The sequence below is a fragment of the Fulvivirga sp. AWR4_260 genome (assembly GCF_056158185.1).
Window position 1 is genome coordinate 865073 of the sequence record NZ_JBSWSU010000015.1, and the last position, 57671, is coordinate 922743.

General features: G+C 36.5%; 41 protein-coding genes and 1 tRNA gene (1 of these 42 cut by a window edge). 19 read left to right on the forward strand and 23 right to left on the reverse strand.

From position 1 onward, the window contains the following. Positions 1 to 1050, forward strand: the end of a protein-coding gene (locus ACXACQ_RS10185) for an alpha-2-macroglobulin family protein (RefSeq protein ID WP_474975837.1). It extends 4515 nt beyond the left edge of the window; the window shows 1050 of its 5565 coding nt (coding positions 4516-5565); the start codon falls outside the window, past its left edge; it ends in the stop codon at positions 1048 to 1050. Between the two features lie 39 nt (positions 1051 to 1089). Here ACXACQ_RS10185 and ACXACQ_RS10190 read toward each other — a convergent pair whose 3' ends face one another. Then, positions 1090 to 2679 (reverse strand): hypothetical protein, encoded by a 1590-nt coding sequence (locus ACXACQ_RS10190; RefSeq protein WP_474975838.1) that lies wholly within the window; start codon positions 2677 to 2679, stop codon positions 1090 to 1092. Between the two features lie 168 nt (positions 2680 to 2847). Between ACXACQ_RS10190 and ACXACQ_RS10195 the strand changes: the two genes are divergently transcribed. The 13 genes from ACXACQ_RS10195 to ACXACQ_RS10255 all read left to right on the forward strand — a co-directional run bounded on the left by ACXACQ_RS10195 (position 2848) and on the right by ACXACQ_RS10255 (position 19845). Next, the gene (locus tag ACXACQ_RS10195) at positions 2848 to 4014 is read left to right on the forward strand and encodes a 2-isopropylmalate synthase (RefSeq protein ID WP_474975839.1); all 1167 of its coding nucleotides are present in this window, start codon (positions 2848 to 2850) and stop codon (positions 4012 to 4014) included. 15 nt (positions 4015 to 4029) lie between these two features. Next, positions 4030 to 5421 carry a 3-isopropylmalate dehydratase large subunit gene (leuC, locus tag ACXACQ_RS10200; protein ID WP_474975840.1) on the forward strand — a complete coding sequence of 464 codons (1392 nt, stop codon included), beginning with the start codon at positions 4030 to 4032 and terminating at the stop codon, positions 5419 to 5421. A gap of 9 nt (positions 5422 to 5430) precedes the next feature. Further along, positions 5431 to 6021: a 3-isopropylmalate dehydratase small subunit gene (leuD, locus tag ACXACQ_RS10205; protein WP_474975841.1), complete on the forward strand. Its 591-nt coding sequence runs from the start codon at positions 5431 to 5433 to the stop codon at positions 6019 to 6021. Positions 6022 to 6104: 83 nt separating this feature from the next. Next, positions 6105 to 7181, forward strand: a complete 1077-nt coding sequence (gene leuB / locus ACXACQ_RS10210; protein WP_474975842.1) for a 3-isopropylmalate dehydrogenase — start codon at positions 6105 to 6107, stop codon at positions 7179 to 7181. Positions 7182 to 7429: 248 nt separating this feature from the next. Beyond that, complete coding sequence (locus tag ACXACQ_RS10215; protein ID WP_474975843.1) at positions 7430 to 8320, forward strand: branched-chain amino acid transaminase; 891 nt, start codon at positions 7430 to 7432, stop codon at positions 8318 to 8320. 8 nt (positions 8321 to 8328) lie between these two features. Next, positions 8329 to 10008, forward strand: a complete 1680-nt coding sequence (gene ilvD, locus ACXACQ_RS10220) for a dihydroxy-acid dehydratase (protein WP_474975844.1) — start codon at positions 8329 to 8331, stop codon at positions 10006 to 10008. A gap of 2 nt (positions 10009 to 10010) precedes the next feature. Then, on the forward strand, positions 10011 to 11741 hold the full coding sequence (gene ilvB / locus ACXACQ_RS10225) for a biosynthetic-type acetolactate synthase large subunit (RefSeq protein WP_474975845.1): 1731 nt from the start codon (positions 10011 to 10013) through the stop codon (positions 11739 to 11741). A 17-nt stretch (positions 11742 to 11758) separates the two neighbouring features. Continuing rightward, the gene (gene ilvN / locus ACXACQ_RS10230) at positions 11759 to 12310 is read left to right on the forward strand and encodes an acetolactate synthase small subunit (RefSeq protein WP_474975846.1); all 552 of its coding nucleotides are present in this window, start codon (positions 11759 to 11761) and stop codon (positions 12308 to 12310) included. Positions 12311 to 12333: 23 nt separating this feature from the next. Continuing rightward, positions 12334 to 13380: a ketol-acid reductoisomerase gene (ilvC, locus tag ACXACQ_RS10235; RefSeq protein ID WP_474975847.1), complete on the forward strand. Its 1047-nt coding sequence runs from the start codon at positions 12334 to 12336 to the stop codon at positions 13378 to 13380. Positions 13381 to 13505: 125 nt separating this feature from the next. Beyond that, the gene (gene ilvA / locus ACXACQ_RS10240; RefSeq protein WP_474975848.1) at positions 13506 to 14771 is read left to right on the forward strand and encodes a threonine ammonia-lyase IlvA; all 1266 of its coding nucleotides are present in this window, start codon (positions 13506 to 13508) and stop codon (positions 14769 to 14771) included. Positions 14772 to 14846: 75 nt separating this feature from the next. Further along, positions 14847 to 17225 carry a penicillin-binding protein 1C gene (pbpC, locus tag ACXACQ_RS10245; RefSeq protein WP_474975849.1) on the forward strand — a complete coding sequence of 793 codons (2379 nt, stop codon included), beginning with the start codon at positions 14847 to 14849 and terminating at the stop codon, positions 17223 to 17225. 118 nt (positions 17226 to 17343) lie between these two features. After that, positions 17344 to 18570, forward strand: a complete 1227-nt coding sequence (locus ACXACQ_RS10250; protein ID WP_474975850.1) for an OmpA family protein — start codon at positions 17344 to 17346, stop codon at positions 18568 to 18570. Positions 18571 to 18612: 42 nt separating this feature from the next. Then, a complete protein-coding gene (locus ACXACQ_RS10255) occupies positions 18613 to 19845 on the forward strand; it encodes an OmpA family protein (RefSeq protein WP_474975851.1) in 1233 nt (410 codons plus the stop codon). On the opposite strand, the gene asnB is transcribed toward ACXACQ_RS10255, so the two are convergent. Genes asnB through ACXACQ_RS10270 form a run of 3 tightly spaced genes read right to left on the reverse strand, consistent with a single transcriptional unit; the run spans position 19842 to position 26842 of the window. Continuing rightward, positions 19842 to 21746 carry an asparagine synthase (glutamine-hydrolyzing) gene (gene asnB / locus ACXACQ_RS10260; RefSeq protein WP_474975852.1) on the reverse strand — a complete coding sequence of 635 codons (1905 nt, stop codon included), beginning with the start codon at positions 21744 to 21746 and terminating at the stop codon, positions 19842 to 19844. The two genes, ACXACQ_RS10255 and asnB, sit on opposite strands and share 4 nt — an antisense overlap. A gap of 7 nt (positions 21747 to 21753) precedes the next feature. Further along, positions 21754 to 23871: a tetratricopeptide repeat-containing sensor histidine kinase gene (locus tag ACXACQ_RS10265; protein WP_474975853.1), complete on the reverse strand. Its 2118-nt coding sequence runs from the start codon at positions 23869 to 23871 to the stop codon at positions 21754 to 21756. 43 nt (positions 23872 to 23914) lie between these two features. Then, positions 23915 to 26842, reverse strand: a complete 2928-nt coding sequence (locus tag ACXACQ_RS10270) for an FAD-binding and (Fe-S)-binding domain-containing protein (protein ID WP_474978470.1) — start codon at positions 26840 to 26842, stop codon at positions 23915 to 23917. A gap of 107 nt (positions 26843 to 26949) precedes the next feature. Here ACXACQ_RS10270 and ACXACQ_RS10275 point away from each other — a divergent pair, with 107 nt between their 5' ends. The 4 genes from ACXACQ_RS10275 to ACXACQ_RS10290 all read left to right on the forward strand — a co-directional run bounded on the left by ACXACQ_RS10275 (position 26950) and on the right by ACXACQ_RS10290 (position 30297). After that, a complete protein-coding gene (locus ACXACQ_RS10275; RefSeq protein ID WP_474975854.1) occupies positions 26950 to 27423 on the forward strand; it encodes a C40 family peptidase in 474 nt (157 codons plus the stop codon). 40 nt (positions 27424 to 27463) lie between these two features. Next, positions 27464 to 27537 (forward strand) — tRNA-Ala (locus ACXACQ_RS10280). A 253-nt stretch (positions 27538 to 27790) separates the two neighbouring features. Beyond that, complete coding sequence (locus tag ACXACQ_RS10285; protein ID WP_474975855.1) at positions 27791 to 28135, forward strand: helix-turn-helix domain-containing protein; 345 nt, start codon at positions 27791 to 27793, stop codon at positions 28133 to 28135. 713 nt (positions 28136 to 28848) lie between these two features. Continuing rightward, entirely contained in the window at positions 28849 to 30297 is a 1449-nt protein-coding gene (locus ACXACQ_RS10290; RefSeq protein ID WP_474975856.1) for a hypothetical protein, read from the forward strand. 96 nt (positions 30298 to 30393) lie between these two features. Here ACXACQ_RS10290 and ACXACQ_RS10295 read toward each other — a convergent pair whose 3' ends face one another. From ACXACQ_RS10295 to ACXACQ_RS10380, 18 genes are all read right to left on the reverse strand, one after another. Further along, a complete protein-coding gene (locus tag ACXACQ_RS10295; protein WP_474975857.1) occupies positions 30394 to 30810 on the reverse strand; it encodes a response regulator in 417 nt (138 codons plus the stop codon). 137 nt (positions 30811 to 30947) lie between these two features. Next, on the reverse strand, positions 30948 to 32495 hold the full coding sequence (amaB, locus tag ACXACQ_RS10300) for an L-piperidine-6-carboxylate dehydrogenase (RefSeq protein ID WP_474975858.1): 1548 nt from the start codon (positions 32493 to 32495) through the stop codon (positions 30948 to 30950). Between the two features lie 72 nt (positions 32496 to 32567). Beyond that, a complete protein-coding gene (locus tag ACXACQ_RS10305) occupies positions 32568 to 34007 on the reverse strand; it encodes a trypsin-like peptidase domain-containing protein (RefSeq protein WP_474975859.1) in 1440 nt (479 codons plus the stop codon). Positions 34008 to 34028: 21 nt separating this feature from the next. Beyond that, complete coding sequence (gene uvrB, locus ACXACQ_RS10310) at positions 34029 to 36056, reverse strand: excinuclease ABC subunit UvrB (RefSeq protein ID WP_474975860.1); 2028 nt, start codon at positions 36054 to 36056, stop codon at positions 34029 to 34031. A 151-nt stretch (positions 36057 to 36207) separates the two neighbouring features. After that, a complete protein-coding gene (locus tag ACXACQ_RS10315; protein ID WP_474975861.1) occupies positions 36208 to 36597 on the reverse strand; it encodes a hypothetical protein in 390 nt (129 codons plus the stop codon). A gap of 143 nt (positions 36598 to 36740) precedes the next feature. Beyond that, a complete protein-coding gene (locus tag ACXACQ_RS10320) occupies positions 36741 to 37187 on the reverse strand; it encodes a lipocalin-like domain-containing protein (RefSeq protein ID WP_474975862.1) in 447 nt (148 codons plus the stop codon). Between the two features lie 96 nt (positions 37188 to 37283). Beyond that, positions 37284 to 37688 carry a hypothetical protein gene (locus ACXACQ_RS10325; RefSeq protein WP_474975863.1) on the reverse strand — a complete coding sequence of 135 codons (405 nt, stop codon included), beginning with the start codon at positions 37686 to 37688 and terminating at the stop codon, positions 37284 to 37286. 305 nt (positions 37689 to 37993) lie between these two features. Beyond that, positions 37994 to 44107: an SDR family NAD(P)-dependent oxidoreductase gene (locus ACXACQ_RS10330; RefSeq protein WP_474975864.1), complete on the reverse strand. Its 6114-nt coding sequence runs from the start codon at positions 44105 to 44107 to the stop codon at positions 37994 to 37996. A 613-nt stretch (positions 44108 to 44720) separates the two neighbouring features. Next, a complete protein-coding gene (locus ACXACQ_RS10335; protein WP_474975865.1) occupies positions 44721 to 45467 on the reverse strand; it encodes a shikimate dehydrogenase family protein in 747 nt (248 codons plus the stop codon). Then, on the reverse strand, positions 45467 to 46408 hold the full coding sequence (locus ACXACQ_RS10340; protein ID WP_474975866.1) for a DUF368 domain-containing protein: 942 nt from the start codon (positions 46406 to 46408) through the stop codon (positions 45467 to 45469). Before ACXACQ_RS10340 ends, ACXACQ_RS10335 begins: the two co-directional genes overlap by 1 nt. A gap of 15 nt (positions 46409 to 46423) precedes the next feature. Next, positions 46424 to 47197: a phosphosulfolactate synthase gene (locus ACXACQ_RS10345; protein WP_474975867.1), complete on the reverse strand. Its 774-nt coding sequence runs from the start codon at positions 47195 to 47197 to the stop codon at positions 46424 to 46426. Continuing rightward, positions 47197 to 48600, reverse strand: coding sequence for a tetratricopeptide repeat protein (locus ACXACQ_RS10350; protein ID WP_474975868.1), 1404 nt, complete (start codon positions 48598 to 48600; stop codon positions 47197 to 47199). Before ACXACQ_RS10350 ends, ACXACQ_RS10345 begins: the two co-directional genes overlap by 1 nt. Positions 48601 to 48655: 55 nt before the next feature. Continuing rightward, positions 48656 to 49636 (reverse strand): NAD-dependent epimerase/dehydratase family protein, encoded by a 981-nt coding sequence (locus tag ACXACQ_RS10355; protein ID WP_474975869.1) that lies wholly within the window; start codon positions 49634 to 49636, stop codon positions 48656 to 48658. Then, on the reverse strand, positions 49633 to 50364 hold the full coding sequence (locus ACXACQ_RS10360; RefSeq protein ID WP_474975870.1) for a tyrosine-protein phosphatase: 732 nt from the start codon (positions 50362 to 50364) through the stop codon (positions 49633 to 49635). Before ACXACQ_RS10360 ends, ACXACQ_RS10355 begins: the two co-directional genes overlap by 4 nt. A gap of 2 nt (positions 50365 to 50366) precedes the next feature. After that, positions 50367 to 52697, reverse strand: coding sequence for a GumC family protein (locus ACXACQ_RS10365; protein WP_474975871.1), 2331 nt, complete (start codon positions 52695 to 52697; stop codon positions 50367 to 50369). After that, the gene (locus tag ACXACQ_RS10370) at positions 52698 to 53384 is read right to left on the reverse strand and encodes a polysaccharide biosynthesis/export family protein (RefSeq protein WP_474975872.1); all 687 of its coding nucleotides are present in this window, start codon (positions 53382 to 53384) and stop codon (positions 52698 to 52700) included. Between the two features lie 85 nt (positions 53385 to 53469). Continuing rightward, entirely contained in the window at positions 53470 to 54018 is a 549-nt protein-coding gene (rfbC, locus tag ACXACQ_RS10375) for a dTDP-4-dehydrorhamnose 3,5-epimerase (protein ID WP_474975873.1), read from the reverse strand. Between the two features lie 59 nt (positions 54019 to 54077). Further along, entirely contained in the window at positions 54078 to 55178 is a 1101-nt protein-coding gene (locus ACXACQ_RS10380; protein WP_474975874.1) for a glycosyltransferase family 4 protein, read from the reverse strand. A 223-nt stretch (positions 55179 to 55401) separates the two neighbouring features. On the opposite strand from ACXACQ_RS10380, the gene hflX reads away from it, so the two are divergent. Next, positions 55402 to 56565 (forward strand): GTPase HflX, encoded by a 1164-nt coding sequence (hflX, locus tag ACXACQ_RS10385; RefSeq protein ID WP_474975875.1) that lies wholly within the window; start codon positions 55402 to 55404, stop codon positions 56563 to 56565. Between the two features lie 41 nt (positions 56566 to 56606). On the opposite strand, the gene ACXACQ_RS10390 is transcribed toward hflX, so the two are convergent. Beyond that, complete coding sequence (locus ACXACQ_RS10390; RefSeq protein WP_474975876.1) at positions 56607 to 57050, reverse strand: helix-turn-helix transcriptional regulator; 444 nt, start codon at positions 57048 to 57050, stop codon at positions 56607 to 56609. Positions 57051 to 57671 lie beyond the last annotated feature (621 nt).

A 57671-nucleotide genomic window follows, 5' to 3' on the forward strand; every position in this document is an offset into this window, starting at 1 on the left:
TCTTATTACCGATCAGATTTTATTCAGGCATATAGGCTTTATTCATTGGCTTTGGCAGGCGCAGCTGAGAAGGGTGCTATGAACAGGCTGAGAGAGCAAGGTGGGTTAACATCCGCTGCTGCGTGGAGGTTGGCAGGCGCATATGCTTTGGCAGGGCAAAAGGAAGCTGCTAATGAATTGATCGCATCATTACCTGTAGTGGTGGATAATTATAGGGAATTGAGCTATACCTATGGTTCGTCATTAAGGGATGAGGCTATGATTTTAGAGACATTATCTCTATTGGGAGATAGAAAGAAGGCTGTGCCAGTTTTGCAGGCCATTTCCAAAGAAATGAGTTCAAATAGTTGGTTGAGTACTCAAACAACTGCTTATTGTTTAATTGCTGCTGGCCAGTTCTCTGGTGTGTCGAGTGGTAAATCTATAGATTTCACCTATTCCTTAAATGGGAAAGAGATTAGGGTTACTACGGGCATGTCAATGGCTCAAAGTGAACTAGCTGTGAAAGAAGGAGGCTTGAATAAGTTTAGTCTGAAAAATAATAACGATACGTTCTTATATGTGACATTGGTAGTTGCAGGTACGCCAATGAGAGGTGTTGAAGAGTCTTCTCAGCACGATTTAAGAATGGAAATGGTGTATAAAGATACTGATGGGAAATATATAGATCCTGCTACCATTGAGCAAGGGATGGATTTTGAGGTTGCAGTTACTATTACCAACCCAGGACTAAGAGGTGATTATGAAAATATGGCATTAACGCAGATTTTCCCTTCCGGATGGGAAATTCATAATGCTCGATTAAACGATATGGAGGATTTTAGTGGGCAGTCTGTACCAGATTATCAGGATATTCGTGATGATAGAGTTTATACCTATTTTGATATTAAGGCTAATGAGAAAAAGGTTTTTAAATTCTTGTTGAATGCTAGTTATCAAGGGGAGTTTTACATGCCTGCGGTAAAGTGTGAAGCTATGTATGATAATACTATTAATGCCAGTTTTGCAGGAAAAGAGGTGCGCGTAGTGAAGCCGGATAGAATTCAGTAGTTACTTAAGTTGAATATATGATAAAGGGGTAGCCATTGGCTATCCCTTTATTGTTTGTTTTTCTCTTTCTTTTAACTCTTTGTTTATTATTAGTTCCCACTTTTCTCTAATAACTATTCCTACGGGCTTCTTGTATATCTTGCTTTCTAGCCACTCTATAATGTCAAAGTAAATAAAGGCTCGCTTTTCGTAAGTGCTGCTTTTTAGTGGGAGCAGTTGAGCGCGTAGTTTTACAAATTCTGGTATTAACTGATCTTCCGTAAATTGGTAGCTCAGTTTTTTCAGGAAATTGAGAATGTACTTTTGGTAATTGTGAAGGTCATCCTTTTTTAGTAAGAATCGGTACGTAGATCTTATGTAGTAATCAATAACATCAAGGTTGCCCAACTCATAATGGCTGACTAAGTTGAGGATTCGGGCAAATGAATGTATGTCTTCTCTAATATCTACATTTTCGGAGTTAAGAATGCGGTTGAGCCAAAAAATGGTTTCATTGTATTTTTCGTTGCCAAAATATAAGCACGACATCTTGTAGTACATAATCAATTTAGAGTGGTTGTCTAGTTGACTGATGAATTGCTCCAAACCCGGCTTGATTTTATTCATTAACGATACGCCAATGTCAAAATCTCCGCGCATAAAAAATCGGTTAAACTCATGTACGTAAGTGTATTTCTGTAGTTTAAGTTGAATGTTTTCGTTCATTACAATTTTAGGTAACGAGCGTATTTCTCTAAGCCTTCTACTTGTTTGCGTAAATTCATAATATTTAAACAATTTGTACTGAGCTATCATTAAATTATTGATGGCTCTTATGTACATCTCTACCCGCGATACCTTCAGTTGCTTTTGTTGGGTAAAAAGATCTACCCATTTTTTTGCATATAAATACCCTTGCTTAAAATCTTGTATAAAGAAATAGTAGCTTACATAAAGGCTGTATAAATTCAGCTTCTCATTTAAGGAGAGTCTGTCTTCTTCGTAAGAAGGAAGGCTGGCGTTAAAAAGGTTTTCAACCTTATCTAGGTCCATTTGGTTGCGAATGAAACCAATTTTTAAATAAATAGAATTAAGCTTAGCCGATAGGTTGGTGAAAATGTTAATGTTATTGATCCTGTTGTTGGTGTCTTGGGCTTCTTCTATAATTCTGTTTACCCTATTTTGATTTCCCGGTCCAACGGTTTGTGTAAGTACATTCTTTTCCCATTTTAAGATTTCAAGTTGAAGTTCTAAGTTGTCTACTTTTTGAGCTTGCTTTTTGGCCTTTTTGAGTATACTAACGCACTGTTCGTACAGGCTTCTGTTAAATAGAATCTGAGCATAATCAACCATTTCCCGAATTTGTATGTCGAGCACAGAGTTTTGATGGTACTGCCGTAGGCTTTGTAGTATCTTCTTGTATAGATGAGCTTTTAAGTTAGAGATCTGAGAAGGTCGAATATCCGGAGATGACTCTATAAGCTCCTCATCGTTAAATTGATTTTGACTATCAATCAGGTCGAATAGTAGAATATATTTAGGCATTTCATTACCTTCTTCTTCAGCAAATACCAACTTAAAATACCTCTTTTCACTTTTTTTTAATGACTTTATTAAGGTGAATAGGGCGTCTGATTTCTCCTTGGGCATCGTATTTATTATTAGCTATTGTCTCTTCTAAATTAGCTTAAAGTCATAATTTTTCAAAATTCAATAAGTTAGGGATTGTAATTACCCTTGATTTAGGTATTTCTCACCTCTTTATTACACCATAGATTTGAACCATTGATATTTAATACAAGGAAACCTTATATCATTATGATTAATAGAATTCAGATTTTTGATACCACATTGAGAGATGGAGAGCAGGTACCAGGCTGTGGGTTAAGTAAGAACGAAAAAATTACTATAGCTAAAGCACTGGAAGAACTGGGGGTAGATGTGATAGAGGCTGGTTTTCCAATCTCAAGTCCGGGGGATTTTAAATCTGTGGAGGCTATATGTAAAGAAGTGAAGACCTCTACTATTTGTGCGCTTTCCAGAGCCGTAGAAAAAGATATTGATGCAGCGGCAGAAGCATTAAAATATGCCAAATTACCAAGAATACATACAGGTATTGGTACTTCTGATCAGCATGTGTTTACTAAAATAAAAACTACCAGAGAGGATATTTTAGAGCGTGCTGCACGTTGTGTGAAGTATGCTAAGAAATATGTAGAAGATGTAGAGTTTTATGCTGAAGATGCAGGACGTACCGATAATGAGTTTTTAGCCAAAGTGATACAAGTGGTGGTAGATGCAGGTGCTACCGTAGTTAATATACCAGATACTACAGGGTTTTGCTTGCCAGAGCAGTACGGCCAGAAGATCAAATACCTTAAAGAAAATGTAAAAGGCATTGATAATGTAATTATCTCAACGCATTGTCATAATGACCTAGGCTTAAGTACTGCCAACAGCATAGAAGCTATAAAAAATGGTGCAGGACAGATTGAATGTACTATTAATGGTATAGGAGAGAGAGCAGGTAATACATCACTTGAAGAAGTAGTGATGATCATGAAAAAGCATAGCTGGTTAAATTTTGAGACAGGTATAGATACTACAAAACTTTTCCCTATCAGTCAGTTAGTGTCTAAAACAATGAATATGCCTGTACAGGCTAATAAAGCTATTGTAGGAGCTAATGCATTTTCTCACTCGTCTGGTATTCACCAAGATGGAGTAATCAAGAATAGAGACAATTACGAAATTATAGCTCCTGAAGAAGTAGGAGTAACAGAGTCTTCTATCATATTAACAGCGCGTAGTGGTAGAGCTGCTTTAAATTTTAGAGTAGGAAAACTAGGAGTGCAGTTAAATAAAGAAGAATTAGAAACTGTTTACCAAAGATTTTTAAAAATAGCTGATGAAGTGAGTGTCGTCAACGACAATGAATTGAAAAAGCTTGTCAGTGAATATCTTATCACTAATACTAACTTTTAATTTTTTATTTGAGCAATGAGCAAAACACTTTTTGATAAGATATGGGATAGCCATGTGGTTCAAGAAATAGAAAATGGACCTCAGGTTTTATACATAGACCGCCATTTTATTCATGAAGTAACAAGTCCACAAGCTTTTGCTGGGCTTAAAAAAAGAGGTATTGGTTTGTTTAGAGCTGAGCAAACTATTGCCACTGCAGATCATAATGTGCCCACCCAAGATCAACACTTACCAATAAAAGACCAGCTAAGTAGGCACCAAGTGCAGACTTTGGTAGAAAACTGTAAGGAGTTTGGGGTAGAGTTATATGGTTTAGGGCATCCTTACCAAGGCATAGTGCACGTGATAGGACCTGAGCTAGGTATTACACAGCCAGGTATGACTATAGTTTGTGGTGATAGCCATACGTCTACTCATGGAGCTTTCGGCAATATCGCTTTTGGAATTGGTACCAGTGAAGTAGAGCAAGTAATGGCTACTCAGTGTATTCTTCAAAAGAAACCAAAAACCATGAAGATTCAGGTTGATGGAACTTTAAAGCCGGGAGTACTATCAAAAGATATTATCCTTTATATCATTTCGCAAATTACTACAAGTGGTGGAACGGGATATTTTGTGGAGTTCTGCGGATCAGCCATAGAGTCACTGTCTATGGAAGGTCGTATGACTATTTGTAACATGAGCATTGAAATGGGAGCTCGTGGAGGTATGATTGCTCCTGATCAAATTACATTTGATTATATAGAAGGAAAAGAATTTGCCCCTAAAGGTGAAGAGTGGGATAAGAAGTTGGCCTACTGGAAAACACTTAAGACTGATGCAGACGCTGAGTTTGATAAAGTTTATGTTTTTAATGCCGATGATATAGAACCTATGATTACTTATGGTACTAACCCGGGTATGGGGATAGGGGTGACCAAAGATATTCCTGTCTCTTTAGGCTCAGGCTCCGAGGCTAGTCTTAAAAAATCATTAGAATATATGGATTTGCAAGGCGGCTCTCAGCTTTTAGGTAAAAAGATAGATTATGTATTTATCGGTAGCTGTACCAATAGTAGAATAGAAGATTTGAGGCTTGTGGCCAATCTGGTAAAAGGGAAAAGAAAAGCGGAGCATGTAAACGCAATGATTATTCCTGGATCAAAGCAAGTGGAGAAACAGGCTATAGCTGAAGGGTTAGATAAAATATTGTCAGAAGCAGGTTTTGAATTAAGGCAGCCGGGCTGTTCAGCATGTCTTGGGATGAACGAAGATAAAGTGCCAAGAGGTAAATACTGTGTTTCTACCTCTAACAGAAATTTTGAAGGTCGTCAGGGGCCTGGAGCCAGAACTATGCTGGCTAGTCCATTAACAGCAGCGGCAGCAGCTCTTAATGGGTATATTACTGATGTTAGAGAAATGATATAAGAAATTACGATGGATAAATTCAATACATTAATATCAACATGCGTTCCGATTCCTTTGCAGGATATCGATACGGATCAAATTATACCAGCACGTTTTCTTAAAGCTACCACGCGTGAGGGCTTTGGAGATAACCTTTTCTGTGACTGGAGGTATGACGATAATGGAGAGCCTAATCCTGATTTCGTAATCAATAAAGGAATATACGAAGGGCAGGTATTAGTAGGAGGTAAAAACTTCGGCTGTGGATCAAGTAGAGAGCATGCTGCTTGGGCTATATACGATTACGGATTTAAGGTTGTGATCAGTAGTTTCTTCGCTGATATCTTTAAAAATAATGCATTAAATAACGGTCTGTTGCCTGTGCAGGTGTCAGATGAGTTTCTTAATAAACTCTTTCAATTATTGGAAGAGAATCCTAAAACAGAAGTTAAAGTAAGCCTTGAGGATCAAACAGTAAGTATAGTAGGGACCAAGCTTACAGAAGAATTTGAAATAAATGCCTACAAAAAGCATTGTTTAAAGCAAGGGTATGATGATATCGACTTTTTGCTTAGCCAGCTTGATCAAGTAGCGGCATTTGAAACCAACAAAGTAGTTTAATGATGGGTGCAAACAGTCCCCTTTTGGGCTTATGATGAAATAGGTTGACCATGGGGACTGTTGCTTATAAAACCAGAAAATCGATGAAAAAAAATATAGCCGTATTACCAGGCGATGGTATCGGACCAGAAGTAACTAAGCAGGCCATTAAAGCTCTTAAGGCAGTGGCTGAAGCTTACAATCATGAATTTGTATACGAAGAAGCGTTAGTGGGGGCGGCAGCTATTGATGCTACCGGCAATCCTTTTCCTGAAAAAACAGAAGAGGTTTGTAAAAACTCTGATGCGATCTTGTTTGGTGCTATCGGGCATCCAAAATACGATAATGACCCTAAGGCAAAGGTAAGGCCTGAGCAGGGGTTACTTGCTATGCGTAAGAAGCTTAACTTGTTTGCTAACGTTAGACCTGTAAAAAGCTACGATGCACTTTTGAGTAAATCTCCTTTGAAAGAAGAGATAATTAAAGGTACTGATTTCGTAGTATTCAGAGAGTTGACAGGGGGAATTTACTTTGGTCAGCCAAGGGGAAGATCAGAAGATGGCACGCAGGCTTTTGATACTTGTAATTATAGCAAAGAAGAGATTGTAAGAATTGCCAGATTGGCTTTTGAAGCTGCGGGTAATCAAAACAAGAAAGTGACTTTAGTAGACAAAGCAAACGTATTAGCTACTTCTCGTTTGTGGAGAGAAACAGTGCAAGAGTTGGCCGCTGAGTACCCTGATATTACTTTAGATTTTATGTTTGTAGATAATGCTGCAATGAAAATCATTCAAAATCCACGTGATTTTGATGTGGTACTTACCGAAAATATGTTTGGAGATATTATCACAGATGAGGCTTCGGTAATTGCAGGTTCATTAGGTATGCTTCCATCTGCTTCTATTGGTAGTGCGCAGAGTCTGTTTGAGCCTATTCATGGTTCTTACCCACAAGCAGCAGGCAAAAATATAGCTAATCCTTTTGGTGCTATTCTTTCGGCTGCTATGCTCTTAGAATATTCATTTGGGTTGGTAGATGAGAGTAAGGCTATACAAGAAGCAGTACTTAAAGCGGTGGATGAAGGATTTGTAACTGAGGATATTGACTCAGCTAACTCTAAAACCACCGAAGAGGTAGGTGATAAAGTGGCAAGTTTAATTAAAGCCACATTAACCGTATAAAATAGTTAAGTGATGAAAAAAATAGAACGAGTTTCTTATGTTTTTCTTAACTATTTGTTTAGCTTTAAATCAAAGAACAAAAGTGAACAACAATATTATTATCATATCGCTGATTATTATTAATGTCGTTATTGTAGTGACGGCCTCAGGGGTGTGGTGATTCTATTTGTATATAAAAATATTAAGCGCCATCCCCATAAGGATGGCGCTTTTTTTATGACCAAATTTTTCAAAAAAATGTTATAGGCATGTATTTCGATGACCAAACCACAGTATTTCAGGACGGAAAATGGTTGAGCGCTAAAGATGCTCAGACCTCTCTTTATGGACAAACCTTGCATTACGGCACGGGTGTATTTGAAGGTATTCGTTCTTATAAAAATGTCAATGGCTGCAATGTATTTAAAGCTAAAGAGCATTATGATAGACTCCTCTATTCTGCAGAGAAGATGAATATAGAGGTGCCTTATACTGTGGAGGAGCTGGTCAATATTACTTACCAATTGCTAGATAAAAACAACCTTACTGATGCATATATCCGCCCTCTGGTATATCCGGGCATGAATATGAGCCTAACGGCAACATCAGATGTACATGTGTTTATCTGTGCGTGGGACTGGGCCAAGTACTTAGGTACAGAACCTTTAAAAGTAATGATATCTTCTTATCAAAGGCCAAACCCGAAATCATGTCATGTAGAAGCTAAAGTAGTAGGGCATTATATTAATTCTGTACTGGCTACTACAGAAGCTAAAAAACTGGGGTATGATGAAGCCCTTCTTTTAGATATGAATGGCTTTATAGCGGAAGCTGCAGGGGCTAATTTCTTTTATGAAAAAGATGGGACCTTATATACCCCTCCTGCAGGTCATATTTTACCTGGCATTACCAGGTCTACTATTATGGAACTTGCCAAGGAACTGGACATACGCGTAGTAGAGAAGCACACTACTGTAGATGATGTCTATAAAGCTGATTCAGCATTTTTGGTGGGTACAGCTGTTGAAGTTGCCCCTATAGAATCTTTAAACGGAGAGGTGTTTAAAGGCAAATGGGAAGACTCGGCAGGTCATAGTTTGTATATGATGTACAGGACTAAAGTTCAATTTAACGAATACCAAGGACTTACAATTGTTTAACCAAACCAATGTCAAACGAACTTAATAAATACAGTAAAACTGTAACTCAGGATCCTACGCTGCCAGCGGCTCAGGCCATGCTGCATGCTATAGGGTTAACTGATGAGGATCTTAAAAAACCACAGATAGGTATTGTTAGTACAGGTTACGAAGGCAACCCTTGTAATATGCACTTAAACGACCTGGCAAAGGTGGTGAAAGAAAGTATTAACCAGCAGGAATTGGTAGGCCTTATTTTTAACACTATAGGTGTTAGTGATGGTATTTCTAATGGTACCCCAGGGATGAGGTACAGCCTTCCTTCTAGAGACATTATTGCTGATTCGGTGGAAGTGGTTGTTAATGCTCAATCTTATGACGGTGTAGTCACTGTTGTAGGTTGTGACAAAAATATGCCAGGAGCTATGATGGCTATAGGTCGATTAAACAGACCTGCTATTTTAGTCTATGGAGGTACAATTGCTCCCGGATGCTATAAAGATAAAAAATTAGATATAATCAGTGCTTTTGAGGCTTTAGGCCAAAAGATAGCAGGTTCTATTACTGAAGAAGATTTCAAAGGGGTAGTGCATAATGCTTGTCCTGGCCCGGGAGCTTGCGGAGGTATGTATACCGCTAATACTATGGCTTCTGCTATTGAGGCTTTGGGTTTAAGTTTACCATTTGCCTCTTCTAACCCAGCAGTAAGTAAAGAGAAAGCTGATGAGTGTACTAGAGTAGGGGAAGCTATGAAGGCACTTATCGAGAAAGACATAAAGCCTAAAGATATTATCACCAGAAGTTCGATAGAGAATGCCGTAAGGTTGATAACAGTTTTAGGAGGATCTACCAATGCAGTTATACACTTATTGGCAATTGCACGTGCTTTTGATATTGAATTCACGCTCGATGATTTCAAGAAAATAAGTAATGCTACTCCATTATTGGCTGACTTAAAGCCTAGTGGCAAATACCTGATGGAGGATTTGCATGATGTAGGTGGAGTGCCTGCAGTTATGAAAATGATGCTAGAAGAAGGTTTGCTTGATGGAAGCTGTTTAACAGTTACAGGTAAAACCATAGCGGAAAACCTTGCTGAAATTGAAGGATTCAAGACGGGGCAGGAGGTGATTAAACCAATAGCTGAGCCTATTAAGACTACAGGGCATATACGTGTGCTAAAAGGTAATTTGGCTCCAGATGGTGGTGTAGCGAAAATCACAGGTAAAGAAGGTGAATTTTTTGAAGGCCCAGCTCATGTTTTTAATAGTGAATATGAGGTGAGTGATGGTATAAGTAGAGGTGAGGTGAAAGCCGGAGAGGTAATAGTAATTCGCTACGAGGGGCCAAAAGGAGGTCCTGGAATGCCCGAAATGCTTAAGCCTACATCTGCTATAATGGGGGCTGGTTTAGGTAAATCAGTAGCCTTAATTACCGATGGAAGATTCTCAGGAGGAACACACGGTTTCGTAGTTGGGCATATTACGCCAGAGGCGCAGGAGGGTGGTCCTATAGCTTTAGTAGAGAATGGTGATATTATCAGAATAGATGCGGCCAATGATACTATTGATATAATGGTAGATGATGCTACCATGAAAGCAAGAAAAGATAAATGGGTAGCTCCTCCATTGAAAAAGCCAAGTGGAGTATTATATAAATATGCAAAAAGTGTTTCATCAGCATCGTTAGGATGCATAACTGATCTTTAATTATGGATACATTAACCAAAACAGTTGGTGAAAAAGAAATTACTAAGCAGAATATGACAGGTGCTGAGGCGGTCATAAGATCACTTCTGGCTGAAGATGTCGAAACTGTCTTTGGGTATCCTGGTGGTGCCATTATGCCTGTTTATGATGCATTATATCATTTTCAAGACCAAGTGAAGCACGTGCTAACCAGGCATGAGCAAGGTGCAATACACGCTGCTCAGGGTATGGCAAGGGTAACTAATAAGCCAGGGGTCGTATTTGCTACCTCAGGTCCTGGTGCTACTAACCTTATTACTGGTTTAGCGGATGCAAAAATTGACAGTACGCCTTTAGTTTGTATTACTGGGCAAGTAGCTTACCCTTTGTTAGGGACTGATGCTTTTCAGGAAACGGATATCATGAGCATTTCCATGCCCGTAACCAAGTGGAATGTTCAGGTGACTAAGGCTGAGGATATTCCTAATGCCATTGCTAAAGCATTTTATATTGCTACTTCGGGTAGACCGGGGCCGGTTTTGGTAGACATTACCAAAGATGCTCAATTCGCAAGCTTTGACTTCTTATATAAGAAATGTGAGGGTTTTAGAAGTTATGTGCCTAAGCCAGCTATAGATCTGGATGAAATTGAAAAAGCTGCTGAACTTATCAATAATGCCAAGAAACCATTCGTTCTATTTGGGCAAGGTGTTATTCTTGGTGAGGCCGAAAATGAATTCAAAGAATTCATTGAAAAAACTGGTATTCCTGCTGCATGGACAATTTTAGGATTGTCGGCTTTGCCAACGGATCATCCATTGAACGTAGGAATGTTAGGGATGCATGGTAATTATGGACCTAATAAATTGACCAACGAATGCGATGTGCTTATTGCCATCGGTATGAGGTTTGATGATAGGGTGACAGGTAACCTAAATGGCTATGCAAAACAAGCCAAGGTTATTCACTTGGAAATAGACCCTGCAGAAATTGATAAAAATGTTAAAACTGATATTGCCATTCTTGGGGATGCAAAATCATCATTGGTGCTTTTAGCAGAAGCTTGTAAGCCGAATAGCCATGACGAGTGGAAAGCTGAATTTGATAGACACAAAGCTATAGAATTTGATAAGGTTGTTCAGAAGGAACTTAACCCCGATAAAGATGGCCTTACCATGGGCGAGGTAATCAGAAGGGTGAATGACCTTACCGATAGCAAAGCTGTATTAGTTACAGATGTTGGTCAGCACCAAATGGTAGCTTGCCGATATGCCACTTTTAAGCTGAGCAAAAGTAATGTTACTTCTGGTGGGCTAGGTACTATGGGGTTCTGTTTGCCGGCTGCATTAGGAGCCAAGTTGGGTGCACCCGATAGAGAGGTAGTAGCAGTTATTGGTGATGGTGGTTTTCAAATGACTTTGCAAGAGCTTGGTACTATATTCCAAACTAATGCAGCGGTGAAAATCATTATCTTGAATAATCAGTTTTTGGGAATGGTGCGCCAGTGGCAGCAGTTGTTCTTTGATAAACGCTATTCATCTACAGAGCTGGTTAATCCTGATTTTGTAGCCATTACCAAAGGTTTTGGTATAGAAGCTAGCAAGGTGAGTGATAGAGGTAACCTTGATGCAGAGATACAAAAAATGTTTGACCATAATGGACCATACCTCTTAGAGGTAATGGTAGAAAAAGAGGATAATGTATTTCCTATGGTGCCTACCGGTGCATGTGTAGATGAAATCAGATTGGAATAACCTAAACGTAGTTCAAAGTGAAACAACCATATACAATCGTAATTTTTACGGAAAATAAAATAGGTCTGCTCAATAGAATTGCAGCTCATTTTACCCAGAGACATATTAATATAGAAAGTTTAACTACTTCTGAATCTGAATACCCAGGTATACATAGGTTTACGGTGGTGATAGAAGAAACAGAAGAGCGTACAGTTAAAGTTGTAAAACAGATAGAAAAACAGGTAGAAGTTTTAAAGGCCTATTATTTTGCTGATGACCAGACGATTCATAGCGAAATAGCTTTGTATAAAATAAAACTTACTGCAGAAACGGATCGAGAGCAATTAGATGCTGTTTTAAAGGCTCATCAGGCTTTTGTGAAAGAGCAGCTAGGAGAACTCTTGATCATCGAAAAAACAGGAACAAAAGAAGAAACTCATCAGCTTTTTGATGAGCTGTATAAGTTCGGGATTTCCGGATTTGTGCGCTCAGGTAGAGTTTCTTTATCTAAGCATATGAGTACGTTTGCCAGTTATTTACAGGCATTAGAAACGCACTCAAAAGGTATAATTACAGATAACTTATAAAAACACTAATCAATCAAATAAAAATGGCACAAATTAATTTTGGCGGAGTAACCGAAGACGTTGTAACTAGAACGGAATTTCCTCTAGAAAAAGCTAGAGAGGTACTTAAAGAAGAGACTATTGCTGTGTTAGGGTATGGTGTTCAAGGACCCGGACAGGCATTGAACTTAAGAGATAATGGTTTCAACGTAATCGTTGGTCAAAGAAAAAACTCTAAGACTTGGGATAAGGCTGTTGCTGATGGCTGGGAGCCCGGAAAAACCCTTTTCGAAATAGAAGAAGCATGTGAGAAAGGTACTATTATTCAGTATTTGCTTTCTGATGCAGGTCAAATTTCTTTATGGCCAACAGTTAAAAAACACTTAACTCCAGGAAAAGCATTGTATTTTTCTCACGGGTTTGGAATTACTTATAAAGAGCGTACAGGTATTGTGCCTCCTGCTGATGTTGATGTGATCTTAGTTGCTCCTAAAGGATCAGGTACTTCGTTGAGAAGAATGTTCCTTGAAGGAAGAGGATTGAATTCAAGTTATGCTATTTTCCAAGATGCTACAGGTAAAGCCAAAGAAAAAGTAGTGGCTTTAGGTATTGGTGTAGGATCAGGATATTTATTTGAAACTACTTTCAAAAGAGAGGTATATAGCGACTTAACTGGAGAAAGAGGTACTTTAATGGGCGCTATCCAAGGTATTTTTGCTGCTCAGTATGAAGTGTTAAGATCAAATGGTCACACTCCTTCTGAGGCTTTCAACGAAACTGTTGAAGAGTTAACGCAGTCTTTGATGCCTTTAGTTGCCGAAAACGGTATGGACTGGATGTATGCTAACTGTTCTACTACTGCTCAAAGAGGAGCTTTAGACTGGTGGAAGAAATTTAGAGATGCTTCTAAGCCTGTTTTCCAAGAGCTTTATGATGAAGTAGCTGCTGGTAACGAAGCTCAAAGATCTATCGATAGCAATAGCAAAGATGATTATAGAGTGAAATTAGAAGCTGAGTTAGAAGAGCTTCGTGAGTCTGAAATGTGGCAGGCTGGTAAAGAAGTAAGAAAATTAAGACCTGAAAGCAATTAATTTTCAGCTTAGTTAAAATTATAATTGATAGGACAACAGATGTATTTGCATCTGTTGTTCCTTTTTATAGCTAATAAAGCATATTGCTTTTGGCAATATTTAACCCCTAATACCTATCAAATAAAATGAGTTCCGAAGTAAAGCAAGTGAAAATATCAGTTGATAATATATTAGCAGCTGCCGAAAACCTAAAAGGGGTGGTGGTAAAAACACCATTGATGGAAAACCCATATTTTAAAGAAAGGTTTGGCGCTAATATTTATCTTAAAAGGGAAGATTTACAGGTAGTACGATCGTACAAAATTCGCGGTGCTTACAATAAAATTCAAAGCTTATCAAAAGATTTGCTTTCAAATGGCGTAGCCTGTGCCAGTGCAGGAAACCACGCGCAAGGGGTAGCGCTAGCCTGTGCGCTAAAGCAAATCAAAGGAACTATTTTTATGCCTGCTCCCACACCTTCTCAAAAGGTGAATCAGGTGAAAATGTTTGGTAAAGAATTTGTAAAAGTGGTGCTTACGGGCGACACCTATGATGATGCATTTGCAGAGGCTTCCAAATTCTGTGAGGCTAATAATGTAACTTTTATACCCCCGTTTGATGATCCTCAAATTATTGAAGGGCAAGCTACAGTAGGAAAAGAAATTTTAGAAGACTGTAATGAGCCTGTAGATTATTTAATAGTGCCAATAGGTGGTGGTGGTTTAGCTTCTGGTGTAAGTAGCTATTTTAAAGTGGTATCACCACATACCAAAATTATTGGAGTAGAACCTGCTGGAGCTGCGGCTATGAAGGCTTCTATAGAGGCTGGAGAAGTAGTGGTTTTAGATAAAATTGACAAGTTTGTTGATGGAGCTGCCGTGCAGCGTGTAGGGAATTTAACTTTTGAAATTTGTCGTGAGTTGCTGGATGATGTCATTACAGTGCCAGAGGGGCAAGTTTGTGGTGAAATATTGCGGCTTTACAATGAGCAGGCCATAGTAGTTGAACCTGCTGGGGCGCTATCAATTACGGCATTAGAAGTGCTAAAAGATCGATTAAAAGGCAAGAATGTGGTTTGTGTAGTTAGTGGAAGCAATAATGACATCACAAGAACCATGGAAATTAAAGAGCGTTCTTTATTATTCGAAGGGCTAAAACATTACTTTATTGTCAATTTCCCTCAAAGAGCTGGAGCCTTGAGAGAATTCTTGATTGATGTACTAGGACCAGATGATGATATTACCCATTTCGAATATTCTAAAAAGAATGCAAGGGACAGAGGGCCAGCAGTAATTGGTATAGAGCTAAAGGATAAAAATGACCTTAATCCATTGATAGAAAGAATGAATCTTAAGAAGTTTAAATTTGAATATATCAATGATCAGCCACATCTATTTCATTATTTGATTTAAATATTTGAAAGTGTGTTTGAAATTAATGAATTTGGTCTCTTCGGAGGCCTTTTTTGTTTTATAACGTAGAATAAGTTGAGTAAATATTTTTTTGATTTGGGTGTTGGCGTGTATTTAAAGCGATATAAATATTATCTGATAACCTTTCTGGCTGTATTGTTCGCATTTTATTTTGCCTTACCAGCTTCATTATTCAGTGACCCTTATTCAACGGTAATTGAGTCTGCTGATGGGCGGCTGCTCGGAGCCAGCGTGGCAGATGATGGGCAGTGGCGGTTTCCTGCTATAGACTCATTACCAGAAAAATATGAAAAAGCTGTTACGCTTTTTGAAGATGAACATTTCTATTATCATCCAGGGTTCAATCCTTTTGCATTGGCACGTGCTACTTATCAAAATATTAATGCAGATCGTGTTGTAAGTGGCGGGAGCACTATTACCATGCAGCTGATAAGGCTAAGTAGAAAAAACAGATCACGAACATTGTGGGAAAAGTTAATAGAATTAGTATTGGCAGTAAGGGTAGAGTGTTCTTTCTCTAAGGATGAAATATTGGCGCAGTATGCATCTCATGCACCCTTTGGAGGTAATGTAGTGGGGCTAAACGCTGCTACATGGAGGTATTTCAGAAGGGGCCCTTTTGAGTTATCTTGGGGAGAAGCTGCTCTTTTGGCAGTACTTCCTAACAGTCCAGCGCTTATTCATCCAGGAAGAAATAGGGCTAGCCTGATGAATAAAAGAAATAGGCTGTTGGTGAAATTGAGAAATAATGGAGAAATAGATAGCCTAACCTGTCAGTTGGCAATGGAAGAAGGAATACCCGAAGCTCCTTTGGATTTACCTAAATTGGCTCCTCATCTTCTTACCAGGGTAATTAAAGATGGGGGTTCTGGTCAGCGAATTAGGACTACCATAGATGCATCATTACAAAGTAGAGTAAATAGAGTTATTGATATTCATCACCGTCATTTAAGAGGTAATGAGGTGTATAACGCTGCTGCCATAGTAGCAGATGTGAATACAGGAAATGTGTTGTCGTATGTTGGTAATGTAAGCGCTGCAGGTGCTGAACATGATAGTGATGTAGATATTATTACTGCTCCACGTAGCACGGGTAGTACGCTGAAGCCTTTTTTATATGCCGCTATGATGAATGAGGGGCAGTTGCTTCCTGAAATGTTGGTGCCCGATGTGCCTATTTTTTTTAATGGCTTTGCCCCTAAAAATTTCTCTAAATCATACGATGGTGCTGTGCCTGCAAATAAGGCTTTGGCAAGGTCGTTAAACATCCCGGCTGTGGCTTTGCTGAAAACATACAGGTATGAGAAGTTTTATAGTTTGCTTAAAGAATTAGGCATGACTTCACTTGGTTTTGATCCCGATCATTACGGCTTAGCATTAATTCTTGGTGGTGCTGAGGGCAGCCTTTGGGACTTGTCGGGTATGTATGCCGGGATGGCACGGACACTAAACTTCCATCAAAAATTTAGTGATAGTTTTAGTTACCAAAAGCATGCCTATCGACCTTTAACATATGAGCAAAAAGAGGTTGAGATTCAACGAACCAAGGATAAAACTTTAAGTGCAGCAAGTATCTACCACACGTTTGAAGCTTTACTAGATGTGTATAGACCAACTGAAGAGTCGGAGTGGAGGCTTTTTGAAAATTCAAAGAAAGTAGCATGGAAGACGGGGACTAGTTTTGGGTATAGAGATGGTTGGGCTATTGGTGTCACATCAGGATATGTGGTAGGAGTTTGGGTGGGTAATGCGGACGGTGAGGGTAGGCCAGGTCTTACCGGTTTAAAGGCTGCCGCGCCTATAATGTTCGATATTTTTGATTTACTGCCCAGTACGCCATGGTTTGCTCAACCCACTAATGAAATGCAACCACTGAAAATTTGTAGCCAGAGTGGGTATCAAGCTAGTGATATATGTCCTGAAACACATACTGAATATATTATTAAAGCAGCTCAAAAGGTAGAGGTGTGTCCTTACCATCAGTTAATGCATGTTGACAGTCAGGGATATCAGGTAAATTCAGAATGTGAAAGTGTTAATAATATGAAGCATATTAGCTGGTTTGTGCTGCCCCCAGTTCAAGCTTATTATTACAGGAATAGAAATCCTTCATACAAAAAAATGCCTCCCTTTCGAAAGGATTGTATGTCAGAAGTAGGTCAGCTGACGTCTATGGAATTGATTTATCCAAAACCCAACGCCAAAATTTTCATCCCTAGAGAACTCGATGGAAGTGTTGGAAATGCAGTGTTTGAGGTGGCGCATAGACGCCCAGAAAGTACAGTGTTTTGGCATTTAAACGGGAAGTACGTGGGTGAAACTAAAAGAATACATCAATTAAGTCTTAGTCCTTCCCCGGGAAAGTATATAATTACTTTGGTTGATGAAAATGGAGAAACTTTGAAACAGGCCTTTGAGGTTATTTCTGAATAGTTTAATATTTTGATTTACAATACTTTATGATTCATTTCTTTATTTAAAGCTTGAGGCTTTTATTTTTCAATAAAAATCTTTAACTTTTGTAATGAACTATTGTAATTTTTATTGAAATATGAAAATCTTAGGTGTAGTCATGTTGTTTTTGTTGGCTTTTAGTAATGCGAAAGGGCAAGGGGAGTTAGAAGTTGATCATAAATATTATGTAGTAATAGGAGCCTTTTCTTTAAAGTCTAATGCCGAGAGGTATGTAAGTCATGCTACAAGCAGTGGGTTGCAGGCAGTATATAAGATGAATACTAATAGAAACCTATATTATGTATTCTCTATGACTACAGAGCAGCGTCAAGAGGCATATGATGAAGTGTTAAGGGTAAGGGCTGATTATAATGATTTTACTGATGCCTGGGTGTTTAATAATGGGGCATTGCCTCCTTCTGAAGAAACCAATGTAATGGCAGTGGCCGAGCATAGCTCCACAGAAACTGTAGCTCCAGAAGCTTTGGAGGATACTTCTGGACGAAAAGTTTTGAAAGATAATGAAATACAGGAGTTTGTGTACGATCATGCCTCAGCAGATACCGCGGCCACAGCAGTAGCGTCCGCACAAGTGCCCAGAGAGGATGGGGTGTATGAGGTTTATCTTAATGCTATTAATGTAGGTAATTATAAAGAAGTAAAGGGCAAGGTTAAGGTGGTGGATCCTATAAGAACCAAGGAAATTGGGCAACTAAAGACTCATAAATTAGAAGAGGTACATGACCCTAACAATAGAGCAAATAAAGTTACTTTCATTACAGATATATTTGGTTTTAGAGAAGTGCAACACACCATAGTGCTAGATAAGCCTATAAATGATACCACCAAGGCTTTCACTCATGTAGAAGGAGATAGTATTATTTTAGATTTTGAGATGAAGCGCTTTAAAAAAGGCGATGTATTGGTAATGTATAATGTTTACTTTTATAAAGATGCGGCTATTATGCGGCCAGAATCTGTCTATGAATTAAATAGTTTGCTCGATATGCTGCAAGAAAATGAAAATTATAGGGTGGCTCTTCATGGTCATACAAATGGAGGTGCTGCAGGTAAAATTATTAGAGTGAATGAAGATAATAAGAATTATTTTAGTCTTAGCTCTGATAATATCGAAGGCGTAGGTAGTGCCAAAAAACTTTCTTTTTATAGAGCAGAAATCATTCAGGACTGGTTGATAGAACAAGGAATTGATAAAAGTAGAATGGAGGTAAAGGGCTGGGGCGGAAAAAAAATGCTTTTTGATAAATTTGATTCGCAGGCTTACAAAAATGTTCGAGTAGAAGTTGAAATAACGGATGATTAAAGTAAATTGAATGATAAACCCATACTTTAATATTATTTAGTAATGAATAAAATAGTCTCCTCCTTAATTACAATAATTTTATTAGTTTTTGTTTCAAATACGGTTTATAGTCAATCTAAGGGCTCTCGTTATACTCTACTCAAAACGGGGTATTATGTAGTGGCTGGGGTGTATTCTGTTAATAAAGAATCATATGCTAAGTCTTATACTGCCAAGTTGAAGTCGAATGGAATTGATGCAGACTATGGCTTATTTAGGCCTAAAAACTACTTCTATGTTTATGTTGCTCATTCTGATCACTATAGGGAGGCTATAGATTTAATGAAAGAAACTAGACAAAATACTGATATTAAGGATGCTTGGGTTTTTGTTTGCCTTAATAACGAGGAGGCACAAACTGATAATGCAGAAGTGGAGGAGGAAGTAGCCGAGAAGGTAGTGGAAAAGAAACCACAGGAAGTGAGTGAGGTTGAAGCTAATGATGTAGATAGTAGTGCCGTGGCTCCTGTGGACAGTGTGGCGTACGAAGAGAAAGATGATAGTCAAGTATCGGATAGTGAAGGTGGCCTTAGTGTATTCTTTAATTTGATAAATAGTAGAAATAATAAAGACGTAAATGGAGAAGTGCAAGTGATAGACCAAGAACGGTTTCAATTGCTAAACACAAAAAAGGCAGGAGAATATACTAAGTTGAAAGATCCAAATAACGGAACCGGTAAGTTGCTATTGTTGTGCGATGTTTTCGGGTTTAGAAAGGATCAAAAAGAGCTTAATTATTATCACCCGTTACAAGATACGGTTTCGGAAGATATATTTCTGGTAGGTGAAGATTTGGTGGTGAAGTTTGACCTTGTTAGGTATAGAAAAGGTGATATAATAACTATGTATAATGTTTACTTTTTTAGGGATGCTGCTGTTATGAGACCCGAATCTCATTATGAAGTCAATCAGTTATTAGAAATGCTTCAGGAAAATGAGAATTATAAAATTAGGATTCATGGGCACACCAATGGTAGAGCTTCTGGCAAAATGATAGCCATGGGCAGTAGTAAAACATTCTTTGCATTAAGTGATGAGAATAAAACATCTATAGGCTCAGCTAAGAAACTCTCGGGCGCACGTGCTCAAGTCATTAAAGATTTTTTAGTGGCCAATGGTGTTCCTGAGGACAGGATGGAGATTAAGGCATGGGGAGGCCGCAGAATGCTTTATGATAAAAATAGCAGTAAGGCTGATAGAAACGTAAGAGTGGAAATAGAAATCTTAGAAGATTAACTGATAAAATATTTTCTGTACCACCATTGAAACACTACTAATGCCCATATTTTAGCATGGGCATCTCCAGGATCAGAAGAGTTGAGCTTTTTGATCAATGCTTTTATGGTGGCGTAATTAAAAATATTCTGATCTTCAATGAAACTTTGAGAAAGCAGGTCATTGGCAATTATATCATGCATTTCATTTTTAAGCCACTTTAAAAGAGGTACTTCAAATCCTTTTTTAGGTCTGTTGTAGAGCTCATTGGGTAAAATGTCTCTGAAGGTGTCTTGCACTATTCTTTTTCTTATATCATTATTAATTTTAGAGTCAGAAGGTAGTGAAAAGGCAAATTCTACTACTTCGTGGTCTAAGAATGGTACACGTACTTCTAGCCCGTTTGCCATAGACATTCTGTCTACTTTAGTGAGCATATCATCTGTTAATACCAGATTTACATCAGTATAGAGCATATCGTTGATGTCCATGTCAGCAAGAGGTATGCTAGATATCAGTTGAGTCTTAAAGTTATGGTATGCTGTACTGTCTATTTTAGCATTAGTTTCTTCATTAAACAGCCTGTTGAGTTCATTTTTATGTGTAAACCCAGCCCAGTTCCAATACCTTTCTTTGTTATTGAGCTTTAGCCCCTCGCTAAATTTATGAAGCTGACGAAACGTGTTGGTGATTTTATTGTTTCTGGATTTTGGTAAAGCACTCCACAGTGGAGACATGTTTTTGATGAGGTTATTAGTGGAGTTGCTCTGTAGTGTTTTTAGAAAGGCTGCATGTTTATTATAGCCAGAGAACAGTTCATCAGCACCGTCACCAGAGAGCGCCACAGTAGAATGCTGCTTGGTTTCTTTTGATAAAATATAAACTGCTATTGCTGATGAATCAGCAAAGGGCTCATCAAAATAGTTAAGAATATTCTCTACATGATCAAAAAGATCTTTGTTGCTCAAAGAAAAGACAGTGTGGTCTGATCCTATTTTCTTAGATACTGCTTCAGCATATTTTGTCTCATCAAAGAATTTCTCGTCTTTATAACCTATAGAAAAGGTGTGAAGATCTGGTTTGTGTTTTTTTGCTAAAGTGGCAATTACAGACGAATCAATGCCCCCACTTAAAAATGAGCCTAGAGGAACATCTGAAATTAACCTTTTCTTTACAGATTCTTCCATGAGTTCAGCTAGCTTTTGCTTTTGCTTGTCATAGCTAAGGCTAGTGTATTTGTTTTTTGTATATGGGATTTTGTAGTAGGTATCTTTATTAAATGTGCCCGGCTTTATGGTTAGGTATTCACCAGGCAGTAATTTTTGCACACCCTCAATTATGGTTTTGGGAGCAGGTATATAATTAAGATGAAAATACGTTTTTAGCGCGGTGAAGTCTATTTTTTTATCTATGCCATATTCAAATATGGCTTTCATTTCTGATCCAAATAATACACGGTTATCATCTTGAAGGTAATAGAGTGGCTTAATGCCAATTCTGTCTCTAGCTATTAACATGCTTCGCTCTTCTTTGTCGTAAAAAGCGAAGCTGAAAAAACCATTCAATTTCTGAAGGCAAGAGATGCCTTCGTTAATCAATAAATAAAGTAGTACTTCAGTGTCTGAGTCTGATTTGAACTGTATCCCTTTCTTTTCAAGATCCTTTTTTAGTTCTAGGTAATTGAAAATTTCTCCATTGAATATAATAATAAACCTGCCAGTATTGTCCTGCATAGGCTGGTGCCCTTCTGGAGAGGGGTCAATAATCGATAACCTGCGGTGTCCTAGTCCTACAGTTTGGTCAGTATATACTTTCTGAAAGTCCGGGCCTCTTTGAGCTAAGGCTTCTGTGGCTTTATTTACATTGATCATACTTATTCTGCCGATCATGTTGTACGCATAAATGCCCGTAATTCCGCACATAGTATTTTTAATTAAAAGGTATGTGTAAAGTAAACTCTGAGCCTTTATGAGCCTCAGACTCTACTAAGATATTAATATTTAATATCTCTGCTGCTTTTGCTGCTAAATAAAGACCAAGGCCATTACCTTTTGATCTGGTATTGCCTTTGAAAAAGGCGTGGTATATTCTTGGGAGGCATTCTTCACTTATGCCATCACCATTGTCGCTAATGCTAATAACATATTCTCTGTCTCTTTTTTCTGCTTTTATTTTAATATAAGGGCTGTCTTCATTGCAGAAATAAATGGCATTTTCAATGATATTTCTCAGTATAATTCTGAAAATATCAGAATAGGTAGTGAAGTCAAGTTGAGGAGAGTCAATTTCAATTTTGATATCGTGCCGTAAAATAAACTCTTCGTATTTTGATATGATGTTTTCGGTAAAGCTTGTTATTTCAATGATTTCCTTGCTCTCAACTTGATGGTGTAGCAGGTAACTCATTTGAAGTTTCCATAGCATGTTGTCCATGCTTTTGGCAGTACTTTTAATGCGTGTCAGTATCTCTATTAGGTCATCATTGTCAGTGTAATTCCTACCTAGGTTTTCTAAGCCTAATATCGTAGCTATAGGCTGCCTGATGTCATGTGATGCTCTATATAAGAAGGTGTCTAGCTCATAATTGAGCTTTTTAAGCTTGGCAGTTCTTTTTTCTACTTCTTTTTCTAAATTATCATTGATATCCTGAATTACCTTATTCTGAGCATGAAGCTGTTCACTTTGGCTTTCTAGTTCTTCGTTTTGAGCTTCTATTTTTTTCTTTTGCTTTTCTAAAAGCTTGTTGTCTTTTTTCTTTAACCTAAATTGGTTGTAGATAAATAGTGTCATGCCAATTACAATAGAAATTAAAATAATTGACCCGGAGATAATTAAGTTTCTTTTTTCTATTTCTTTTTTCTGGAGTTCACTGCTTTTAGTTAGTAATTCTATTTCGGCAAGTTGATTGTCAAAATCCTTTATGGCTTTAATTTCAGCCAATTTCATTTTAGTGTTTTCAGTGTTTTGATGATTCATCTGCTCGCTATACCTCACATGGTAGCGGTAGGCATTTTCAAAATCACCTTTGTCGGCATACCAAATGGAGATATATTGGTAGTATTTCATTTTAACATGCACTAAGTTAGTTTGAATGTGCTTGTCTATGAGCATGTTGGCACTGTCGTAATAATTTTTAGCAGTGACAAAATCTTTTTGAAGTCGATATATTTCACCAATATTGAGGGCTGCAGTTACTGCACTTCTCCATTCTGTATATTTTCTACTGATTCTAAAATCGTTTTTTAATCTGGGGAGTGCCTTGTCATAAATGCCCATTCTAAGGTAAATAACGCCTAAGTTGCCATTGCTGAGCCCTTCCCAAAACTCGTTTTTAAGAACTAACGAAAGGTCGTGAGCTTTTTTTAGGTAATAGACCGCACTATCATAATTAAATAACTCGCGATGACAAACACCAATAGTGTTAACGGCATTCATGTAATTTAGAGAGTCGGTAATGGTGAGGTTTGTGACTGATTCGTATAGTTTTATTGCCGTGAGGGCATTGTCTATTGCAATTTCGTAGTTATGAAATTGGTATTGAGTATTGGCCAGTTGAAATTGGCAAAAGGCAGCCTTAGTGCTATCGTAAGCTAAAATGTAAGGGTAAGAATCAAGTTCAGATTTTAGTGCTTCGCCCTTTTTGTCTAATGAACCATAAATTCCTGCCATGTCCATAAGTACATTGCCAAGAATAATGTCTAAGTGATGGGCCTTAGCAATTTCTTCAGCTTGTTTTAAAAGGGCTATGGCTCTAGCTTTTTCACCTTCAGAAGAGGCCAATGTAGCCAGGTTTTTATAAGCTAGTGCAGAAACTAGGTGGTTGTTATCTTTTTCGCTTGCGGCAAGTAATTTTTTATATAGTGATGAAGAAGCAGAATCGTTGTTTGAACGGTCATTAATCAGAGAATCGAAGTAATTGTAAGCTTTTAATTCATAATCTTTACTCTTCCAATTACTTACAGTAGAGATGATGGTATCCACCTGCTCTTGACCATGTACAATATGGAAAGTAAAAATTATAACGAGTGAGAGCAGGCGAACTTTCATTACCGAATTTATAAATAACTCATGATATAATGCAAGGTTTTCCTCAAATTAGTGCAGCATATAGTATTTCTACTGGGTGCTGAGCAGTTCGTGTAGTTCCGTCTTTAATTTGATGTCTACAGCTTGTTCCACTCGCTGCTATAATAACTTCTTCTGGTTGCTTGCGTACCGTAGGGAAAAGTACTAGTTCTCCAATGGACATGGATATGTCATAGTGTTCTTTTTCATACCCAAAAGAGCCGGCCATTCCACAACAGCCAGAGGGTATCATGTGTACTTCATAATTTGTAGGTAAAGAAAGCATTTTTTTAGTAGGTACTAGTGATGATACCGCCTTTTGATGACAATGCCCATGGTATTTGATTGTTAAAGAGTCTTCTTTAAACTTGGTTTTGTCAATGTTACCTTTGTCTATTTCCTTGGCTATAAACTCTTCTATAGTAAAAGTATGCTTGGCCAATTCTTGCGCCTGTATTCTGTTCTCTGAAGATACTAAATCGGGGTATTCATCTCTAAAAGATAAAATGGCACTAGGCTCTAGCCCTACTAACGGAGTGTCATTAGATATAATGTCTTTAAATATGCTGAAATTTTCTCTAGCATATTGCTTTGCATGATCCAGCATTCCTTTGGACAAATATGTTCGTCCACTTTCTGGGTGGCTAGCAAAATTCACCTTGTAACCTAGTTTAGATAGTAATTTTATTGTGGTAATTCCTATCTCTGTATCATTGTAATTGGTAAACTCATCTATAAAGAAATAAAGTTCTCCTACTACATGTTTTGGCGTAAGGTTATGGATGTTTTTATGATACCAACGCTCTAATGTGTATTTGTGAAGTTTAGGTATGCTTCTGTCTTTGGCAAATCCACTAAATGATTTAATGATGCCACTAGTCAGTTTATTAGTTACCGAAAAATTATACAAGCCGGGGGCTTTAGAGGCTAGTTTATTAAGTGCGCTGAAATTGGAGATAAGCTTGGTCCTAAACGGAATTCCATTAGCTTTATAATACTGATGTAAAAATTCTGTTTTCAGTTTTCCCATGTCAACATTAGAAGGGCATTCTGATTTACAGCCTTTGCATGACAAACATAGATCCATCACATCTTTGATCTCTTCGCTATCAAATGGATTACTTTTAGAGCTGTTGGTGAGTACTTCTCTCAGGATGTTAGCTCGGGCTCTTGTAGTATCTTTTTCATTTTTTGTAGCCATGTAAGATGGACACATAGTGCCGCCTGTTAGGTGCGTTTTCCTACAGTCTCCTGAGCCATTGCACTGTTCGGCTGCTCTCAGATAACCTTGATATTGGTCAAAATTGAGCGTAGTGTCAAATTGCCTTGTTTCTTGGCCTGCCTTGTACCTTAGCATGGTATTCATGCTTGGCGTATCAACTATTTTGCCTGGGTTAAATATATTTTTCGGATCCCAGGTATATTTTAGTTGTTTTAATAAATTATAATTGTGTTCACCGAGCATGAAAGGTATGAATTCGCCCCTTAAACGGCCATCACCATGCTCTCCACTTAATGAACCTTTGTATTTTTTTACCAATTTGGCTATTTCATCCAATATTGTTCTGAATAGCTCGTGCCCCTCTTGCGTTTTTAAATTCAAAATAGGCCTTAAGTGGAGTTCACCTGTACCTGCATGAGCATAATGCACACAAAAAAGGTTGTGCTTTTTTAGTACCAGGTTAAAATCATTAATGTATTCTGGGAGGTCATTTACATCAACAGCAGTATCTTCAATTACTGGTGCGGGTTTAGCATCACCAGGTATATTGCTTAATAAGCCCAAGCCTGCTTTTCTTAAATCCCATACCTTTTTAGTATCTGCACCTGTTATTAAAGGGAAATGGTACCCAAGATTATTATTCTTTAGGTCTTCTATTAATGTGTTGACCTTATGGTTTAGTTCTTCTTCACTATCTTCTCTAAGTTCTACAACTAAAATAGCTTCAGGGTCTCCTTCTACAAAAGATCTGTTTTGACGATATTGTATGTTTTCTTTGGTGCACTCTAAAATATAATGATCCATTAGCTCACAAGCTGTAGGGGCATATTTCAGCGCGATAAGGTTGCCTTTTAACGACTCGTAAATGGAGTTGAAATGGATGCAGACAAGTCCTTGATGAGGTTTTGGAAGAGGAGAAACGGCTATTTTAGCCTCAGTGATAAAAGCTAAGGTTCCTTCTGATCCTGCAATGAGTTTACAAAAATTAAAGGGCTCGCCTGTGTTGTTGAAAGGGGCCGCATCTTTTAATAAATCAATGGCATACCCTGTATTTCTTCTATCTATACTTTTTTTAGGGTAATGCTCTTCTATCTGACTTCTATTAGTAGAATCTGTCAGTATGGCTTTAATGTTTTTATAAATTTCCCCTTCTTGGGTGGTTTGCTTGCATTTTTCTTCAAACTCTTCGTTGGATATCTCCTCGAATATCGTTTCATTACCATCACTTAGTATGGCGTTGACTGATAAGAGGTGATCTCTCGTGCTGCCATATACCAGTGAGTTTGAGCCGCAAGAGTTGTTACCAATCATACCTCCGATCATAGCTCTGTTGGCCGTTGATGTCTCTGGGCCGAAGTACAAACCATATGGTTTTAGGTGAAAATTTAGCTCGTCTCTTACTACGCCTGGTTGCACACGCACCCAGCCTTCTTTTTCATTTACCTCTAATATTTTAGTGAAATGTTTCGAAACGTCTACGATAATGCCATTACCCACTACTTGGCCGGCTAGTGATGTGCCTGCAGTTCTGGGTATTAATGAAGTCTTATGCTCGTTAGCAAATTGAATTAAGATCTTTAAATCAGCTTCGGATTTAGGAATGGCTACCGCTAGAGGCATTTCTCTGTAGGCAGAGGCGTCAGTAGCATATAAAGTGCGCATGGTGTCATCAAAATAAAGATCTCCCTCTAATTGCGCTTGGAGTTGGGTTAGGTTATCGTAGTATTGCAAAGCCTTTTCTAAAATTTTTTTGAAATTAAAATCTTTTTGTTTTTGTAAAAAGCACTTAAGCAATTAAGTTAACAGTATCAAAATTTTTTCATCTATTAATACTATATATGAAACAGCAATTACGACTCGTTGTCTGGTTGTCTTTTATCATAATACTATCATCCTGTGCTTCTGCTCGCAAGGCTAAAGTTAGGCAGCAGAAAATTGAGACCGTTATTAATACAGCAAAAAGTTATATGGGTACACCATATTTGTGGGGTGGAACCTCGCGTTCGGGTATGGATTGCTCGGGGTTACTTTTAAATGCCTATAACGCTGTAGGGTATCCTATACCTCGAACCTCAATTCAGCAAAGCAAGATTGGTAAGAAAGTTAAAAAGAAGAAGCTGGAAGCAGGAGACTTGGTATTCTTTGCTACGGGAAAGAAAAAACGGGAAATAACGCATGTGGGACTGGTTACGCGTACTAGACGAGATGGGGTTAAGTTTATACATAGCTCATCGTCTTTAGGGGTGGTAGAAAGTAGCCTAGAAACTAAATATTATAAAAAAAGATATATTACAGCCAGGAGGCCTTTTTAGTAAATGTTTTTTTAATATATTTGCTGCCACTATAGCAGATGGGGGATTAGCTCAGCTGGCTAGAGCGCTACACTGGCAGTGTAGAGGCCACCGGTTCGAATCCGGTATTCTCCACAATACATTAATAACTCACTGAAAAACAGTGAGTTATTTTTTTGTGTTGATGTATGCTACAAATAGAGCTACAAAAAAGTCCGAAATTCTAATGGATGAATTTAGATCTAATTACCCATATAAACTTTGTGAAATTAAAGTCTAATAAAACATAAATATTGTGAAGTGTTTTTGGCGTTTGGTTGAAAATAACTATTATTTTCTTGGTTAAATTCAGCAGAATTTTCATTTTAAGCTTTCATAATTTTTTTATATGCACGTAGGTAATTTAATTAGAGAAATTCTTCAGGCTAAAGGAATGAGTGCCACTGAATTAGGTGGGCTTATTGGTCACAGCAGTGCGGGTGCTTCAAAGATTTTAAAAAAGAAAGGGATTAATACAGAGTTGTTAGAGCGTATTATGATGGCTTTGGAGGTCAACATCTATGATATTTTGTCAAAAAAGTGGTCGGGGAAGACGGAGGATGGCAATCAGTCTATTACAGCAATTGAATTAGATGAAATTTTGAACAGTGAGAATAAAAAGGAGGTATCTATTCAAATTAAAATGCATAATCCTAAGACAGCTGATGTTTTAAAATATCTATTTGAAAAGTAATTTTTATTAGTTTTTGCTGGAAATAAACGTTACTGCAGTGCTACATTTTGAGGGATTATCTAATACTATTTCCATTTTGTAGCTATTGCGCAAGGTTTGTTTTAAGTGAGGGTAATCCGGTATTCTCCACAAAATAAAAACACCTTACATTTTGTAAGGTGTTTTTGTTTTATACCCCTCAAGGTTTGATTAAAGCAACAAACCTTACTTATCTAATAACTTCAGGTTTTCTACCTATCAAATACACCAAATACAACCACTAAAAAATAACTTACTTGCTGAATACAATAATCATGTGTAATTTTAGTTAGAATGTTACATTGTATGATTTTTGGAGTAATTTCGAACTAAAGCCTTAAAATATTAGGGAGGTGAGGGTGTAGGGTGAGGTGAATTGCATTTAACTGCTTGATATTAGATTGATTTTCAGCATATATAGGGGGAGGGGCGTACTTGTAAGGCTTTGCTTCTAATATTTTACTTTATACTAATTATATCGGTTTAATACACTTTTTCATTACATCATAGTCTTAAAAGTGTATTTCCAACTGCTAAACGCACGCTATAAGTACTAATAATTTTGTGCTCTGATGTGAATGTATAGGATATATTTAGTATATTTTTCCGATCTTGGTTAGGTGAAACTGATTTTACCTTTCCTTTATAAAAAGAAAAGTTATTAAGAATTTTATTATTTGGAATAAATACCGTCTATGGCTAAGCTGAAAAACATCATAAAACAATTATCCAGCAGGGACTACCAAGCAATACATGATTCACTCCTTGAGAGCAATGCCGATAAGTCAGCTTATTTAATAAAGGCCATGCGCGAGCGTCAGCTTTCTGATAATAAAATTATGCAGGAGCTGGAAGTAAATACCAATGCGTATTATACTTTGCGATCCCGCCTTAATCAAAAAATAGAAGAATATCTGCTTCAGCAGATGGAGAGCCCCAGGACAGATATTCTTAAAAAAGTGGCCAATATTAATGAGATCATCTTTACCAAAAAGAAAGCTATCGCTATTGCCACGCTTAAAAAGTTAGAGAAAGAGTTGCTGGATTATGATCTTTCTAATGAATTAACAATCGTATATAAGTCATTAAAAAAGCTTCATATTAATTCTCCTGATTACTATAACTATAGTCAGTTATATAACCGTCATGTTGCATACATGCTGGCTGTTGATAAATCGGAAGACTTGTTATCGGAGTATTTTAAAAAATATGGTAACTATACTTTGTCTGGTGACGAAACGGATAAGCTTGGATTAAACCTTCTATTAAAGGAGATGCACAATGTGAGTGCATTGTATGAATCTCACCGTTTGTATGTTTACTATAGTTGTATGGTTATTTTCCATAGGCTATTTGTAGACCAGGCAGATACAATGGATGAAAGCCTTGAGCCAATTGAAGATATACTTGATAATGTGCAGAAGATATTTAATCAATATCAACTGGATTCTATCTATTATCACTTAAACTTAGTGTTTGAGTTCCTTAAACTGGAATATTACAATCATTATAAGGTATATCGTAAGGCTGAAAAATTCTACGAAGAGGTTAATGATGCAGCCAGTAATTTATTAACCAATTATGCGCTTTATACATATCCTGCGCAATTCTTGATTACTAAAATGGAGCGCCATATTAGAATTGGCAATGTGAGGAAGGTGTATGAAGAGAATGATGGACTGTTTCACGATTTTGAGGTAGATAAATTAGATGTAGCATCTTATGTGACTTATACTATGTACAGAGCTATATCGTGTTATTATGTAGAAAAATATGATGAGGCTAGTAAATGGATTAACACTTTGCTTAATGAAGTGAGTCTAAAAAAATATCCATTTATGCAGCTGGAAATAAAAATTATCTTGGCTCTTCAGTATTGTTTAATGAATGACTTTGATTTGTTTAATCAGTTAATCAACAGTATTCAGAGACAAATTAGGTTGTTAGGTAAAGAGAATTGTGAGCATATACTTCTTTTATCTAAAATCATGAAAGTATCTATTAGTGAGATTAAGAAGAATAAGACAGAAAAAATAAGAAGTTTGATTAATAAATCTGAACCTAAAAAATCTATCTATTTCTCTCCTACGCAGATGATTATTATGGATGAAGATTTCATCAGTAGGTTAAGTAACAGGCCTTAATGGAAGGTTAATAAAAAACATTAAACAAAAAGAGCTGCCAAATTTGGCAGCTCTTTTTGTTTTGTCTAATGTATGCGCAGTGAGAAGGACAGTATGTTATATATTTAGCTTGGCCAAATTGTCTTGAGATAAAGGCTTATTAATATATTGTTTTACATAACTGTATTTCTTTGACTTATTAACGTCTTGCGGATTGATTGAAGAAGTTAGCATCACAATTTTACACTTGTTTCTGGTGCGCTCAGATAGCTTTTCAAATTCATCTAAAAATTGAAAGCCATCCATTAAGGGCATATCAATATCTAAGAAAATAACGTTTGGAAGTATCTTGTCAGAAATTTCTTCAACCTTTTCGATGTTTTTTAAAAACTCAATTGCACTTTTAGCACCGGTATGTGTATAAATATATTGTGATATATCAGCTGCCTCTATCATTTTTTGATTGATAAGGTTATCGATTTCGTTATCATCGATTAACATCACAGAGATATATTTTTTGTTGTTATCTGACATATATTTTTTAATCTTATGTAATCTAAATATAATTCATACCACAGTAATTACAAAATATTAAAGTGTAGATAAAATCTAAATATTATTTTAAAACCTAGAATTATTGCTCTCTAGTAAGATTGATGTAAGGTTTTGTTTTAAATATTGAATTTTATGCCTTGAGCTAGCGGCAGTTCTGTTCCGTAGTTGATAGTATTGGTCTGCCTTCTCATGTAAACTTTCCATGCATCGGATCCGCTTTCTCTTCCTCCTCCTGTTTCTTTTTCTCCACCAAAAGCTCCACCTATTTCGGCTCCAGAGGTGCCTATGTTTACGTTTGCAATTCCGCAGTCAGAGCCGGCATGTGATAAAAAGGTTTCCATTTCTCTCATATGGGTAGTCATAATGGCTGAAGATAAACCTTGTGCTACTCCATTCTGTAATTCTATGGCTTCGTCTAAAGCATTGTATGACATAATGTACAGAATAGGGGCAAAAGTTTCTTGCTGTACTATGTCTAGGTCGTTAGTTGCCTCTGCAATTACAGGTTTCACATAACATCCAGATTCATATCCCATGCCTTCTATAATGCCTCCTTCAACTAGTATTTTGCCTCCTTGAGTTTTAATGGCTTCAATTGCTTTAAGGTAATTCTCTACTGAGCCAGTATCTATTAATGGACCCACATGATTTTTTGTGTCTAGAGGATTTCCTATGCTTAGTTGCTTATAAGCTGCAACCAGCTTTTCTTTTACTTCGTTATATTTACTTTCATGTATAATTAGCCTTCTTGTAGAAGTACACCTTTGGCCGCAAGTTCCTACCGCTCCGAACACAGCTCCTAATATGGCTACATCAAGGTCGGCATTTTCTGTAATAATTATAGCGTTGTTTCCTCCTAGCTCTAATAATGATTTGCCCAATCTGGCACCTACAGTAGAAGCAACTTGTTTACCCATTCTGGTAGAGCCTGTAGCAGATACTAAAGGTATCCTTTGATCTTCAGTCATGTATTTACCTACATTGTAATCACCATTGATGAGGCAAGAAACCCCTTCTGGGACATTATTATTGGCAAAAACTTCTTGTACAATATTCTGGCAGGCAATACCACATAATGGAGTTTTTTCTGACGGTTTCCATACACATACATCACCACAAACCCAAGCAAGCATAGTGTTCCAAGACCAAACGGCCACAGGGAAATTGAATGCGCTAATGATGCCTACAATGCCTAGCGGATGATACTGCTCATACATTCTATGGTTTGGTCTCTCAGAATGCATGGTTAACCCATGTAACTGGCGAGATAAGCCTACGGCAAAATCACATATGTCAATCATCTCTTGAACTTCACCAAGTCCTTCTTGATATGACTTTCCCATTTCGTAAGATACAAGCTTACCTAGTTCTTCTTTCTTTTCTCTTAACTTGTCGCCAATTTGTCTTACGATTTCTCCTCTTTGTGGAGCAGGCGTTAAGCGCCAAGTTTTAAATGCTTCGGAAGCTTTAGTAATTACTTGCTCATATTCTGCATTAGTAGTTACCTTAACTCTTGCTATTAAATAACCATCAACAGGACTATACGAGTCTATGTATTCATGCCCTTCGCTTAACCAACTACTGCCAGTAGATGTCCCGGCATTGTCTTCGTTAATATTGAGGGTTTTTAACGTTTCAGCTATGCTTATTTTTTCGTTATTCATGAGTTTAATGATTTTGTCTGTTAACAAAACTAATGAATGTGAGTAACTGTGTCTATTAGAATGTGGTTGATTTTACCAGTTGATGCCGTAAATATTCTGGTCGCCATTTGAATTGATTCCCTCTACCAAAATGCCTCCCTGCTTATTCGCTAATGTGCGGTTCAGGTCTTCTAGGTTTGCAATGCCTACTTTGTCTATTTGTGTTATTATAAAGCCTTTTGCTACCCCTGCTTCTTTCCATTTTCCATCATTTAAGGCTATAATTTTTACTCCACCATCAATATTAAAAGTTTTCATCTCTTCTACTGAGAGATTTTTGAATACAGCTCCTTTAATGTTGGTTTGGATCGCTTTTTTTATAATTTCTGTAGTGCCTTCAGTATTTCTTAAAGTTGCTGTAACAGTGTTTTTTTTCTGGTTTCTATAATAAGTTACCGTAATCTGGTCTCCTGGGCGGTTACGAGCTACCATTTCTTGTAATTCTGATACGTTGTTAGTAGGGGAGTGATTGATAGAAATAATAATGTCGCCTTCTGCTAGTCCTGCATTTTCTGCTGCACTATTGGGGTTTACCTGACTTATAAATACTCCTGCAACTAAATCCAATTGTTCCGCTTCTGCTATTCGTGCGTTTACATCTGCTATACGAATACCTAATAAGCCTCGCTGTACTGCGCCAAACTCTAAAAGGTCATCAATTACTTTTTTTACTAAAGATACTGGCACTGCAAATGAATAACCTGCATAGCTGCCGTTTGGCGTGGCTATAGCTGTATTAATGCCAATAAGCTCACCATTTAAATTGACTAATGCGCCTCCACTGTTTCCGGGGTTGACGGCTGCATCTGTTTGTATGAATGCCTCAATTTGTAGGTTGTTTTTGTCTCGTAATATTCCTATGTTTCTAGCTTTAGCGCTTACTATCCCTGCAGTTACCGTGGAGTTAAGATCGAAAGGGTTGCCTATGGCTAATACCCATTCTCCTGGTAATGTTTTGTCGGAGTTGCCGTACTGAACAAAATTGAGGTTTTGTTCTTTTATCTTTAGTAAAGCAAGATCAGTAGTAGGATCAGTTCCAATGATCTTTGCAGGGTAGTTTCTGTTGTCATTTAGCACTACATCTATTTGGCTAGCACCCTCAATTACATGATTGTTGGTGATGATGTAGCCATCATTACTGACAATTACACCCGAACCGGAAGAGCGGGTAGGGTTGCCGAAATATCCTTCCAAAGCATTTAAGCTAAATTTTCCGCTGCTGTATAAGGTTCTTATATGTACAACTCCTGGAATTACTTTTTGGGCAGCACTAACAAAGTTTAGCCCTTTTGGGACAGCGTAGGCGCTATCATAACTTATGTAATTGGCCGCCTTTTTTTGCTGTGCCGAAATAGAGTTATAAGAGGCTTGATTATAGTCTTCGTTATTGTAAGCAACAATAATTAAGCATGCTGTAATGGCGCCAATTAACGCAGAAGTTAATGAACTAATAAAAAAGAGCCTCTTATTCATATTTTCATTTTGGTATAACGGTTAATCTTGTTTTTCTTTCTCTAATTTTTGTAGTTCTAGTAGCTCATCTCGAAGTTTAGCAGCTTCTATAAAGTCCAGCTCTTTCGCAGCTTTTTCCATAGCCTTTTGGGTTTTGTTAATCAATTTCTTGATTTCCTCTTTGCCCATGTAAGATACTACGGGGTCAGCTGCTATAGATGGAGCTTCTTCGCCTGTGTAGTATTTTTTGTTTGATTTATTGTGATCAGCAACGTTTGTTTGCTGCATTATAGATTCTTTCGATCTTAGTATGGTGCGTGGTGTAATGCCATGCTCTTCATTATACGCCATCTGAATGCTTCTTCTACGGGCAGTTTCGTCTATAGAAGCTTGCATAGATGGGGTTACGCTGTCAGCGTACATTATTACCATGCCGTTGGCATTTCGGGCAGCTCTACCAATCGTCTGTATCAAAGATCTTTGATTTCGTAAGAAACCTTCTTTGTCAGCATCTAAAATGGCCACAAGCGAAACCTCTGGTAAATCAAGTCCTTCTCTTAGAAGGTTTACTCCCACCAAAACATCAAACTCACCTAACCTTAATTGTCTCAAAATTTCTACCCTGTCCAATGTGTCTACTTCGCTATGGATGTATCTACATTTTATACTAGCCCTTTCTAAAAATTTAGTAAGTTCTTCGGCCATTCGTTTAGTTAATGTAGTTACTAAAACGCGTTCATCTTTTTGTATCCTATCGTCTATTTCACCCAGTAAGTCGTCAATTTGGTTGGTGCTAGGGCGTACATCAATTATAGGATCTAATAAACCTGTTGGTCTAATGATTTGTTCGGCCACTACGCCTTCAGTGTTTCTTAATTCATATTCTGCAGGAGTTGCACTTACGTAAACTACCTGATTTTGTAGTGCTTCAAATTCATTAAAAGTTAAAGGGCGGTTGTCTAACGCGGCCGGTAACCTAAATCCAAAATCTACAAGATTGACTTTCCTGGACCTGTCACCACCCCACATGGCTCGGATTTGAGGTACTGTTACATGACTTTCATCTATAAACATTAAATAGTCGTCAGGGAAATAATCCAGCAAGCAGAATGGGCGCGTTCCTGGTAGTCGTCTGTCAAAGTACCGTGAATAGTTCTCTATACCAGAGCAATACCCGAGTTCACGCATCATTTCTATATCAAATTCTGTGCGTTCCTGAATTCTTTTAGCCTCTAAATGTTTGTGCTCCGTCTCAAAGTGCTTAACCTGGCTTACAAGGTCATCTTGTATTTGGTGAATAGTTTGATGAAGTAGTTCCTTGCCTGTTACAAACAAGTTGGCGGGGAATATTGTGATTGCCTGCTCTTCAGATAGCGTTTTGCCTGAGTTGGGGTCTATTTGCTGAATAGTTTCAATTTCATCTCCCCAGAACATAATGCGGTAGGCAAAATCTCCATAAGCAACAAATATGTCAACAGTATCGCCTTTTACCCTAAAGTTACCTCTTTTAAATTCTGCCTCTGTGCGGCTGTATAGTATGTCTACCAGCGCGAAAAGTAATTTATTTCTTGCAATGGTCTCTCCAACTCTGAGTTTGATTACGTTTTTACCAAATTCTTCGGGGTTTCCTATACCATATATACACGATACTGAGGCTACAACTATAATGTCTCTTCTGCCTGTAAGTAAAGATGAGGTGGCACTTAATCGGAGCTTTTCAATTTCTTCATTAATAGATAAATCCTTTTCTATATATAGGTTCGAAGATGGAATGAAGGCTTCAGGTTGGTAGTAATCATAATATGATATGAAATACTCTACAGCGTTTTCAGGAAAAAATCTTTTAAATTCTCCATAAAGCTGTGCTGCAAGGGTTTTGTTGTGGCACAAAATTATTGATGGCCTATTCATGTTGTTGATTACATTGGCCATTGTAAATGTTTTTCCTGTGCCGGTAGCTCCAAGCAGGGTCTGATATTGCTCTCCATTTTCAATTCCTTTGGTCAATTGAGCAATGGCAGTGGGTTGGTCTCCGGTGGCTTCGTATTCGCTGGTTAGTCTAAATTTCATAAGGTATTATGTTCCAGATCTAATTTTAATAAGAACTAGTACCTTATAATACGTAATAGAAAGGAAATGTTAGAGAAATAGAGCAATTATAATTGATTAAGAAGAAAAATCGGACACTATATTAGTTGTGAAGATAATGTCCGATTGATTTTTATAGATTAATGAGCCATTTTTCAGCTTCAGGTATAGAATGGAATGTGGTAACAACATCGCTGGCCGGTAGTGCCTTTTGAGCTGAAAGCTCAGCAAAAATATTGGGCGAAAATACCCATGCGAAGTACTTGAGTCCGGCAGCTTCCATTCGTGGAAACCAATTTTTAGATACCCATTCAGCGGCATCTTGCCATGGGCCGGTGACACCACTATTGTCATTCAGCACTTTGAATGCTTTTTTCGTTGCAAGAATGGATAAGATTTGCTCACCACTGCTCATTATACCTTCTTTGTTTTGAAAGCCAATCCATTTGCAGTGAAGTATTTGTGTTTCTTGATCGTAAGAAACCTCTAAATTTTTTTGTCTTAGTAAAATTTCGAGTTCCATATCCATGAGGAAAAGTTATTAATGAATAAATATTATATTAACCTATTCTCAATGTATGAAATTAATTAAAAAAATACTTGATTTATGATTTTTATAAACGTTATAATATTGAAATGTATATAATCTATATTATTCTAATTTAATTATCTCTCCCATACTAAGTAAAATACTAATTCTTTGCCATTTGATAATATAGGTGGAGTATAAATCACTAAGTTGCCGTTTTCTAGTTTTACGAATCTTCGTTGCTTTTGTCCTACCCAATTAGCTAGTATACAACCTTCTACTTCATGGACTATGGTTCCGGGTTCTTCTTCATAAAATTTGCCGTAATAGCCAAAATAGCTTTTATATGCAGCAATCATTTCTTCTGGAGTACCATCAAACATGCCTTCTTGGCTAAGTTGTGGCCTTCCTGATTGAACAAGGTGAGCACTCATATATCCATCGTTAGTGTAAGTTAGTCTGCCGGTTGGCATTGGGCCAAAGAAATCGGTTTTGTTACCATCATTGTCTTCATAGTGCCATGATATTAACTTCCAAGTGCCTAATAATTTTTCTGTAAGTTCGCTTTGTGTGGTTGTCGACATTATTTATGATTTTAAATAGGTTGAAATAAAAAAAGAGCAGCATATAGCTCGAAAGTCTATAGCATGCTCTTTACTCTATTTACATTATTTAGCTTCTTATTTTAGTGCAGGTTGAGAGGTTTTTAGCCACTGCTCTGCATCATAGAAAGAATGGAAAGTTGTAACAACCTCTGAATCTGGCTTGGCTTTTTGAGCTGATATTTCTGCAAAAATATTGGGAGAAAATACCCAAGCAAAATGTTTTAATCCTGCAGCTTCCATTTGAGGAAACCATTCTTTAGATACCCACTCTGCGGCATCTTGCCATGGGCCTGTAACTCTTGTGTTATCGTTCAATACCTTAGAACACTCCTTCTTTTTCATTAGGTTTAAAATATCTCCACATCCGCTCATTACGGTTTCTTTCTTTTGAAATCCAATCCATTTGCAGTAAAGTATTTTAGAGTCATTGTCGAAGGTTACTTCTAGGTTTTTTAGTTTTAGTAAAGTTTCACGTTCCATAAGGCAATCAATTAAATTTAATATAGCGTCAATCTATATATTTTAAGTCCATAATAATAATGATTTATCATGCTTTCATTAGGTGTATGATTTATGGTGTTAATTTTTAGAATAATTGATAAATATTATTGCTTTTGCCTCTGTTAAAGGAATTTATATTCATAATAATAAATAATCACACTCATAAAAGCTTGTGATATAAGTGTGGTTATTTAATAATATTTGATTGTTTTAGTAATTTTTATTTAATTCTTACGTTTTGTTCAATCATTTAAAAACAGTTAATGTTGTTTAATTGATTTTTTTTAGCTTTTTTCCATCATAAGTCGAGACGATTTACCAATTTCAGAGTTAATAAAGTTGATGATGAAGTTCTGATCATGATGGATATAATTGTGTCCTCCTTGTCTTTCTAGTAGTTGAAAGCCAACAGTTGTTTCATTTTTCCAATTCTTAACCTGAGTCTTGCTAATTCTTGGGTCTTGAGCTCCGTGTATTCCTACTACAGGAATGTCAAACGGTGGTTCAAAGTTGTAATGGTAATTGTTAATAAGTGCCAAGTCTATCCTTAGTAATTTGATTAGTACTTTCCTCAATTCTGGATCTGGAGTATTTTCTTCGCTAATATGAGGAAAGGCTTTAGTTAGTTGTTGTAAGTCCAAATCGGGATCCATATAAGATTTTTCGAATGTGGCTAAATGAGGTACAGAACTCACAAAAAGTTGTTTAGGCATAGAGAGCTTTTGCTTACGTAGTTCTCGAGTTAGTTCAAATGCCAGTATTCCTCCCATGCTATGCCCAAAGAACGAAAACGGCTTGTCGAGTAGCTTGAATAAATGCTTTAGGACTACCTTGCTAGCCTTTATCATATCGTTAAAGGGAGCGGAAGATAACTGTTTCCCTCTTCCAGGTAATTCAACAATAATAAGTTCTATGTTAGGCGTCAGCATGGTTTCCCAGTCATGAAATAATGAAGCGCTACCTCCAGCATCGTGAAAGCAAATTAAACGATGTGTGGCGTTTTTGTTTGGTTGAGGTATAATTATCCCATGATTGATAGCGGGCTCCCCACTTGTGTGTGACTTGTGATTTGGTGCAATGGTGTTTAATAAAAAACCAGCATATTCGCCTATAGTAGGATACTCCCAAATATTGGTAACGGAGAGTTTTAAATTGAGATCTTTTTCTAATTTATTGCGTAACTGAACCGCCATTATAGAGTCAATGCCGAGGCTTTTAAATCTCATATTTACATTCAGCTTATTGGCGCTTGTTTTTATTATTTGAGAGGTCAGTTGTTTCAAATGATTTTCTAATGCTAGCTTTTTCTCATCATTGTCTGGCAAAAGCTCTAGTAGTTGTAATAAGTTTTGCTTTTCATCATTTGACTTTTCTATCTGTAGTAGGGGGCTGAAATAATTGCTTTTCTTCAATCTAGGGAAGTAGTCGGCCGTCTGTGCTGCATTTAGTTTGAATATTCCAATATTAACAGGCTCTTGATATAAAATATTCTCTAGGGCAGTAATAGCTTCGCTCATAGATGTAGATATAAATCCTTCTGCTTTAGCATATTTTTCTAGAGACTCAGTATTGGCAACCATGCCCGAATCATTTATGGCACCCCAGTTAATACTGATGGCAGGTAAGCCATTAGCAACTCGGTATTGTGCTAGCCCATCTAGGTATGCATTGGCTGCAACATAGCTAGCCTGACCACTAATGCCTATTAGTGAGGAGGCTGAAGAGAAGGTGATAAAATAATCTAATTTTGCTTTTTTAGATAGCAAGTGAAGATTCCAGCCACCTTTCACTTTGGGGTTGAGGATAGATTCGTATTCATTTTTACTTAAGCTTACTAATGGTTGTGCACTGATGACCCCCGCTGCATGAATAATTCCTTTTAGTTGTTTAAGGTTAATGTGTCTGTTAAATATATTTTCGAGTGATTTGTAATTGGCTACATCACATGGAATAATTCTAAATTCACCACCTTTCAAAGATAGGTTTTCAATTTTTTCAGATACGTAATCGTCTGTTTTGCCATTTCTGCTGAGGAGTAAGAATTTTCTTGCCCCTTTTTCATACATCCATTCTACAAGTCTAAAGGCAATACCATTATAGCCTGTTATTAAATATTCTCCGGCAGAATCGAAATTAATATCTTGTATCTGGAATATGTCAGGGGTGGTTTTTGTCAATCTTGCTCCATAAATATCATTATTTCTAATGGCAATTTCTCTTTCTAACATGAGCGGAGATTGCAGCATGTCGAGATACAGATCAAGTTCATTATTATTAATTAGATAACTGAAATCTATGTGCTGTATTTCATATTCAGGGAGCTCATTTGAAATGACCCTGGCTAGCCCTGTGGCTGCGGTATGTCTCAGGTTGAGTAAATTGTTTTCTACGGCCTGTGCTCCGTTGGTTATTATGGTCACCTTAGGTGCTTTATTAAGCTTTTGAGCTGTAAGCGCTTGCATTAAACTTACTAAATAATAAGAATGAGCCACTTCTATATTACTGTTAGTTTCTACTTGCTCATGACCTATGCAGTATAATATTTGATCTACTGTTTTTAAATTTATTTGTTTTAAAGCATAATGAATAGACTCACAATCGTTGAGATCTGTGGTTATAATCTTGCTGTCAGAATCCCAAGTTTCACTTGATATGATATGGGTAACATGCCCGCTGTCATTTAATTTGTTGTAGAGTCGTTCAAAATTGTTGTTGTTGCCATCAGTAATAATTACAAACTCTTTTTGTTGAGGGCTTTCAGCGTTTTTCTTTAAGCTTCCTTTGCTCCATTCTACTGTATGATACCATTGGTTGCCTGGTTGTTGAAAATCAGTGGTAGTAATGATTTTGCCGCTTAGCCTGTCTATTTTTAAAATCAGCTGCCCTGACTCGTTGAAGATTAGCATATCTGCCATGATATTGTGTATGTGCGGAGAATGCTGATCTGTAGGGTAATTGAAAGTTCTTACAATTAAATTGCCATTTGTAGGCATTTCATTAAATACTTCAAAACACCCAATACTTGTTAAATATGCCGTTTTGTTTTTATCTAACTCTTGCTGCGTAAAATGGGTAAATATTAATTGCAGGCAACTGTCTAGTAGGGTGGGGTGGTACTCAAACTTTTTAATTTCATTTTGGGTATAAGGGGATGGGATAACGAATGCTTCAACTTCGTTTTCACTGAGCATTATTTTGTTAATTCCCTTAAAGTATGTGCCATAATTGAGGCCTAGCTTAGCTAAAGCATCGTAATACTTACTTACTTCTAGTTCTGAGCCTTCAAATTTTGTTAAAGCTGGTATGTTATATAGTTGTAGGTTGTGTTTTATGTGGTATTGCCCTTCTGCTGTTAAGGCCCAATGCCCTTGTATTTCTTGAAAAAACTGGAAACTGGCGTAGCCACGATCTTCTTCGCAAATTTTTAACTGTACTTTTACTGATTCCGCAGATTCAAATGTAATTGTGTTTTTGAATTGGATATTTAATAATTCGCATTTGTCAGAGCCAGAATATTGCTTTAGGGCAGCTAGTACCATTTCAATGTAAGCTATACTTGGCAATACAATAACATCGTTTATTTTGTAATCTTTTAAAAAGCTGAATTCATCTAGGTGTATGTGTGCCTCCCAGTAATGGTGAGAATTAAGGTTTGCAAGTTTTATTTGCTGGCCTATCCAAGGGTGTCCGCTATTGCTTTTAATGACCTTGTTGTTAACCCGCTCTGTGAATGTGTATGGTTCTCTTTGAAATGGGTAACTGGGTAAAAAAGTGAATTCAGTACTTACTTCACTATAGAAATCTTTCCAGTTTATATTGAGCCCTTTTTCGTAGAGCTGTCTGTGGTTGGCGTATAATTCTTCTACTTCAGGTTTGCTTCTATATGTCGATGCTGAAGTTATACCCTTGGTTTCAAAACTATCAAGGCATTCGTTGATGGCTGTAATTAGAACTGGGTGTGGGCTTACTTCTATAAATATTTTGTGCCCATCGGCTGCCATTAATTGCATAGTAGAGGCAAACTGAACTCCTTGCCGAAGGTTATTGACCCAGTAGTCAGAGGTGAGTTCCGTGCCATTTATTTTTGCACCTTTTACTGTTGAATACAGGGCTATTTTTTCGCTAGATGGTTTAAGGTCGGTCAGTGCATTTTTTAGATCAGCTTTTAAAGGATCCATCTGTTTGCTGTGCGAAGCAACATCGACCTTAACCTGCCTGCAAAATTTACCTTCAGCTTCGAGTAGCTCCAGTACTTGCGATATTTCTTTTTGATCCCCTGCAAGTACTGTTGATTTAGGGCTGTTATTAACAGCGATAGATAAGGTCGAGTACTCTTGGATAGTTACTTCCGCTTCTTCTACAGTAAGTTCCGTTACTGCCATAGCACCTCCTTTTCCGCTAACCGTTTTCATTAGCTTACTTCTAGTACATATAACAGCAGCTGCTTCATCTAATGTTATACTTCCTGAAAGATACGCGGCTCCCACTTCTCCCATGCTATGACCAACCACCGCATCTGGTGATACTCCCATTGATATCCATAGCTTAGCTAAGCCAATTTGCATAGCTATTAACATAGGTTGAATTACATTGATTTCAGACAGTCTACTGTTGTGTTCCTCAGCAAACATTTGGTCTAGTAATGACCAATCTGTATGCTTTTTAAAGGCAGTGTCGCATGTGTCAATAACATTTTTAAAAATAGGTTCAGATTGATATAGTTCCTTGCCCATTCCTAGCCATTGAGAGCCTTGACCAGGAAATACAAAAACTATTTTATCTTCTTTAGAAGTAGGGGTGGAAAGGTTCCATTGATCATTATTGTCAAGGAAATCTCTCATTTTTTGAATCATACTTTCCTTAGAGGTGCTAGAGAAAGTAGTGCGATATTCAAAATTGGGCTTCTTAATGGCTGAAGACGCACATACGTTAATAAATTGTTGTTTTACACCATTAATTTTTGATTCTAAATGATGGATGTGATTTTTGATGTTTTCAAATAAAGCTTTGTCGGTACGTGCAGAAATAGGCAGCAGGTAATTGCTGTGGTTATATTTTTCTGTTTTAGCGCTTGAAATGTTAGGAGTTATATATTCTTCTAAAATAGTATGAGCATTAGTGCCACCCCAGCCAAATGAATTGACACCGGCTCTCAGTGGTTGTCCTTCTATGGTTGGCCAGTCAGTAAATGCATCTTGCACTTTGAGTTTTAAACCAGTGAAATCTATATCGGGATTTGGGGTGTTGAAGTGGAGGTTTTTAGGTAGTTTTTTGTTGTTAATGGCCAGTATAACTTTTATTAGGCCTGCAATTCCGGCTGCACCTTCAAGGTGTCCAATGTTAGTCTTTACTGAGCCTACTCTTAATTCCGTACTTCTGTTTTTCTTGAAAAATGCCCCAATGGCGTTACTTTCAGTAGGATCCCCTAATTTGGTGCCTGTACCATGAGTTTCAACATAATGCACTTCGTTGGGTTGAATTCCTGCCCTTTCATATGCTTCTTTCAGCATTTCTATTTGGCCGCTGGTGCTTGTAGCTGGCAAATTAGAGTTGTATCCGTTATTGTTAACGGCACTGCCTCTTATAGTAGCATATATTTTGTCTCCGTCTCGCTCTGCATCTTCCAGCCTTTTTACCATTATTATTCCTGCCCCTTCTCCTCTCACAAAACCATCGGCCTCAGCATCAAAGGTACTACAAGTGCCTTTAGCCGAAAGACCACCAAACTTGGAAAGAAATATATTGAGTTCTGGATCTAGGGTGTGATTAACGCCTCCTATCATACATTCATCTACGCTATGGTCCCAAAGGCTTTGACAGGCTAAATGTAAGGCCACTAACGATGACGAACAGCCAGTATCAACAACTAAACTGGGACCCGTAAAACCAAAAAAGTACGAAATGCGGTTTGCTATTATATTAGCGGATTGTCCTAGGGCCGAATGTGAGGTGATTTGAGCATTTTTATCTTTGCGTAAATGTTCATAATCATTCCAAATGTTGCCAATATATACACCTACCTTTCTGTTAACTATTTCATTGTAGGGACGGGAAGTGTTTTCTAAACATTCCCATGCTAATTCCAAAATGAGTTTTTGAGACGGGGCCATCTCTGATGCTTCGGCTGGTGAGATATTGAAAAATAGTGGATCAAAATGGTCGACCTTTTCCAGCATAGCTGCGTGCTTCTGATGCGATTTGTCAGGAGCAGCTTTGTCTGGGCTGTAGTATAAATCATTATCCCATCGGTTCGTAGGGATTGTTTCAACAGCATTTTTACCTTCTTTTAATAATTCCCAGAACTCTGAGAGGTTATTGGCTTTTGGGAATCTACAAGAAACTCCTACAATTGCTAGTGGTGATGCTGGGGGTGTTTGGTGGTGAATGTTTGACTTCATGATCATTAGCTTTGGTGGTTAAATCATGTGCATTTGCATCTTGCAAATTAAGTCTTATTAAATATTCATGTAAGTTAAAAACTAATTATACTATACGTAAGTAATAAAATATTAGTAATATTTTATTTTTAATGATCTATTTATAACTATATTTCTTTTATAAATAGCTATTTATAGTAGTTGGCTTGTTCTAGTATTAATATGTTGATAGGTATTTTTACTATGTAGTATAGTAGTAATCTTTGTTAATTGTGAGCCATTAATTAGTCAAAACTGTAATAATATGGCTTCTGTAGGATAGAAAATGAATATGATTTTTATCACTTTTTAGTAAAAATCATGTTTTTGCGTATATAAATTATATAATATTCATATTACATATATATAATATGGTGCTGATAGGTAACTGTGTTTAATACTTTTTTTTCAAAAGTAAAATACCCTCGAGTCTACTATAAAATGGAATGAATTAAATTGTTGAATGTTTAACTTTTTATTTTTCAGGGACTTATACTTATTGTGATAATGGTAGTTTAACAATTAGATTAAGTAGAATAAAAAACAGTTGTTTTAATTACAGTATAATTAACAGGTAGTTAGCTGAAGAATTTGCTTATAATTCTTCACTATTCCATATTTCCCACGCTTTTTCTGCTTGAAGGTGTAGCATTTCAAGTCCGTTTTTGATGTGTGCTCCTTGTGCTTTTCCGTTCTCTAAAAACTGAGTGCATTCAGGGTTATACACTAAATCATACAGATAATATGATTCATTTAGTAATTTATACGGAATAGCTGGAGCTTCGGTTACATGGGGGTGCATTCCGAGTGGAGTGGTGTTTATTATGAGTTGGTGACCTTCTATAATCGACAAATTTTCAGCCAAACTATCATATGATAAATGATCTTTTCCGTTTCGGGATACAAAGCTAAAAGGGATATGAAGGCTATTAAGTGCAGCTGCTACAGCCTTGCTAGCCCCACCGGTTCCTAAAATAAGTGCTTTAAAGGAATGGTTAATAGGTAGCCATTCTTCTAAAGATAATTTGAATCCGTAGTAATCAGAATTATACCCAATTAATTGAGAGCCTTGTTTTTTAATTACATTAACAGCTCCAATTACAGCAGCACTTTCTTCAAGTTTATCTAGGTATGGTATAACTTCTGTTTTGTAAGGAATAGTAACATTAAGGCCTTTTAAGTCAGGGTTGCTTTCTAGGAGTGTCTCTATCTGTTCAATATTTTCTAAAGGATACAATTCGTATTCATGATCAGATAAGTTTTCTCGTTGAAACTTATCTGTAAAGTAGCCTTTAGAAAATGAATGAGTTAGTTTCCTGCCAATTAGACCGTATTTATGCATTAATCTGTAGGGGTTGATTTGTAGCTAGCTATTTTTTCGATACCAACTACTAATAAAATTCCGATGGCTAAAAATAAGATGGCCAAAAATATTTTTGGATCGTTGTTAGTAGCCTCCATATATTCGGATGGTAATACATTTTTAGTAAAGCTAACCACTTGTTCTCCATGGCTGTTTACCCTGAATGCTGTAGGCAACTTCCAAGGCCATACTTTGTTAAGTGAGCCAACCATAAAGCCGGCTAGTACACCTATGGCAATGTCATGATATTTTTTAAATACCCATGATACTAGTCTTACAAAGGATAAAAGGCCTGTTATACAACCAAGAGCAAATACCCCTATAGTTGCGAGGTCGATATTACTAATTGCGTTGAATATATATTCATATTTGCCTAAAATAAGGAGTATGAATGATCCGGAAATTCCAGGTAATATCATGGCGCAAATGGCAACAGCTCCGGATATGAAAATATAAAGGTAGCTATTCGGGGTTTCAGCAGCAGACGCAGCTGTAATAAAATAGGCAATAGCTATACCTAAAATAATGGCTATAATCACTCCGATATTATAGCTTTTAATGGCCCTTAAAACTAAAAGGGCAGAAATAATAATAAGGCCAAAAAAGAATGACCATATTGGAATGGGAAAATTGTCTAAGCAATATAGGATTACTTTGGATAAAGTAACTAAACTAGTAAGTATTCCTAAAAAGAGTGGAAGGAGAAACTTACCGTTTATTTTATTCCAAAATTGATCTAGTTTAAATGTAAACAGTAATTTAATCGCTTCAATATCTAGTGATTTAATTGAGTTGAGAAGCTCCTCATAAATACCAGTTATAAATGCAATAGTACCACCTGAAACACCAGGAACTACATCAGCTCCACCCATACCCATTCCTTTAAAGAAAAGGAGTAAGGCGCTTTTAAATTTTCCCATTCGTTATATTAATGCTTAGCTGTTTTGTTCTAAAGAAAGAAAATGATTGAATGTATCACCTCTTAATCCTAAGCGAATAGTTTCTAACGGAATAATTTCATTAGGAGCAATGTTACCTAAGTTTACATTGGAACCTAATAACTTGATGAACCATACTTGCTGCGCTTTTTGTGGCGCTTCCCATATGATTTTCTCAAATGGTATTTTTGTTAATATTTCTTGAACTAAGCCAGATCTAACTTCACCGGTAGAGCGGAATAGTCCAACATTACCACTTTCTCTGGCTTCGCCAATTACCTTCCAAGCACCAGCATCAAGTTCTTCCTGCATCAGTTTAATCCACTGGTAAGGAGGGATGATTTTCTCTTCATCTTTAGAACCTACTTCGGAAAGAACAGTTACTTGCTTAGAAAGTTTACTGATAAATTCACATTTGTCATCATGGTCTAATTCAATAGAGCCATCAGAGACTTCTGCGTATTGAAGGTTGTACTTGTCTAAAACTTTACGATAATCATCGAACTGACCTCTGGTAATAAAAGCTTCAAATAGGGTTCCTCCAAAATATACAGGTATACCTGCATCATGGTAAACTTTGATTTTTTCCTTCAAGTTAGGCGTTACATACGAAGTGGCCCATCCAAGTTTCACTATATCAACATAATCTCCTGAAATACTAAGGAAATCTTCAACTTCTCTTATGCTAAGACCTTTGTCCATAGCCATAGTAAAACCATACTGCCTGGGCTTTGTAGTACGCTCAGGAACGTTCTTTAAAGTATAATTCATTAGGAATTCTCTTTTCTAAATTGTTCAATGATTTTATAAAGTGCCTTTTGTGTTTCTAGTTGAGGGAAAAACTCATAAAGCAACTCGTGTTTATCAAAGTCCAAAATTAAGGCATTTTCCAAATAATTAAAGGCTTCTTTGTATTTACCGGCAGATATAAGGTAAACTGTTAGTCTGTAAAAATAATCAGCGTCATCAGGTTCTTCTTCTAATCCGCTCAATATCAGACTTATAGCTTTTTCAAAATCGCCCTGCTCATAATAGATGTAAGACCAGCTCATCCAGATATCTTTATCATCTGGCGTAAGCATGCTAGCTTCTTCATAAGCATCAATACTAGACACGATGTTGCCTATATTGTATTCAGCTTTTGCCACAGCTTTCCAATATTCGGCATTTTCATGGTCAAGTTTCAGCGCTTTATTGTAAAAATGCAAGGATTGATACCACTTTTCTTGATTTTCAAGACATTTTCCCGCTCCATACCATGCTTCATCGTACATGGTATCTAGTTTACAGGCTTTTTGAAAGTATTTTAAGCCTAGTTCGTTTTGTCCCATTTTCTCATACACTAAGCCTATTTGGCAATAAACTTCGGGGCTGGCACCTTCTATGTCCAAAGTTTTTTTATAAGCATTTAGTGCTTTGGGATAATCTTCTTTTTGTGAGTATGTATTGCCTAAATTGAAGTAGGCCGATGAAAAGTTTTCTTCTATTATAGTTGCATAATCATATGCTTCTATTGCATTATCATACTGCCCAAGTTTATTGTATACAATACCTAAATTGTACCAAGCAGCTTGAGAGTAAGGGTCTGCATCAATGAATTTTTTATAATAAGCAATGCTACTTTCTAGTTCTCCGCATACATCTAAACAATAGGCTAATTCATAAAGGGCTCCCTCGTGCAGGATATTCTCCTCTATAGCTTTTTTATAGGCATCTATTGCTTGGTTGTATTCATCCATACTTTGGTAGGCAAGCCCAATACTATAATATACTTCGTCCTTTTCCTCTGCGAAAGGTAAAGATTTAATGTATACTTCTATGGATGAAAGGTAATCTCCCTGCAAAGAATATATTGAGCCCTTCAAAAATGAAATTTCTGAATCATTAGGCTGAAAAGACTCAGCTTTATCTAACAGTTCTAGAGCTTCGTCATATGCCTCCAAATTGCTTAGTACCTGTGCCTTTGTTATTAGCAGTTCAGTAGAAAATGGATACTGATCTAATGCTATGTTTACGGCATTTAGTGCGCGCTTATATTGACCTCTATCCAAGTATAAGCCTACAATTTGCTCAAAGCTTTCTAGCTCAAAGAAATAGCTTGCTTTATTTTTTATATGTTCTTCGAACTTTTTTAATAGTTCGTTCTCTTCTCTTTTTTTGAAATTCTCTGCCATTCAATCTCCTCGAAAGTTTTAACAATTAATCTTTTTTTAAGATTAAAATCAAGTTCTATTTCTTTTGCTTTTCTTTATAGAACTGACAAACCCATTCTAAAGTATCTGAAAGGGGCACAAAGTTATGATTAAGTTCACTCTTGATCTTAGAATTATCAAAGTATATTTTGTTTTTGCTAACCCTTGCCGTTTCTCGGGTAATTAACGGTTTTTTACCAGTAAAGGTTGATTTAATAGTTTCAGATAATAGTGCAAATTTTACCATCCATGGTTTTGCGGCAATGTGTGGTGGTTTTTTATTGAAATTATTAGCTACTTGGGTTAAAAAATCTTTATATGATATTGAGCCACCGTTAACAATATACCGTTCATTTGTAATCTGCTTTTCTTCTAGCTTTAGTATAATGTCAGCAACATCTCTCACGTCTACATAGTTCATCTGTCCTTCTGAGTAGTATTTTCCTTCATTCCAAATATATTTGAAAAGCTGAGAGCTACTCTTGTTCCAGTCTCCTTGGCCTAAAACTAAGGACGGGTTGATTATAGCGGCATTTAAACCTTCTGACATTCCCCTATGAATTTCTAATTCGGCCAAATATTTTGATTGAGCGTAGTTGGTATGGCTTTGGTTTTGATCCCATTTTTCATTTTCGTTAATAATTCCATTTGTAGGCTTATTGCCAATGGCCGCGATTGAGCTCACATGTACAAAATAATTTGTATTATAATGTAAGGCTAGGTTTACCAAGTTTTCCGTTCCTTCGGCATTAATTCTAAATAGTTCTTCTTTTTCTTTTTGCAGGTAAGATACCAATGCTGCGGTATGTATAACGGTGGTTACTTCTCCAAAGATTTCTTCTAAAGAAGGAATGTCGTTGACTTCGCCAATGTGAAATCTTATGCTATCTTTAATATCGGCTAATAGCTCTAGATTACTGTTTTCCCTTATTAAAGCAATAAAAGGCTTTTTATTAGCTAAAAGTAATTTACATACTTGGCTGCCTATTAAGCCATTGGCACCGGTAACTAGAATCATAGTGTATGGTTTAGTAAGGGTAACTGAAGCGCTTTCTGATAATTTTTTTTGTCTATTGTGTTGCAGAATGCATTGAAGTGTTTCATGTTGTGACAATCACTTCCCAAAAAATGAATTAATTCTTTTTTAATAAGCTTTTCTGCTACTTTTTTAATGTCTTTGCTATAGTATCCTGATAGAGAATTAATGTTTAGCTGCATTTTAACACCACGTTCCACATAATCTTCTATCAGATCTATGTTATCAAAAATATAGGCATACCTTTCAGGGTGAGCCATTATAGGGGTGATGCCGCGACTTTGTACTTCAAAAATAAATTCATCTATGTAGAATGGCTTATTCATGAATGAAGTTTCAAAAAGCATATACCCTTTTCCGAAAGTGAGTATTTCGTGAGATGTGTCTTTAATATTATTTAAGAGCTCATCATCTAAGTAATACTCCGCTGAAGGTATTATCTCTATGTTCCAACCTTTTTGTTGAACTAATTCATTCAACTTTTTTGCTTTGGTTTTGATGACACTAGGAGAGTTATTATAAAAATCACTCATAATATGCGGTGTTGTTATGAGTTTTTTATATCCTAAATTTTTGAAGCCTTCAATTATTGTTAGTGCCTCATCGTAAGTTGCTACTCCATCGTCAATCCCAGGTATCAGGTGTGAGTGTAGATCAATATTTAATTGATATGACCTGTTATTGTCCTTTTTTCTGAATAAGCTAAACACACTTATTTATTAATAATATTTCTTAATTGATTGAAAACTCCTTCAGGTTTTTCTTCATAATATCCGTAGCCATAGCTATTGCTGCCATTAGCAGACGAATCGTTAAGAATTACGGCAAGGTTACTGAATTTGTTTACGTTAATCAATCTGTTTAAGGTGTTAATAAATATTTTTTTAGAGTAGTTAGCTCTTATAATGTATATAGAAAGGTCTGTTTCTTTCATGGCCAGTATACCGTCTGTTACAAGACCAACAGGGGGCGTATCTAAAATTATCAGATCATATTCCAACTTTGCTTGTTGAAGCAATTTGTCAAATTCGTTATTTAATAAAAGTTCAGATGGGTTGGGTGGCATAGGACCCGCAGGCACGTAATACAAGCCTGGAACTTCGGTGCTTCGCACTGCTTCTGCCAAAGTGTTCTTGTTTATAAGAACCGTACTTACTCCAATACTACCGCCTTCGTCTTGAAATGCCGAGTGTACCCTTGGTTTACGCATGTCTAAGTCAAGAATTAGTACTTTCTTTTTTGTTAAAGCTATTATTCCTGCAAGGTTAGTGGCAATAAAAGTTTTGCCCTCGCCACTGATTGTAGAAGTTATGGATATTATTTTGCAAGTACTAAGTGATACCATAAACTCAATGTTTGTTCGTATAGCTCTTAAAGCTTCACTTACGGCTGATTTAGGGCGCTTATCTATTACTAGCTGTGTTGAATCCAGTTTAATTTGAGTTTTAGGGACCGTGCCTAAAATAGCTGCACTGGTTAATCTTTCAATTTCTTGAATGCTATAAATTTTGTTATGCAATAAATATTTTATGCCTATAAATAACAGACTTAAGATGAAGCCAAAAACCAGGCCTATACCTTGAACCATTAATTTATTAGGTGCAATAGGAGTAGAGGGGAGTGTTGCCGGAGATAGAATTTTAAAATCTGTGGTCGTGCCTGCTTGTGCAATTTGAAATTGAGCTTTACTTTGCATTAGCGACAGATAGAACTCTTCGTATAAGTTGAAAAATCTTAGTTTTTGATTGTATTCGGTACTTTTTCCGGGTAAAGTAATAAATTCCTTTTCGAGAGTTTTCTTTCTGCTCGCCAATCTGTTTAATTCCTTGTTGTAACCCTCTTCTAATTCTCTAATTTGATCTTCTATCGTTTTTGTTAGATTAGATATTAGCTCCTCTTGCTTTTTGTAGGCGAAGGTGGACTCTTTGTAGCTTAGTTTTAGGGTTTCTCTTTTTTGAATTGCCTCTGAAAGTGAATTTATACTTTCGGAAAGGAAATTGGAAAATTGCTCAGAGTTAGATAGGATGTCCACAGAGTTGCCATCATCTAAATCTGATAATAGAGATTTAACTCTTAATAGTTTTTTATTGAGTATATATTGTTGAGAATCTATAGCATTGATTGCTAGTATAGTTTTCTTTAAATCTTCGTTTAGGTCATTTGTTCGATTGTCTATAGTGAATGCTTCAAAATAGTTTTCATAAGCTTCAAGCTGATTTTCTATCTGTTTTAATTCACCATTAAGCCAATCAATTTTTTGTGTATTTTCTTTACTTTTCTCTTGCTGAGTGTAGTTAAGATATAGAGTGTCTATTGCGTTGATTAAATCCTTCGCTTTTATAGGGTTATGATCCTTAAATGTAATGCGAATGGTGTTTGCGTTAATATTTAGTGGCTCTACATTAAGGTTGTCCGCTATATATTTAATTTGAGAATCGTTACTGTTAACAATAAAAAAGAAGTCTCGATCTTCTTGTGAATAGAAGTTCTCTGTTAAATATGCTGTAAATTCAATATCTGCAGTATTTACCGGTATCCCAAACTTATACACATGTTGTTTTTCTTCTTCAGAATCAGGGTTGAATCGTATAGAAAAGGATTTTTCATTTAAAATGGTGAGGTATATTCTTTTATCAAGAAGGTTAGAGTTTTTAAGCTTATACTCTATCCTAAAAGGGCTGCTTTTAAATTTTTCGTCAATAAGAACATTTCCAGAAGTGAAATAGCTAATATCTAAATTCACTGCCTCGATTACTTTTGAGAAGAATAGTTTTGATTTCAATAATTCTATTTCTCCGGAGATGACATTGAGGTTGTTATTGTCAGAAATTCCAGTAATACCTAGCTCGGAAGCATCTGACTTAACATCTAATTTTAATTCAGATTGAGATTGAAACAGTGGGCGTGTGTAGCGAATATATAGATATGCTGAGGTATTAGTAATTATAAAAATTACAATTATCCAAATAAGGTTCTTTTTAAGAACGGAAGAGAGTTTTGTGAGATCTAAACCTTCGGTACTTGTGTTAATCTTATGTTCCAATTATTTAACGCTGATTAAGATGGCGACTAAAGATACTACACTGCTTAGTACTGAAATAACAGGACCATTATCTTTTATGAACTCATTAAATGGTCGTTTTACTGGCTCAATGTAAATAATGTCGTTTGGTTTTACCTTTATATTTGATGCGAGGTAGCCTTGGGTAGTACTTAAGTCTATAAAATATATATCTTCTCCTCTTAGAAGTTTAATTCTTTGCATTCTTGCTTTCTCATCGGGTTTTGCTGTTAAAGCCAGAATTTCTGTTATTCTGATATTTTCGTTAGCCAGTGGTACTACCTGACTTCCGAAAGCTCCCAGAACTACTACTCTTTTATTTAAATAATTAATAGTAACGTAAGGGGCTTCGTACTGTTCACTATATTTTTCTTCCAAAATTTCTTTTGCCTCCTGTAAGGTTAGGCCGGCAAGTTTTATATTGCCTATCATAGGCAGGTTGGTAAAGCCATTAGTTTGTACAAGGTATTGCACTTCAGGTTTAAAATTTACTCCATTTTGAGGGATTTCCCTCGCAAGTTCTAAATCAGGATCTATTATTCGTTCTCCTGATTGGGTGTAAACTTTTAAATCTAAATAATCACCAGCTGATATTGTATAATTGTTTTCAGCTTCGCTTACAGCCTTCTCTAACGAGGCCACTTTTGTGTCCTCGTTATGCTTAAACATAATATTTTGCTTATAAGATGAGCAAGAGCTGAAAGCGAAAAGGAATAGAAAAAAAAGTGAATGTAAATTCTTCAATGAATGCTTTTTAAGATTTAGTTAGAGAAGATTCAAATTCATTAAAGCTAGGGAGCTCTAAGTCTTTTTCTGAAATTATTGGATTTTCAACCTTCCAGTCAATATTGAGAGTAGGGTCGTTCCATATTATGCCAGATTCGGATGCTTTATTGTAAAGGTTACTGCATTTATAAGAGAATATACTATCTTCTAATGCTGCAAAACCATGAGCAAACCCATCAGGTACCATTAATGCATTATTTTTTTTAGCATCTAACACTACTTGATATGATTGTCCAAAGGTTTTAGAGTCTGGCCTTAGGTCTACCACTACATCTAAAACTTTTCCAGTCATTACTTTAACTAATTTGGCTTGAGCAAAAGGCGCATGCTGTAGATGTAAGCCTCTTAAAACTCCTTTCTTTGAAAAGGACTGATTGTCTTGTACGAAATTATACGTAATACCCATCTCATTAAATCTCTTTTGATTGTAAGATTCAAAGAAAAAACCACGATCGTCTTCAAAAATCTGAGGCTCTAGTTCGTATAAGTCAGCTATTCCTGTTTCTATTATCTTCATATTAAGAGTTTTGCTAGTAAAATATAATTTTTGCAATTTATGAAATTACGTACTTACTCTTAAATTTCATCTAAAGATTTTAGGTATTTATAAATAACTAGATTTTCATTGAACTCTCTTTCTATTTTTAATCTCCCATTAGTACCTAAAGTTTTTATTTGATCATCAGAGAGAGAGAGTAAATCTTTCATTTTAAAAGCTAAATCATCAGAATCTTTTATTTTACAAAGTAAGCCATTGTAATTATTCTCAACTACGTTATTGCAACCAGGAACGTCCGTGGCAATAATTGGTTTAGCTGAACTTGCAGCTTCTAATAATGTTCTTGGAGTTCCTTCTCTATAAGAAGGCAGTACCACGCAGTCAGCATCTTTTATGAAGAGCCTTACATCATTTGTGGTGCCAAGATATTCCACTACTTGGTTGTCAATCCAGTCATCAATTATATCAGTGCTTATTCCCCTTCTATGCTCAGGATCCTTTGGTCCTAATAGTTGAAAACGAGCATCTACGCCTTCTGATTTTAGTTTTTTAACAGCATCAATGAATTCCACTACTCCTTTGTCATGTATTAGTCTTGAAATCATTAAAAAGGTGAAAGGCTTATTTCTTTTAAAGTCTAGGGCAGGAAAATGCGATGGGTCAATGCCAGAACCTGGTATAACTTCACAAATTTTCTCTTTAATGAGCTTTTCTCGAACGAATAATTCGTAGTCATGAGAGTTCTGAAAGAATACCTTTTTGGGAAATTTAAATGCTACTTTATACATCCACATAGCAACACTTGATACTATCCCCTTCTGTAAGAATACAGTGCCAAGTCCACAGACATTATTAATCACTGGTATTTTTAAAGAAGATGCTGCCAATGTGCCATAAATATTGGGCTTAATAGTGTAATGGAGTATTACATCAGGTCTAATTTCCTTATAGATGCCTCTTAGCTCAAAGAATAACGCAGAGTCTTTAATAGGGTTTGCACCTCTGCTATCCATTTTTACTGGGTGAAAGTAACAGCCTGCATCCTTAATTTTTATAGAGTAGTCATCTACTGGAGCAACTACATGAATCTCATGCTTTTTTTCTTGTAATGCTTTTATGAGATTCATCCTGAAGTTGTAAACATTCCAGGAGGTATTTAGTACAATGGCTACTTTCATATAATCAACTAATTCTTTGTTAAAGCGTTTATTAAATAATAAAAGAGGTATTTTTTAAATTTGGCTCTTATAATAAATATTGCACATTTTAGTTTAATTTCAAAAATGTTTAAAAAGTAACCAATTTATTACATGGCAATTATACTTCATTAAGTATAATGTGTATCTCTTATTTAATTTAAATTATTACTATCTTATTAAAATAAAAAATAAAGTCACAAGAATGGGGAAAAAGATTGAGACGGGAGTGCTGGTAGCTGTAGCTGAGAAAGGCATAGATGATCATATTATTGAAGAACATCTTGATGAATTAGCTTTTTTGGCTTCTACGGCTTTTATAGAAACAAAAGCAATATTTACTCAAAAGCTTGAAAAGCCCGATATAAGAACTTTCGTAGGTAAAGGAAAGCTAGAGGAAATAAAGGAATATATTACGATTCATGAAATTGATGTAATAATTTTTGACGATGACTTGTCTCCATCGCAGTTGAGAAATCTAGAGAGAGACCTTAACTGTAAGATATATGACCGTAGTTTGTTGATTTTGGATATTTTCTTGAATAGAGCGCAGACTTCTCAGGCAAAAACACAAGTTGAACTGGCGCGTTTTCAATATCTAATGCCAAGATTAACCCGCATGTGGACTCACCTTGAGCGGCAAAGAGGTGGCACAGGTACTCGTGGTGGAGCTGGGGAAAAGGAAATTGAGACGGATAGAAGGAATATTCGTAACCAAATCACTGTGCTAAAGAAGAAGCTAGAAAAGATTGAGAAACAGAACGAAGTACAGCGTAAATCTAGAGGAGGGATCGTGCGTGTTGCTCTGGCTGGATATACAAACGTAGGGAAGTCTACTTTAATGACACTGCTTTCTAAAAGTGATGTAAAAGCTGAGGATAAATTATTTGCAACGGTAGATTCTACAGTGCGAAAGGTTGTTTTTAGTAATATTCCATTTCTCTTGTCAGATACTGTTGGTTTTATAAGAAAACTGCCACATCATTTAATAGAGTCTTTTAAATCTACTTTAGCGGAAGTACGAGAAGCTGATATTATTCTTCATGTTGTAGATATTTCTCATCCCGCTTATGAAGATCAGATACAGGTGGTTAAAGAAACTTTAAAAGAACTAGATGCAGGAGATAAGCCAACGGTTTATATTTTTAATAAAATAGACCTGCTGTCTGAAGAAGATAGAGTCGATTTGGAAACAAGGCACATTGCTCATGTTGAAGAAGGCAATGATAAGGTATTTATTTCAGCAGAAAAGAAAATTAATATTGATCACTTGAGATTAATTATTCTTGAGAATATTAAGAAGCGACATTTTCAAATTTACCCACATTCTTTGAAGGATGTTACATGGGATGGGGGAGAGGTGTTTTAAATAAATGGAGAACTAATGACTGGCGCGAGAGTTGTTGAAAATTACAATTTCATAATTTCTCGCACAGCCTTCAGTTGTCTTTGTGTTTTTTCATGCTCTATAGTCATGGCATGAAGCTTTTTTAACATCTCCACACTCAATGCTTTTAAATTCATAAAAGCTTCGTCAGTATTGTTATTGTCATAGTCAGCTTGGGCGCTAGCTATTCTATCTCCGATTTCTGCCAAATCATCATCTGTCAAATTAGGAGTAATGGCAGCGTTTTTTTCGTTGTGGTCATACAGCTCGTTCACCGAGACTTTGAAAATGGAGGCTAAGATGTTTAATATATCCATATCAGGGGCCGTCTTACCATTTTCCCAAGACGAAATAGTTCCTTGTCGAAATTTTTTCCCTGTATGTTTGAAAACCTCTTCGCGTAAGTCGTGTTGTGTAAGTCCTTGCTTTTTTCTAAAAAATGCTATCTTGTTACCAGAGTTTGTCAATTTAATCTAAAAGTAGTTTGCGTTTAAGGTAATTAATTTATTCGTTTTATGGTATAAAATCCTGCTCTGGTTTTAAAAAATATTAATAATATCAACTGATTGAACTGTAGCAGGTTAGGCTTGGCAAAGGTATATTATGATGTTTAACTTATCAAAAAGTAGAAATTATCGCAGTGTTATTAAACGCATAAATTGTAATTAACACCAATGAAATATTAAACTTTTAAGTAAAATGAAAAAAAAACTTACATTTTGTTGAATAAAAATTCTTTATACCGTTTATTTGAGTAAATATTAATCAGAAAAACGTATATTTATCTTGTGATTAACGAAACATTTAGAATATACTTCTGTTAATTAATAACAAGCGTATAACGATTCGCTTACAGAAAAAAAACTTGACAAATTGTATACTGACTTAAAATATTTATCGTTAAAAGCGTATAAGTCAGTAGATAAAAATATTAAAGATAACCAGTGGGTTTAGGTTGAACGTCATCAACAAGGGAAAGGTGGGGGCACCTTTCCCGGGATGACAACTCTCACTATTATCTTATCCTTCCTTAATAATCATACTCTCACTTTTATTTCCATTAATTTTATTATAACAATAGCGTATAT

Coding starts and splice junctions, on each gene's coding strand:
- leuD (WP_474975841.1), top strand. CDS start 5,431: ATGGATAAATTCAATACATTAATATCAACATGCGTTCCGATTCCTTTG.
- amaB (WP_474975858.1), bottom strand. CDS start 32,495: ATGAATAACGAAAAAATAAGCATAGCTGAAACGTTAAAAACCCTCAAT.
- ACXACQ_RS10285 (WP_474975855.1), top strand. CDS start 27,791: ATGCACGTAGGTAATTTAATTAGAGAAATTCTTCAGGCTAAAGGAATG.
- asnB (WP_474975852.1), bottom strand. CDS start 21,746: ATGTGCGGAATTACGGGCATTTATGCGTACAACATGATCGGCAGAATA.
- ACXACQ_RS10370 (WP_474975872.1), bottom strand. CDS start 53,384: ATGTTTAAGCATAACGAGGACACAAAAGTGGCCTCGTTAGAGAAGGCT.
- ACXACQ_RS10320 (WP_474975862.1), bottom strand. CDS start 37,187: ATGTCGACAACCACACAAAGCGAACTTACAGAAAAATTATTAGGCACT.
- uvrB (WP_474975860.1), bottom strand. CDS start 36,056: ATGAAATTTAGACTAACCAGCGAATACGAAGCCACCGGAGACCAACCC.
- ilvA (WP_474975848.1), top strand. CDS start 13,506: ATGAGTTCCGAAGTAAAGCAAGTGAAAATATCAGTTGATAATATATTA.
- leuC (WP_474975840.1), top strand. CDS start 4,030: ATGAGCAAAACACTTTTTGATAAGATATGGGATAGCCATGTGGTTCAA.
- ACXACQ_RS10335 (WP_474975865.1), bottom strand. CDS start 45,467: ATGCATAAATACGGTCTAATTGGCAGGAAACTAACTCATTCATTTTCT.
- hflX (WP_474975875.1), top strand. CDS start 55,402: ATGGGGAAAAAGATTGAGACGGGAGTGCTGGTAGCTGTAGCTGAGAAA.
- ilvC (WP_474975847.1), top strand. CDS start 12,334: ATGGCACAAATTAATTTTGGCGGAGTAACCGAAGACGTTGTAACTAGA.
- ilvB (WP_474975845.1), top strand. CDS start 10,011: ATGGATACATTAACCAAAACAGTTGGTGAAAAAGAAATTACTAAGCAG.
- ACXACQ_RS10195 (WP_474975839.1), top strand. CDS start 2,848: ATGATTAATAGAATTCAGATTTTTGATACCACATTGAGAGATGGAGAG.
- ACXACQ_RS10380 (WP_474975874.1), bottom strand. CDS start 55,178: ATGAAAGTAGCCATTGTACTAAATACCTCCTGGAATGTTTACAACTTC.
- ACXACQ_RS10305 (WP_474975859.1), bottom strand. CDS start 34,007: ATGAATAAGAGGCTCTTTTTTATTAGTTCATTAACTTCTGCGTTAATT.
- leuB (WP_474975842.1), top strand. CDS start 6,105: ATGAAAAAAAATATAGCCGTATTACCAGGCGATGGTATCGGACCAGAA.
- ACXACQ_RS10340 (WP_474975866.1), bottom strand. CDS start 46,408: ATGGGAAAATTTAAAAGCGCCTTACTCCTTTTCTTTAAAGGAATGGGT.
- ACXACQ_RS10345 (WP_474975867.1), bottom strand. CDS start 47,197: ATGAATTATACTTTAAAGAACGTTCCTGAGCGTACTACAAAGCCCAGG.
- ACXACQ_RS10265 (WP_474975853.1), bottom strand. CDS start 23,871: ATGAAAGTTCGCCTGCTCTCACTCGTTATAATTTTTACTTTCCATATT.
- rfbC (WP_474975873.1), bottom strand. CDS start 54,018: ATGAAGATAATAGAAACAGGAATAGCTGACTTATACGAACTAGAGCCT.
- ACXACQ_RS10190 (WP_474975838.1), bottom strand. CDS start 2,679: ATGCCCAAGGAGAAATCAGACGCCCTATTCACCTTAATAAAGTCATTA.
- ACXACQ_RS10350 (WP_474975868.1), bottom strand. CDS start 48,600: ATGGCAGAGAATTTCAAAAAAAGAGAAGAGAACGAACTATTAAAAAAG.
- ACXACQ_RS10290 (WP_474975856.1), top strand. CDS start 28,849: ATGGCTAAGCTGAAAAACATCATAAAACAATTATCCAGCAGGGACTAC.
- ilvD (WP_474975844.1), top strand. CDS start 8,329: ATGTCAAACGAACTTAATAAATACAGTAAAACTGTAACTCAGGATCCT.
- ACXACQ_RS10295 (WP_474975857.1), bottom strand. CDS start 30,810: ATGTCAGATAACAACAAAAAATATATCTCTGTGATGTTAATCGATGAT.
- ACXACQ_RS10215 (WP_474975843.1), top strand. CDS start 7,430: ATGTATTTCGATGACCAAACCACAGTATTTCAGGACGGAAAATGGTTG.
- ACXACQ_RS10315 (WP_474975861.1), bottom strand. CDS start 36,597: ATGGAACTCGAAATTTTACTAAGACAAAAAAATTTAGAGGTTTCTTAC.
- ACXACQ_RS10330 (WP_474975864.1), bottom strand. CDS start 44,107: ATGAAGTCAAACATTCACCACCAAACACCCCCAGCATCACCACTAGCA.
- ACXACQ_RS10355 (WP_474975869.1), bottom strand. CDS start 49,636: ATGATTCTAGTTACCGGTGCCAATGGCTTAATAGGCAGCCAAGTATGT.
- ACXACQ_RS10250 (WP_474975850.1), top strand. CDS start 17,344: ATGAAAATCTTAGGTGTAGTCATGTTGTTTTTGTTGGCTTTTAGTAAT.
- ACXACQ_RS10255 (WP_474975851.1), top strand. CDS start 18,613: ATGAATAAAATAGTCTCCTCCTTAATTACAATAATTTTATTAGTTTTT.
- ACXACQ_RS10325 (WP_474975863.1), bottom strand. CDS start 37,688: ATGGAACGTGAAACTTTACTAAAACTAAAAAACCTAGAAGTAACCTTC.
- ACXACQ_RS10275 (WP_474975854.1), top strand. CDS start 26,950: ATGAAACAGCAATTACGACTCGTTGTCTGGTTGTCTTTTATCATAATA.